At 66.7% G+C, this 57,671-nt stretch carries 39 protein-coding genes, 1 pseudogene and 2 riboswitches (1 of these 42 running past the window's edge); of the genes and pseudogenes, 14 read left to right on the forward strand and 26 right to left on the reverse strand.

The features are described from left to right. Window positions 1–76: 76 nt before the first annotated feature. The 5 genes and pseudogenes from FFS49_RS31120 to FFS49_RS31140 all read right to left on the reverse strand — a co-directional run bounded on the left by FFS49_RS31120 (window position 77) and on the right by FFS49_RS31140 (window position 4,248). The gene (locus tag FFS49_RS31120) at window positions 77–478 is read right to left on the reverse strand and encodes a type II TA system antitoxin MqsA family protein (RefSeq protein WP_039357704.1); all 402 of its coding nucleotides are present in this window, start codon (window positions 476–478) and stop codon (window positions 77–79) included. A gap of 2 nt (window positions 479–480) precedes the next feature. Further along, window positions 481–773, reverse strand: a pseudogene (locus tag FFS49_RS31125) (type II toxin-antitoxin system MqsR family toxin). A gap of 103 nt (window positions 774–876) precedes the next feature. After that, window positions 877–1,920: a succinylglutamate desuccinylase/aspartoacylase family protein gene (locus tag FFS49_RS31130; protein ID WP_071332569.1), complete on the reverse strand. Its 1,044-nt coding sequence runs from the start codon at window positions 1,918–1,920 to the stop codon at window positions 877–879. 251 nt (window positions 1,921–2,171) lie between these two features. Continuing rightward, a complete protein-coding gene (locus tag FFS49_RS31135; protein ID WP_039357714.1) occupies window positions 2,172–2,456 on the reverse strand; it encodes a hypothetical protein in 285 nt (94 codons plus the stop codon). Between the two features lie 241 nt (window positions 2,457–2,697). Next, entirely contained in the window at window positions 2,698–4,248 is a 1,551-nt protein-coding gene (locus FFS49_RS31140) for a sensor domain-containing diguanylate cyclase (protein WP_071332570.1), read from the reverse strand. Window positions 4,249–4,769: 521 nt separating this feature from the next. Here FFS49_RS31140 and FFS49_RS31145 point away from each other — a divergent pair. Genes FFS49_RS31145 through FFS49_RS31155 form a run of 3 tightly spaced genes read left to right on the forward strand, consistent with a single transcriptional unit; the run spans window position 4,770 to window position 9,594 of the window. After that, entirely contained in the window at window positions 4,770–7,646 is a 2,877-nt protein-coding gene (locus tag FFS49_RS31145; protein WP_105815211.1) for a molybdopterin cofactor-binding domain-containing protein, read from the forward strand. Beyond that, window positions 7,643–8,338, forward strand: a complete 696-nt coding sequence (locus FFS49_RS31150) for a (2Fe-2S)-binding protein (RefSeq protein ID WP_105815212.1) — start codon at window positions 7,643–7,645, stop codon at window positions 8,336–8,338. Before FFS49_RS31145 ends, FFS49_RS31150 begins: the two co-directional genes overlap by 4 nt. Next, window positions 8,335–9,594: a cytochrome c gene (locus FFS49_RS31155; RefSeq protein ID WP_105815213.1), complete on the forward strand. Its 1,260-nt coding sequence runs from the start codon at window positions 8,335–8,337 to the stop codon at window positions 9,592–9,594. Before FFS49_RS31150 ends, FFS49_RS31155 begins: the two co-directional genes overlap by 4 nt. 88 nt (window positions 9,595–9,682) lie before the next feature. On the opposite strand, the gene FFS49_RS42170 is transcribed toward FFS49_RS31155, so the two are convergent. Further along, window positions 9,683–9,844 carry a hypothetical protein gene (locus tag FFS49_RS42170; protein ID WP_171026863.1) on the reverse strand — a complete coding sequence of 54 codons (162 nt, stop codon included), beginning with the start codon at window positions 9,842–9,844 and terminating at the stop codon, window positions 9,683–9,685. Window positions 9,845–10,113: 269 nt separating this feature from the next. Here FFS49_RS42170 and FFS49_RS31160 point away from each other — a divergent pair, with 269 nt between their 5' ends. Further along, window positions 10,114–10,518, forward strand: a complete 405-nt coding sequence (locus tag FFS49_RS31160; protein ID WP_224755671.1) for a hypothetical protein — start codon at window positions 10,114–10,116, stop codon at window positions 10,516–10,518. A gap of 131 nt (window positions 10,519–10,649) precedes the next feature. Here the strand turns inward: FFS49_RS31160 and pal are convergent, their stop codons facing one another. From pal to FFS49_RS31180, 3 genes are all read right to left on the reverse strand, one after another. After that, window positions 10,650–11,141 carry a peptidoglycan-associated lipoprotein Pal gene (pal, locus tag FFS49_RS31165; protein WP_039357728.1) on the reverse strand — a complete coding sequence of 164 codons (492 nt, stop codon included), beginning with the start codon at window positions 11,139–11,141 and terminating at the stop codon, window positions 10,650–10,652. A 405-nt stretch (window positions 11,142–11,546) separates the two neighbouring features. Further along, on the reverse strand, window positions 11,547–12,758 hold the full coding sequence (locus tag FFS49_RS31175) for a porin (protein WP_071332575.1): 1,212 nt from the start codon (window positions 12,756–12,758) through the stop codon (window positions 11,547–11,549). A 240-nt stretch (window positions 12,759–12,998) separates the two neighbouring features. Continuing rightward, complete coding sequence (locus FFS49_RS31180; RefSeq protein WP_039357783.1) at window positions 12,999–14,021, reverse strand: ABC transporter substrate-binding protein; 1,023 nt, start codon at window positions 14,019–14,021, stop codon at window positions 12,999–13,001. A gap of 137 nt (window positions 14,022–14,158) precedes the next feature. Next, window positions 14,159–14,280, reverse strand: a riboswitch (guanidine-I (ykkC/yxkD leader). A gap of 432 nt (window positions 14,281–14,712) precedes the next feature. Beyond that, window positions 14,713–14,846, forward strand: a riboswitch (guanidine-I (ykkC/yxkD leader). A 57-nt stretch (window positions 14,847–14,903) separates the two neighbouring features. Between FFS49_RS31180 and FFS49_RS31190 the strand changes: the two genes are divergently transcribed. From FFS49_RS31190 to FFS49_RS31235, 9 genes are all read left to right on the forward strand, one after another. Further along, entirely contained in the window at window positions 14,904–15,659 is a 756-nt protein-coding gene (locus tag FFS49_RS31190; RefSeq protein ID WP_039357732.1) for an urea amidolyase associated protein UAAP1, read from the forward strand. 13 nt (window positions 15,660–15,672) lie between these two features. After that, a complete protein-coding gene (locus FFS49_RS31195) occupies window positions 15,673–16,329 on the forward strand; it encodes an urea amidolyase associated protein UAAP2 (protein ID WP_105815216.1) in 657 nt (218 codons plus the stop codon). Between the two features lie 282 nt (window positions 16,330–16,611). Then, window positions 16,612–20,205 (forward strand): urea carboxylase, encoded by a 3,594-nt coding sequence (gene uca / locus FFS49_RS31200; RefSeq protein ID WP_105815217.1) that lies wholly within the window; start codon window positions 16,612–16,614, stop codon window positions 20,203–20,205. Next, the gene (atzF, locus tag FFS49_RS31205) at window positions 20,202–22,118 is read left to right on the forward strand and encodes an allophanate hydrolase (protein ID WP_105815218.1); all 1,917 of its coding nucleotides are present in this window, start codon (window positions 20,202–20,204) and stop codon (window positions 22,116–22,118) included. Before uca ends, atzF begins: the two co-directional genes overlap by 4 nt. A gap of 64 nt (window positions 22,119–22,182) precedes the next feature. Continuing rightward, window positions 22,183–23,157 (forward strand): ABC transporter permease, encoded by a 975-nt coding sequence (locus FFS49_RS31210; protein ID WP_105815219.1) that lies wholly within the window; start codon window positions 22,183–22,185, stop codon window positions 23,155–23,157. 45 nt (window positions 23,158–23,202) lie between these two features. Beyond that, entirely contained in the window at window positions 23,203–24,111 is a 909-nt protein-coding gene (locus tag FFS49_RS31215) for an ABC transporter ATP-binding protein (protein WP_105815220.1), read from the forward strand. Between the two features lie 3 nt (window positions 24,112–24,114). Further along, a complete protein-coding gene (locus FFS49_RS31225; protein ID WP_159439414.1) occupies window positions 24,115–24,405 on the forward strand; it encodes a hypothetical protein in 291 nt (96 codons plus the stop codon). A 216-nt stretch (window positions 24,406–24,621) separates the two neighbouring features. Then, window positions 24,622–25,830 carry a GGDEF domain-containing protein gene (locus tag FFS49_RS31230; protein ID WP_039357785.1) on the forward strand — a complete coding sequence of 403 codons (1,209 nt, stop codon included), beginning with the start codon at window positions 24,622–24,624 and terminating at the stop codon, window positions 25,828–25,830. A 680-nt stretch (window positions 25,831–26,510) separates the two neighbouring features. Beyond that, window positions 26,511–28,553, forward strand: a complete 2,043-nt coding sequence (locus FFS49_RS31235) for a sensor histidine kinase (protein ID WP_105815221.1) — start codon at window positions 26,511–26,513, stop codon at window positions 28,551–28,553. Here the strand turns inward: FFS49_RS31235 and FFS49_RS31240 are convergent. After that, entirely contained in the window at window positions 28,520–29,365 is an 846-nt protein-coding gene (locus tag FFS49_RS31240) for a response regulator transcription factor (RefSeq protein ID WP_232357039.1), read from the reverse strand. The genes FFS49_RS31235 and FFS49_RS31240 overlap by 34 nt on opposite strands. Before the next feature lie 136 nt (window positions 29,366–29,501). Between FFS49_RS31240 and FFS49_RS31245 the strand changes: the two genes are divergently transcribed. Further along, on the forward strand, window positions 29,502–30,098 hold the full coding sequence (locus FFS49_RS31245; RefSeq protein WP_105815222.1) for a plasmid pRiA4b ORF-3 family protein: 597 nt from the start codon (window positions 29,502–29,504) through the stop codon (window positions 30,096–30,098). Window positions 30,099–30,257: 159 nt separating this feature from the next. Here FFS49_RS31245 and FFS49_RS31250 read toward each other — a convergent pair whose 3' ends face one another. From FFS49_RS31250 to tssK, 16 genes are all read right to left on the reverse strand, one after another. Then, the gene (locus tag FFS49_RS31250; RefSeq protein ID WP_226285406.1) at window positions 30,258–34,937 is read right to left on the reverse strand and encodes an RHS repeat-associated core domain-containing protein; all 4,680 of its coding nucleotides are present in this window, start codon (window positions 34,935–34,937) and stop codon (window positions 30,258–30,260) included. 16 nt (window positions 34,938–34,953) lie between these two features. Continuing rightward, a complete protein-coding gene (locus FFS49_RS31255; RefSeq protein WP_105815223.1) occupies window positions 34,954–36,219 on the reverse strand; it encodes a hypothetical protein in 1,266 nt (421 codons plus the stop codon). A gap of 15 nt (window positions 36,220–36,234) precedes the next feature. Beyond that, window positions 36,235–38,439 (reverse strand): type VI secretion system tip protein VgrG, encoded by a 2,205-nt coding sequence (gene tssI / locus FFS49_RS31260; protein ID WP_105815224.1) that lies wholly within the window; start codon window positions 38,437–38,439, stop codon window positions 36,235–36,237. After that, window positions 38,436–41,099: a type VI secretion system ATPase TssH gene (tssH, locus tag FFS49_RS31265; RefSeq protein ID WP_105815225.1), complete on the reverse strand. Its 2,664-nt coding sequence runs from the start codon at window positions 41,097–41,099 to the stop codon at window positions 38,436–38,438. The genes tssI and tssH overlap by 4 nt, the downstream gene beginning before the upstream one ends. A 12-nt stretch (window positions 41,100–41,111) precedes the next feature. After that, window positions 41,112–42,203, reverse strand: a complete 1,092-nt coding sequence (gene tssG, locus FFS49_RS31270; protein WP_224755667.1) for a type VI secretion system baseplate subunit TssG — start codon at window positions 42,201–42,203, stop codon at window positions 41,112–41,114. 8 nt (window positions 42,204–42,211) lie between these two features. Continuing rightward, window positions 42,212–44,083 (reverse strand): type VI secretion system baseplate subunit TssF, encoded by a 1,872-nt coding sequence (tssF, locus tag FFS49_RS31275; protein WP_105815226.1) that lies wholly within the window; start codon window positions 44,081–44,083, stop codon window positions 42,212–42,214. 4 nt (window positions 44,084–44,087) lie between these two features. Continuing rightward, the gene (tssE, locus tag FFS49_RS31280) at window positions 44,088–44,636 is read right to left on the reverse strand and encodes a type VI secretion system baseplate subunit TssE (protein WP_105815227.1); all 549 of its coding nucleotides are present in this window, start codon (window positions 44,634–44,636) and stop codon (window positions 44,088–44,090) included. 16 nt (window positions 44,637–44,652) lie between these two features. Then, entirely contained in the window at window positions 44,653–45,144 is a 492-nt protein-coding gene (locus FFS49_RS31285; RefSeq protein WP_027791618.1) for a type VI secretion system tube protein Hcp, read from the reverse strand. 71 nt (window positions 45,145–45,215) lie between these two features. Next, a complete protein-coding gene (tssC, locus tag FFS49_RS31290) occupies window positions 45,216–46,724 on the reverse strand; it encodes a type VI secretion system contractile sheath large subunit (RefSeq protein ID WP_105815228.1) in 1,509 nt (502 codons plus the stop codon). Beyond that, window positions 46,717–47,271: a type VI secretion system contractile sheath small subunit gene (gene tssB, locus FFS49_RS31295; protein ID WP_105815229.1), complete on the reverse strand. Its 555-nt coding sequence runs from the start codon at window positions 47,269–47,271 to the stop codon at window positions 46,717–46,719. The genes tssC and tssB overlap by 8 nt, the downstream gene beginning before the upstream one ends. A 73-nt stretch (window positions 47,272–47,344) precedes the next feature. Beyond that, on the reverse strand, window positions 47,345–48,466 hold the full coding sequence (gene tssA / locus FFS49_RS31300) for a type VI secretion system protein TssA (RefSeq protein WP_105815230.1): 1,122 nt from the start codon (window positions 48,464–48,466) through the stop codon (window positions 47,345–47,347). Further along, window positions 48,453–50,843, reverse strand: coding sequence for a serine/threonine-protein kinase (locus FFS49_RS31305; RefSeq protein WP_105815231.1), 2,391 nt, complete (start codon window positions 50,841–50,843; stop codon window positions 48,453–48,455). Before FFS49_RS31305 ends, tssA begins: the two co-directional genes overlap by 14 nt. A gap of 72 nt (window positions 50,844–50,915) precedes the next feature. Further along, on the reverse strand, window positions 50,916–51,611 hold the full coding sequence (tagF, locus tag FFS49_RS31310; protein WP_105815232.1) for a type VI secretion system-associated protein TagF: 696 nt from the start codon (window positions 51,609–51,611) through the stop codon (window positions 50,916–50,918). Then, the gene (gene tssM, locus FFS49_RS31315; RefSeq protein WP_105815233.1) at window positions 51,593–55,219 is read right to left on the reverse strand and encodes a type VI secretion system membrane subunit TssM; all 3,627 of its coding nucleotides are present in this window, start codon (window positions 55,217–55,219) and stop codon (window positions 51,593–51,595) included. The genes tagF and tssM overlap by 19 nt, the downstream gene beginning before the upstream one ends. 1 nt (window position 55,220) lies before the next feature. Continuing rightward, on the reverse strand, window positions 55,221–56,543 hold the full coding sequence (locus FFS49_RS31320; protein WP_105815234.1) for a DotU family type VI secretion system protein: 1,323 nt from the start codon (window positions 56,541–56,543) through the stop codon (window positions 55,221–55,223). A 15-nt stretch (window positions 56,544–56,558) separates the two neighbouring features. Then, a protein-coding gene (gene tssK, locus FFS49_RS31325) for a type VI secretion system baseplate subunit TssK (RefSeq protein WP_105815235.1) crosses the window boundary here: on the reverse strand, window positions 56,559–57,671 show its 3' portion. Its footprint extends 291 nt past the window's final position; only the last 1,113 of its 1,404 coding nucleotides appear in the window; its start codon lies off the right edge, out of view — the gene reads right to left on this strand; the stop codon is at window positions 56,559–56,561.

The following is a 57,671-nucleotide window of genomic DNA, read 5'->3' on the forward strand; positions in this document are numbered from 1 at the left end:
GGGGGAAGTGGGCGGGAAGAGCGTGCACGCGTGTAAGCCGGTTCCTGACGCATGCTCGACGGCGACAGGCGAGCGGCTATGCCGCTCGAACTTCGGCGAGCAGATCGGGGTGACGATCCAGGAGCTTCAGCAATTTCACGAGGGCAAGCGGCGGATTCGTCTTGCCCGTTTCGTAACGGGAGAATGCGTTGACTCCACCACCGAAGAGCTCGGCCGCCTCGCGCTGATCCAGCTTCAGCTTCTTGCGCACCTTCGCGATGTACTTCGGGTCGACGATGGTGGCGTTCACCTGCTTGTTGAATTCGGTGATCGCTTCGCCGAGACGGGTCGCCTCGTCGAGATCCAGCACCGATTCCCCGCAGGCCGGGCAGAAATCGCCGGTGATGTCGCGAACGACAGTCGACCGGCCCTTGTAGGTATAAGGGATGTCTCGCGTGTCGCGGACCAGCCTGGCGGCACCGCATGCAGGGCACTTCATGTTCATCGCTCCTTGAAAGACACGATCAGCACATCGTCGATCACCGTCAGTTTCAGGTACACGTCGCCACGCACCGTGAAAGATCGGTGTCCTGCCGGATCGTGTGGTCGGCGTACGTCGTCATGCTCTTGTGGAAGTCGAGATCGGTCAGCGACAGCACGACATCGAGCGCCTCCCGTTCCGTGAAACCCAATAGCCGGGCGCCGAGTACCGCGCTCGCGGTCAACCGGACCTGGCCGGTTTCGACGAGTGCCTTGACGCGAGGCAGCTTGCAATGAGGCGTTCTCTTTTCCATCTGCGATCATAACCAAGTAAGTTAATTTGTCAAGTTGGTTAATGGCGAACGCATGCCGTCCGCCATGACCGGCAGACAGCAGGGAAAGGAGAGAGGTCCGGATTTAGGCCGTCTGGCCGATGCTCGGCGGCGCCGACAACTCCGCCAGCTGGAACAGGCAATCGCCGCGCTGCACCTGCGCGGGCACGCGCTTGCACACCACTTCGCCGTCGCCCTTGAAGCGGTGCAGCACCGGTTCGCGCAGCGGCGTATCGGGGAAATGCACCCACGCGGCCGGCTGCCCGGCCTTCACCTGGTCGCCGAGTTCGACGAGCGGCTCGTACAGCCCGCGCTCGTACGCGTAGACGAAGTGGCGCTCGCCGTCGACCCGCATGAAGCGCGTGACGGTAGGCGGCGCATCGGGCACGAGCGCGCCGTGCAGCAGCCCGATATGGCCGAGGTAGTGCAGCAGTCCTTGGCGGCCCATCCGGATCAGCGACGGATCGGCCATGCCCGCGCCGCCGAGTTCGGTCACGATCGAGATCGCGCCCTGGCGGCGCGCGGCCGATGCCGAATGCACGGGATTCGGCGCGTGCAGCAGCGCATTGTCCAGCCCGAACGCGACCAGCAGCCCGTTGAGCTTCGCCGCTTCGTCGGCGTCGAGCGGATCGATCGCGAGCATGTTGCCGCCCTGGTACAGCAGCGAGCTGCCGCCCGAGTGCAGGTCGACCAGATACTCTGCGCGCGACAGCAGCGCGTGCTCGATATAGTGGGCGATCATCTGCGTCGGCGTGCCGGTCGGGTCGCCGGGGAAGCTGCGGTTCAGGTTGCCTCCGTCGAGCGGCGACACGCGCAGGCCTGCATCCGCCGCCGGGAAATTCGCCATCGGCAGCAGGATCAACTGCCCGCTGACCATCTCGGGCTCGATCTCGCGCATCAGTTGCGACACGATGATCTGGCCTTCGTACTCGTCGCCGTGATTGCCGGCCATCACGAGCGTGACCGGGCCGTCGCCGTTGCGGATCGACGCGATCGGGATCGGCAGCCAGCCGTACGCCGAGCGGTGCACGGAATGCGGCAGCCGCAGGTAGCCCGCGTGCTTGCCTGGCGCGTCGAGATCGATTTCGCAGTGGATGGGATTGCGGTGCGAGGAAGAAGAGGCGGTCATGGCGGCATCGTTCGGTGAACGGAATTCGCCATCTTATCGGGAAACGACGGCCGCGCGGCGCGCAGGGCGTGCGCAACGCCGAACGCCGTCAAGCGGCACGCGCATGGATGCGTACGGGCGCGTTGCAAAGCCGATACGCGAAACCCCGTGCGATGTTGCAGCGGTGAACGCATGGCGGCTCGCCGGCCGCATTCCGGCGCGATGTTTCGCGCCGGCCCCTTGTCGCGACAGGGCCGGCGCTCGCCACCGCCTTACCGGCCCGATGTTTCAGCTTCGAGACGGCCTTCTTCCCACAGTGCCCAGAAACGGCTGCCGGCGCGATACGGATTCTCGCGGCGCGCACCGTGATCGGCGATGCCCTGGCGAAACGCGCCGTACAGCGTGAGCGGCGGATTGTCGACGCATCGGGCTTCCCGCGCGGCCACAGGCACAGGCATGCGCCGTTCGGACACGAGCCGGCGGATCAGCGACGCGCCGTCGATCACATCCAGTTCGTCGATGGTTTCGCTGCGGCTGAGGACTTCGACGGTATTCATGTTGGGTCTCCCTGACACCTGTTTTCCTGACAGGGAGCAATAAGAGTGCCAGGTTCGAAAAGCCCGGCTTTGCCTCGATCGTGCAGGCTTCTGCAGCCAACGTGACGGGCGGCGAGCGGCGATGTTACGGAACACGTCACGTGACACGCGAACGCGCGACGACACATGCGGCGACGCAAAGCGTTTCGGAATTGAATCGTCGGAAGGAGCGGCGGCGGGGAAAACGGGCGGCGCAGCCGCGTCAGCTCGCGATGACGGGCGTGACCCGGCTGCTGCCGCTCGAATAGAAGCGATAGATTCCCTTGCCGGCCGACTTCGCTTCGTACAGCGCGCTGTCGGCCTGCCGGATCAGTTCGTCGGGGGAGCCGTGCCCGTCGTCGAGTGCGATGCCGATGCTGATCCCGAGGCTCACCGTCTCGCCGATCGACAGCGTGTACGGCGCCGAGATCTGCCGGATGATGCGCGCGGCGAGGAGCGAGCACGCGTGCATCGTCGTGTCGTCGATCGCGACCACGAACTCGTCCCCGCCGATGCGGGCCGCCAGCTCGCCGGACGGCAGCGTCTTGCCGAGCCGCACGGCGACCTGGGTGAGCACGTCGTCGCCGGCCTGGTGGCCGAACCGGTCGTTGATCGCCTTGAAGCCGTCGAGGTCGAGATACATCACGGCGAGCGCGGGGCCCGGCGCGCGCGGCCGGCGCGCGAGCATCCGCTTCAGCTCGGCATGCAGCTCGTGGCGATTCGGCAAGCCCGTCAGCGCATCGTGCCGCGCGAGATGCCGGATGTGCTGCTCGGTCTGGCGGCGCGCGGTCACATCCTCGACGATGATCACCGCGTTGCCGTCCGGCACGCGGTGGCGGGTCAGTTCGAGCTGGCGGCCGTCGGCGAGCACGACGTCGAGCGGCGCGGGTTCGTCGCAGGTCAGCCAGAGCTCGCACTGCGTGGCCAGAATGGCGCCGCCGGGATCGGTCGCGTCGTTCGCGCCGAGCGTCGCGACGACGGCAGGCAGCGGCGTATCGAGCATGATTTCGCGCGGCGAGCCGAACAGTTGCGCGGTGCGCCGGTTCGCGACGATCACGCGGCGCTCGCCGTCGATCATGCACAGTCCGTGCGGCATGTACGTGAGTGCGGCGTCGAAGCGCGCGACGAGTTCGGCGTTGCGCTGGCGCGCGGCGATCAGCGCGACGAGCACGCGATAGTGACGCTGGACGACCGTGCGCATCGCGGCGAGATAGATCGCGAGCGGCGGCAGCAGCAGCCACGCGCCCGACCGGTGGGCGAGCAGCGCACCGACGCCGATCGGCAGCACGCCAAGCGTGACCTGCATCATCGCGAGCCGCGGCAGCGCCGAATTGCGCGACGCGATTCCGCCGAACACGCCGCCCGCGACCATCACCGACAGCGTGCCGAGCTCCACGTCGACGGCCTGCACGCAGCCCATCACGCCGAGACCGAGCACGAAGCACGCGACGAGCGACACGGGCGCGTAGCGCATCGCCCAGTATTCGGCACGGTCGTCGCCGGCGTTGCGTTGAACGGTGTACGCACGCGCGATCGAGAGCCGCGCGATGAGCAGGCCGACGTCGGCGATCAGCCATGCGAGGCACCAGAGCTGCTGCAGCCGGATCAGCGCGACGGCCGCGACGAAGCCGCTCGCGAGCCCGGAGAGCGCCATCGGTCGGACGTCTTCGAACAGCGTAACGAGCATCGACGGGCGCAGCGCGGCCGTCACACGGTGGTTGCCGGAGGGAGGAGTGGCGAGAACGGAGTGCAGGAGAGATGCCCTGACTGCCATGGTTTTTGACCTCGACACGATGTCGCGTGATGTCGCGATGGCTGGCGGCGACCGCACGGCACATGGCGGAAGCCCGGCCACGCCGGATGCGCACGACATTACCATGAAACACGGGCGGCGCGGGGTGCCCGCGTGGATGCCCGGAGGGGCCCGCGGCGCCGCTCGCCGCGCCGGCCGCTCGTCGTCAATCACGCCCGCGAATGGCTTGCGCATTCGCCGGCGCCCGGGCAGCATCGTCGCGAACGGAATGCGGCTCGGGGGCCGGCGGAAGACCGGCCACCGAGCACAGAGCGGGCTCGGGCGACACGATCGAAACTGCTGCAGACGGGCACGCGACGCGGTCGAAGCGACACCCGCGACCGGCTGTCGCAGGCCGGCTGAATACCGTTATAAGAAATTCAATAAGTATTTCATGCGAGAAATACTATAGGCGATATATCAAAAACAATGCCAGAATGCGCGCCGCTCCGAACGTCGCGACACCCGATCGCCGTCCGAGCCGCATCAGGAGGTTCCCCCCAATGAAAAACCACGGCCTGTCACGGCGGGGTTTTCTGAAAGCCAGCGTGCTGGCGGGCGTCGCGGTGTATGTCGCGCCCCTGGGCAGCCGCGCATTCGCGGCGCTCTTCGAAGAAAAACTCCTCACCCCCGTCAAATGGGATAGCGTCACCGGCATCCCCCAATTCCGCATCGACGGCATCGCGAAGGTCACGGGCTCGAAAGTGTTCGCCCGTGACGTGCGCGCCGCCGACATGCCGCACTGGCCGCAGCAGCAGTCGCATGCGCTGATCCTGCGCGTCACGCAGGCCGACCGGATCTACGAGGGCTTCGACCTGTCGCTGCTCGGCGACGACCTGAAGCCGGACCGCGTGGTCACGGCCGACGATCTCGTGCGCGACGGCGTCGCGTTCCCGACGTTCTACGGCGACGACATGCTGCTGCCGGCCGGCAAGACGCCCGCGTATCTCGGCCATGCGGTCGCGATCCTCATCTATCACGACTTCGCGCGCTTTCGCTTCGCGAAGAACGCGCTCAAGTTCCGCGACGACGTGATCCGCTACGGCACGGTCACGGGCCCGCTCGAGCGCGATCCGTGGGGCACCTTCCGCTACGTGCGCGTGGGCGGCAAGACGGCCTATGACGACGACGTCTATTCGAGCCTGAAGGACGCGCCGATCTTCCCGAGCATGATGCGCAAGCACCTGCCGGTGTGGCCGGACGGCAAGGAGCACGGCAAGCTCGACGAGCAGGGCATGTTCCTCGCCGGGCAGATCGCGAGCGAGCTCGACCATCCGTCGGCCGACTGGCTCGTGTTCGACCGCGAGTACAACACGCAGTCGGTCGATACGTCCGCGCTCGAGCCGGACAACGCGAACTGCTGGTACGACGCCGCGACGCAGTCGCTGCACCTCGTCGTGCCGACCCAGTCGCCGCTCGAAGTGGCCGAGAGCGCGGCCGCGATGGTCGCGAAGTGCCGCTTCCCGGTGAAGAAGCTGTTCGTGCATCCGTGCTACACGGTCGGCTACGGCTCCAAGGATCACTTCAACGTGCCGTTCTACGGCCTTGTCTGCGCGCTGTACGCGGACGGCCGCCCGGTGCGTTTCGCGAACGACCGCTACGAGCAGTTCCAGACGTCGCTGAAGCGTCACGCGTTCAAGATGCACTACCGGATCGCGGTGGACCGCAACACGGGCCTGCTGCAGTCGTTCAAGGGCGACTTCGAGGCGAACGGCGGCGGGCGCTCGAACTTCTCGCCGTCGGTGGCGATGGTGGGGGCGACGGCCGCGCAATCGATCTATTACTTCCCGAAGAGCGACCTGGCCGCGGTCGCGATCGCGTCGCGCGCGATCGATGCCGGTTCCGCGCGCGGCTACGGCACGCTGCAGAGCATGGCGGCGACCGAGATGGCGGTCGACGAGATCGCCGCGCAACTGAACATCGACCCGATCGATTTCCGCCTGCGCAACGCGCTGCGTTCGGGGATGAAGAACACGCAGGGGGCGATTCCCGCCGGCGCGCTGCGCGTCGACGAGGTGCTCGAGCGCTCGAAGCAGCATCCCCTGTGGACGCGCCGCGCGGCGCGCAAGGCCGAATACGAGGCCGCGAACCCGGGCAAGCGCTACGGCGTCGGCTTCGCATGCGTGCAGAAGGACTTCGGCACGGGCGCGGAAGCGTCGTTCGCGAAGGTCGAATTCGACGAGAACGGCAAGGTGTCGCTGCAGCACACGGCGGCCGAGATCGGCACCGGGATGTCGACGTCGCAGGCGGTCGCGGTCGCGAAATGGCTGGGTCGTCCGGCAACGGAAGTGCGCGTGGCCGTGACCGAATGGCCGGACCTGCCGGTCGAGACCAGCGGCGATCCGTACATCATGTCGCAGGCCGACCAGGATCGCCTGAGCGCGAACCCGCGCTGGTCGCCGAGCTATGCGTCGCCGTCGAGCGCGACGAACTCCGCGTACTACTTCACGCACAGCACGCGCGAAGCCGCGCGCGCCGTGTTCCGCTACGGCCTGTGGCCGGCCGCGATGTCGATCTGGACGCGCGGCCTCGGCGGCGGCCAGGCCGCGCCGTACACGATCCGCATCGAGGACGCGCGCTGGGTCGACGGCAAGCTGACCGCCGACGGCCTCGAGCCGCTGAGCTTCGAACAGCTCGCGAAGCAGGCGCATGCGCTGGGCCTGCCGACCGGCGCCGTCGTGCACGTGTTCAACCGCTGGCAGTGGACCGACGCCGAGTTCGAAGTGGGCGGCACGGTCGAGCGTCTGCCGATCGACGGGCTGTCGCTGCGCGTCGGCGCGCCGAAGACGGGCGAGAACGGCCCGGTGCCCGGCACGGCTGCACCGGCCGGCGCCACCGCGATGCGGGGCACGCTGGCGCCGACCGCGAACGGCTACCGCGTGCTGGACCGCAAGCGCGTGTTCATCCCGCCGACGAGCCGCAACAACGCGGCCGTCACGTACTACACGGCAGTCGGCACGCTCGTCGAGCTGGCCGTGCACGAAGCGACCGGCAAGGTCGAGCTGCTCACGCACCATTCGATCATGGAGTGCGGCAACCAGATTTCGCCGCAGCTCGTGTCGGGGCAGTTGCAGGGCGGTCTCGCGATGGGTATCGGCCACGCGCTGCACGAGTATCTGCCGCTGTATGAAGACGGCCCTGGCAACGGCACGTGGAACTTCAACCGTTACCAGTTGCCGCGCGCGTCCGACGTCGCTGTCTGGACGCAGACGGGCGACGTGCTGCCGCCGCTGTCCGAGACCGATCCGCCGAAGGGCGTCGCCGAAGTGGTGATGATCCCCGTCGTCGGCGCGATCGTGAACGGCATCGCGCACGCAATCGGCCATCGTTTCACCGACCTGCCGGTGACCCCGCAAAAGATTCAGGAGGTGCTCGCATGACGACCGCCCAAACCGCGGCTTCGGCCGCGAGCGCCAGCGCCGCTGCGACCGGCGCTTCAGCACCGAGTGCGGCTTCGGCCGCACCGGCATCCGTTCCTTCCGCGCAGGCATCGGCGCCGGCCGTCGTCGAGCGTCCGCTCGTCCGGTTCCAGCAGAAGCCGCTGTCGGTGAACATCAACGGCAAGTCCGTCGGCCCGATGCAGGTGCCGGAAGGGCTGATGATGATCGAGTTCCTGCACGAGTACGCCGGCCTCACCGGTTCGCGGCTCGGCTGCGGGCAGGGCATCTGCCACGCGTGCGTCGTGATCGTCGACAAGCCGGACGGCACGAGCGAGGAAATGCGCACCTGCATCACCGGCGCGCACTTCTTCCACGGCCGTTCGATCCGCACGATCGAAGGCCACGCGAAGCGCAACGAAGCGGGCGAAGTGGTCGAGCTGTCGCCGATCCAGCAGAAGTTCCTCGAGCATTTCAGCTTCCAGTGCGGCTACTGCACGCCGGGCTTCGTCAACGCGGCCACCGTGCTGATCGAACGCCTGAAGCGCGAGCCGGTCGCGAAGGCCGATGTCGAACGCACGATCACCGAGGCGCTCGATGCGCACCTTTGCCGCTGCACGGGCTATGTCCGTTACTACGCAGCCGTGAAGGACGTGATTTTGACGACGCCGGGACTCGTGAAGGACTCCGCATGAAACGCACACTCGCTCATCGTGTCGCGCGGGCTGCGGGCCTGCCCGCGCTCGCGGCCGCCTGCGCGCTGCTGCTCGCCGCATGCGGCGGCCAGGACGCACCGGCCTCGAACGCGGCTTCCGGCGCGCCGGGTGCCGACCCGGTCGCGCGCGGCCGCTATCTCGTCAAGGCCGCCGACTGCGCGGCGTGCCACACCGCGAAGGACGGCGCGCCGTTCGCCGGCGGCGCGCCCCTCGAATCGCCGTTCGGCACGTTCTATGGCTCGAACATCACGCCCGACAAGGATCACGGGATCGGCAGCTGGAGCGCGGACGATTTCTACGCCGCGCTTCATGACGGGAAGGCGCCGGGCAAGCGCCTGTATCCGTCGATGCCGTACACGTCGTACCGTCAGCTCACGCGCGCCGATTCCGACGCGATGTACGCGTACCTGAAGACCGTCAAGCCGGTCGCGCAGGAAAACCGCGAGCACGAGCTGAAGTTCCCGTACAACCTGCGTTTCGGGATGGTCTTCTGGGACATGGTGTTCCTGAAGGACAGCCTGCCCGATGCGTCGACTGGACAATCCGCCGACTGGCAGCGCGGCCGCTATCTGGCGGGCGCGCTCGGCCACTGCGCGGAATGCCATACGCCGCGCGCGTTCACGGGCCAGCTCGATAGCGCGAAACCGTTCGCGGGCGCCGCGCTCGGCCGCGTGGCCGCGCCCGACATCACGCCGGCCGGCCTCGCCGCGCGCGGCTGGACGGGCGCCGACCTGCAGACGTTCTTCGGCGTCGGCATCGCGCCGCAAGGCTCGGCGTTCGGCGAAATGTACCCGGTCGTGCACTTGAGCACGCAGTATCTGACGAAGGACGACCTGCGCGGCCTGTCGACGTACCTGCTCGGCGATACGCCGCCCGCGCCGCAACCGGTGAAGCCGGTGTCGGCCGACGCCGCGCAACTGGCGGCCGGGCGCTCTGTTTATCTCGCGGTGTGCGCCGGTTGTCACGGCTTCAACGGCGAAGGCAAGCCGCACGTGGCGGTGCCGATGAACGGCAATTCGACGGTGCGTCAGGCCGACTCGCGCAACCTGCTGGTCGCGATGCTCGACGGCATCGACGAGCAGAAGTTCGCCGGTTTCGAAAACCTGCAGCGGATGCCGGGTTTCGCGAAAACGCTGACCGACGACGAACTCGCGCAGCTCGCGAACTACCTGCGTGCGACGTGGGGCGGCCAGCCCGCGAGCGTCACGCCGGCCGACGTGAAGGCGATGCGTTAAGTCGTGCCGCAGGGCGGGGCGTCGCGCGCGATCGAGCCGTTTCCGGTGCTCGCGCGCGACGCGTCGCCCGATTTTCTGCAGCGGTCCTTCAGTAGCCGCTGCCGCCACCGCCTCCGCTGCCTCCCGAGCCGCCGCCATACCGGCTCATGCCTGGTCCCTGCGCCGTGCCACTACCCGACGACATGCATCCCGCCGACAGCACGAGCACCAGCGCGGCGATCAGCGCCGCGGCCAACCTTGCCGATTTCATGTCCGCCTCCTTGCCGCGCGCGGGACGCTGGAAAGGCCGGTTCGCTCGAACCGTGCGTCTGCGCGCTGACGAAATACGAAACGTTTCGGGCGGGCGGTTTATTCCATGCTTTTTTGCGAATCGTCGAACGCGAAGGGGCAGACCGGAGGCATCTTGCCGTGCCTTGATACACTCCGGCAGCCGCCATTCCGATTCCGACTACAAAGAACATGAGTGCTACCGCAGAACCTCCGCCGTCGCGCCGGTCCCATCCCGTCATGTTCGGCTGCATGTCGTTTGCCGTCGGCGGCCCGCTGGTCGCATCGCTCGTCTGGCCGGCCGTGATGCTGACCGCGTGGTCGTTGATCGACGGTCCGTCGTGGGAGGGACTGAAGGTCAGCGCCGGCATGGTGCCACTGATCTTCTTCGCGTCTTTCCTGTTCGGCTATTTCGTGCCCGCGGCCGTGGCGGGCGGCATCATGGGTGCAATCGGCACGCGGATCCGGCGGCGCTGGTTCGTGCTGCTGGGGATGGTCGTCGGGGCAGGCGCGATGATCGGCTTCGTCGAACTCGTGGCCTACCTCCAGAAATCCGACAAGGTCGGCGACATCAACGCGATCGCCACGCTCGATGCGATCGTGACGTCGGCCGTGCTGTCGCACTGGCTTCATCGGCGGCTCGCACGCCGGCGTTGAACGCGGCGCGTCATCGGGCGCAGTGTCGTTGCTCGCGAGCATGCCGCGGGCGGAACCGTGCGGCCGCTTCAGCGGCCTGCGGGCTGCCATGCCGTTCAAGCGGATGCCGCCGCCGTCGCGGCGGCCCGCGATCAACGATAGACGAGATCGGCGCGGCGGTTCTGCGCCCACGAATCCTCGTCGTGGCCGAGCGCAACCGGCTTTTCCTTGCCGAGGCTGACCGCCTCGAGTTGCGAGGCTTGCACGCCGAGCGTTTCGAGCCCGCTCATCACGGCTTGCGAGCGGCGTTGACCGAGCGCGAGGTTGTATTCGGACGTGCCGCGTTCGTCGGTGTTGCCCTGGATCAGCACGTGCCGCGACGGATGGCTGCGCAGGTAGTCGGCGTGCGCCTGCAGCAGCGATTGGTATTCGGGCTTGACGGAGTACTGGTCGAAATCGAAGTAGACGCTGCGCTTCGCGAGCGGGCTGTTCGGATCATTGAGCTCGTCGGCCGTCACCGTGGCGACGGCTTCGCTCGAGGGTGTCGGCTCCGTGCCGGCATTCTCGGGCGTCTTCGCCGCATTGTGGCAGCCGGCCAGCAGCACGAAGGTTGCGAGGACCGCAAATCGGTTCGTTTTGCTCATCGTTCGTCTCCAGCGGTTGACTGCGTTGAACGCGTCGGGCGTGCGACCGGCACGCCCGTATCCGGCCGGAATGGCGCGAAAGGCCGGCACTTACGACGTGAATCATGTTCGTAAGCCGCTGGTGCGCCATATGAAAGAGTGTCGCGACCGGAACGCCAAATCGCGGCGTCGCTGGAGACAGATTAGGAAAAATGTCACAGCGTGACCAGTTTCTCCGCATTTTTTTGCGCCGATGCGACAGACCGGGGCGCATTTTTGTCGTCGCGCGGGGCGACGCCACAGCGAAAAGGCCGCGCGCGGGCGCGGCCATTCCGGCTCGGGGCATGACGATCGAGCGGGGCTGGAAATGCCTGCCCGACACGGTCGGCGCAACAGCTTTGCGCTGCACCGCTCCGCTTTGCATCGTCAGAACTTGTGTCGCAGCCCCAGCGCGACGACGACCTGGTTGCTGTTCGCCGATGGCGTCAGCGTCCAGACGGTCGCGTTGAACGCGGGATTGCCGTTGCCGCCGCTCACGCTCTGGTAGACGCCTTCGAGGTACGCATCGGTGCGCTTCGACAGCGCATAGTCGGCTTGCGCCACGACCTGGTTCCATTTCGGGCGCGTTTGCCCGGTGCGCGTGTCGAAGCGGCCCATCGTGTACGTGTAGGCGGCCGCGAGGCTCAACGCACGCGTGACGGCGTAGCGCCCGTCGATCGTGAAGTTGTCGAACACCAGCGATTCACCCTTCAGCGGCGCGATGCCGCCGCCCTGGAGCACGCCGGTCACGCCGTCGGTGGTCGAGTGCGACCACGCGGCGCCGACCGAATGCGGCCCGAATGCATAGCGGCCGGCCGCGGCCCAGATCTGCTGGTTGCCGCCGGTGATCGTCGCCGAGCCGTCGACCGTGCTGAGCGCGCCATTCGGGTTCGGCGCATTGCGGTCACGGCTGATCTTCAGGTAACCGGCGCCGAGCTTCAGCGGCCCGTTCGCATACGACACGCCCGCGCTCCACGCCGCGTTGTTGGCGAACTGGCCGGCCGTGTTCGAGAACCCGACCATCGCGCCGAACGTCAGCCCGCGGTATGTCGGGCTCGTGTACTTCACCGCGTGGTTGATGCGAAGGTTGCGGTTCGAATCGTCGTTGTCGTACGGATGCACCGCGAGGTTGCCGCCCCAGCCGGGGCCGGACGCGCCGAGCGGCGTCACGAAATCGAGGATCAGGTCGTACTGGCGGCCGAACGTGAGCGTGCCGGCCGTCTTCGAGCTCAGGCCGATCCATGCCTGGCGGCCGAACAGGTCGACGCCTTTCTGCGACAGTGCGCCGGTGGTGCCCGAGAAGCCGTTCTCGAGCGTGAAGACCGCCGCGGTCCCGCCGCCCAGATCCTCGCGGCCGCGCAGCCCCCAGCGCGACGCGTTCAGTGCGCCGCTCGTCATCGCGACGGTGCCGCTGCCCGGCGAGCCGGCGCCGTGCGTGCGCTGGTTGGTCGCGTAGGTGATCGACGTGTCGATCAGCCCGTACAGCGTGACGCTGCTCTGTGCGTGGACACCGCCCGACGCGAAGGCGGTCAGGCAGGTGGCAATGGCGGTCCCCGCGAGTCGCGTGCCGGCGTGCTGGTTCATCTTGTAGGAATGCATAGGAGTTTTTATCGTTTTCCGGCCCGGTGGCCGGCGGATCGAGCGGCCATTATTGGAGATCGTGTGGCAGTCGATTAAGGCGCTGCACAGGAAAGGTCCTCTGCGAAATCGCGTGGAATCGCGTGGAGTCGCGGCGAGGTGGGGGCGGGAAGACGGTCAGGCGGCGGGTGCGTATTGACGCAGCCGCGGTGTGGGGGAAGTGCGCGCGGGGCCGGCGCGCGAAGCCCGGCCCCGCGTCCGTCAATGCGGCATCACCAGGCGCGGATCGATATACGCGTCGATGTCCTGCGACTGCTTGTACACGCCGTTGCGCACGTTGAACGCATTCGCGTTGCGCGTCGAGCCGTAGATCGAATCGAGTCCGTCGCCCTTGCGGAACGCGCGCTTCGCGGCGGCTTCGTCGAGCAGGTGCGTGCCCTTCAGCAGCGGGAGGTACTGCTCCGGCGCAAGCCCGACGCGTGCGGACATGATCTTGACCGCGTCACCCTGCGTTTTCGGATCGTTGATGTAGGCGACGCAGCGGTACCAGACCTTGATCACCTTGGCCCAGTCGGCGCGGCGCGCGGCAAGGCTCGCCGGCGCGACCGTGATCGCGTCGTAGATCAGCCCCGGCGCATCCGCCGACGTGAAGATCGCGCGTGCGCCCGGTGCGCGCTTCAACGCCTCGCCCGCGTTCGGCTGCCAGGCGGCCACCGCGGCGATGTCCGACGACGAGCCGAGCACCTGCGGCAGCTCGTTGGTTTTCGCGTTCACGAGCGTCACGTCGCCGTCCTTCAGCCCGTGCTTCTGCAGCGCGGTTTCGAGCAGCAGGTGGTCGACGAGGCCGAGTTCGACGCCGACCTTCTTGCCCTTCAGCGCCTCGACGGTGCGCAGCGGCGGCTTGGCGACGATCATGTCGTTGCCGGCGGAATAGTCGGTGAGCAGGACCATCACGTTCTTCGCGCCGGCCGAGCCCGTGACGAGCGCGTCGCCATTCGTCGCCGCGACCGCGTCGAGCTTGCCCGCGGAGAACGCGTCGAGCGATGCCGAGTAATCGAACCATTCGAAATCGACGTCGACACCGGCTTCCTTGAACCATCCCTTGTCGAGTGCGACCTGGAACGCGACCCAGCCGGGCCAGTCGCTGTAGCCGATCTTGAGCGGTGCTGCCGCGTGCGCGGCGGGTGTCATGAGTAGCGCGGCGGCCGTCACGGCGGCCCCCCATGCGTGACGGACGGAACGGCGGGACAGCAGGCGGCCAGGCGCCAGGGCGGGGCGGGTCATCGTTTTCTCCAGGAGACCGGGATCGGGATCGTCGATACGGACCGTGCTCGTGCGCGGTCCGGCCGCGTGGCCGGTTCCTGCGGATGCGGAACGAATGAAGCGGCCACGGAGAGGCGCGACGGCCGTTGCCATCGCCAATCTCCCGGGCTTTTGTCCCGCCGTGTAGCGCGTGTGCGTCCGGTCTCGCGATCGGACGAACCCGCACCGGGCTGCTCTCGGACCAGACGTTCGATGAACCGGAACCCTAGCACCCCTAAGATGCGACGCCGCCGCACCTCTCGGCGTCATGCCGAGCGAGAAGCGTGCCAACGGCGCGCGGCGGGGCGGCTCAGTGGCGCCGCGACCTGCGCTGCAGTTCGATGAAGCGGGCGGAGAAGAGCGCGCTCAGCGCGCGCCGGAGCAGGTCGAGCTTGTTCATGAGGTGTCGCATATCGAGTGAAGGTGCATGCATCGAGCAATGCCCATGCCATTGCCGATCGTGTCGTACAGGCAGGCGCGGCGCGCACTGCACCGGTGCGGGCGCGCGTTCGCATGGTGCGCGGCACGCCCGCCGTGAGGGCAGCCATCCGCATCCGGTGCGGTGTCCGTCAGTGCGCGCTTGCCGGAAAGCCGCGTGGCGCGGCGATTCCTCACACGCTGGCACGCAACTCGCTTATTCAGTGCCCGAGAGGTGCGAAGCAATTTGCATCATCTTCAGGATCGCTAGGGTTCCGGTCGTGCGGCGTTCGCGCCGTGCGATGGCTGGTCCGAGAGCAATCCGGTCTTGTCTTCTCCTCGCTTCGAGGAAACGGCGAGGCTCCACGGAGGGATAAAAGCCCGGGAGGTCGCGATGTCGTTCGGTCGCCCTCTCATGCCTTTTGTCCAATCGACCCCGGAGCCGCCATGTCGCCGAGCCCCCAAGCCGTCCTTGCCCCGCCGCCACACGTCGTGTGGGAAACGCTCATTCCCGCCGGAACCCACTGGTCCGGCATCCTGCGCCGCGGCCTCGCGCTGCGCGTCGTCGATGTCGACGGCGGCGCGAACCTGTCCGCCGTGTTTCATCGCCAGGAAGACCCGCTCGAACGCTACAACATGGCCGACACGCTGAAGGCACAGCACACCGCGCATCTCACGCGCGGCCATGCGCTGTACACCGACATGGGGCGCGTGATCGCATCGATCACGGCCGACACGCTCGGCTGGCACGACCCGCTCGGCGGCGTCGGCGACGCGCGGCTGTTCGCGCACAAGTACGGCACGACGTCGTACCAGGCCGATCGCAACGCGATGATCCGCAACGGCCGGGACAGCCTCGTGCTCGAACTCGCGAAATACGGGCTGTCGGCGCGCGACCTGGTCGCGAACGTCAATTTCTTCAGCAAGCTCGACACGCGCGACGACGGCGCGCTCGATTTCGTCGCCGGACATTCGCCGGCCGGCAGTGCCCTCGACCTGCGTTTCGAGATGAACACGCTGGCAGCGTTCTCGACCGCGCCGCATCCGCTCGATCCGCACCCGGACTACGCGCCGAAGGCCGTGAAGCTGATCGCGTACCGCGCGTATCCGGCGGACGGTGCCGCGCCGGAAGACGATCCGTGCCGCCGCGCGTGCGCCGAGAACGTGCGCGGCTTCGCCAATACCGATCGCCTGTTTGCGTAAGGAGAGCCGAGCCATGCCGATCATCGAAAGCCGTCTCGACCCGCGCGATGCCATTCACGACACCACGCTGAATGCGGGGGAACCGTGGCTGCACGACCTGAAGCGCGGGCAGGTCTTCCGCATCCTCGACCTCGAAGGCAACCAGGCCGTCGACACGCTGTTCTACCGGTCCGACGACCCCGAGGAGCGCTACAGCGCGCAGGACACCATCCGCGCGCAGCGCAACCTGTACCTGAGCGCGGGCAGCGTGCTGCTGTCGAGCCGGGGCAACCCGATGGTGACGCTCGTCGCCGATACCTGCGGCCGTCACGACACGCTCGGCGGCGCGTGCGCGGCCGAGAGCAACACCGTGCGCTATGCGCTCGACAAGCGGCACATGCACAACTGCCGCGACAGCTTCCTCAACGCCATCACGCATTGCACGTGCGGCGCGGGTGCGCGGCTCACCAAGCGCGACCTGGTCGGCAACGTCAACTTCTTCATGAACGTGCCCGTCACGCCGCTCGGCGGGCTGACCTTCGAGGACGGCATTTCCGCACCGGGCAAGTATGTCGAGATGCGCGCGGAGATGGACGTCACGGTGCTGATCTCGAACTGCCCGCAGCTCAACAATCCGTGCAACGGGTACAACCCGACGCCGGTGCGCCTCACGATCTGGGAGTCGGAATGAACGACCGCCACGCTCACTTGCTTTGCATGGGGCCGGAGTACGCGCTGAAGCGCTACTCCGGACCGACATGTTCGCTGCCCCCCAAGGGGGCGGTTGGCGTCCACGGCCGGCTTTGCAAAGCCGGCCGGCTGCGCGGGCGCGGAGCGATGCTCCGCGAATTCCCCGCTACGCCCCTTGGGGCGGCCCGGCGGGAGGCGGAATGAACGACCCCCACGCTCACTATTGTTCGCTGCCCCCCAAGGGGGCGGTTGCCTCCCTTGGGGCGGCCCGGCGGGAGGCAACATGAAATTCACGAAAGTCCTCGTCGCGAACCGCGGCGAAATCGCGTGCCGCGTGATCCGCACGCTGAAGCGGCTCGGGATCGCGTCGGTCGCGATCTACTCCGACGCCGACCGTGATGCGCGCCACGTGGCGCTCGCCGACGAAGCCGTGCGGGTCGGCCCCGCGCCGGCGGCGGACAGCTACCTGAACGTCGCGGCGATCCTCGCCGCCGCAAGCGAGACGGGCGCGCAAGCCGTGCATCCCGGCTACGGGTTCCTGTCCGAGCACGCGGGATTCGCCGACGCATGCGAAGCGGCGGGCCTGCGCTTCATCGGGCCGCGCGGCGACCAGATGCGCGCGTTCGGGCTCAAGCACACCGCGCGCGAACTCGCCGCGGCACAGGGCGTCGCGCTGCTGCCCGGTACGGGCCTGCTCGACGATGCACGGACGGCGCTCGCCGAAGCCGACGCGATCGGCTACCCGGTGATGCTGAAAAGCACCGCCGGCGGCGGCGGGATCGGCATGTCCCTGTGCCGCGATGCCGCGCAGCTCGAAGCGGCGTTCGATTCCGTCGTGCGGCTCGGCGCCGCGAACTTCGCGCATGCGGGCGTGTATCTCGAGAAATTCGTCGAGCACGCGCGGCACATCGAAGTGCAGATCTTCGGCGACGGCCGCGGCGATGCAATCGCACTCGGCGAACGCGATTGCTCGGTGCAGCGCCGCAACCAGAAAGTGATCGAGGAAACGCCTGCACCGGGCATGACCGACGAAGAGCGCGCCGCGTTGCACGCGAGCGCGGTGCGGCTTGCCCGAGCGGTCGGCTATGCGTCGGCCGGCACGGTCGAATTCGTGTTCGACGCGCATACGCGCCAGTTCTATTTCCTCGAGGTGAACACGCGGCTGCAGGTCGAGCATTGCGTGACCGAGGAAGTGACGGGCATCGATCTCGTGGAATGGATGATCCTGCAGGCGGAGGGCGACCTGCCGCCGCTCGGCACGCTCGCCGTTGCGCCGCGCGGCGCGAGCATCCAGGTGCGGCTCTATGCGGAGGATCCGCACAAGCAGTTCCTGCCGAGCGCGGGGCTGCTGACGCACGTCGCGTTTCCGGACGACGTGCGCGTCGACGGATGGATCGAGGCGGGCACCGAGATCAGCGCGTACTACGATCCGCTGCTCGCGAAGCTGATCGTGCATGGCGAGACGCGCCGCGACGCACTGGCCGCGCTGCAGCGCGCACTGGCGCGCACGGAACTGTACGGCATCGAAACCAATCTCGACTATCTGCGCGCGATTGCCGGTTCGGACACGTTCGCGCGCGGCGCAGCGACCACCGCCTTCCTGTCGCGCTTCGCGTTCGCGCCGCACACGATCGACGTGCTCGACGGCGGCGTGCAGACCACCGTGCAGCAGGCGCCCGGGCGTGTCGGCTACTGGAACGTCGGCGTGCCGCCGTCCGGGCCGATGGACGATCGCGCGTTCGCGCTCGCGAACGCGCTGCTCGGCAATGCGCGCGACGCGGCCGGGCTGGAATTCACGATGGTCGGCGCGACGCTGCGCTTCAACGCCGAGACACTCTTCGTGCTCGGCGGCGCGCCGCTCGCGGCATCGCTCGATGGCGAACCCGCCTCGTTCTGGCAGGTGCTGCGTGCGCGGCCAGGCGCGGTGCTGAAGCTGGGCGGCGTGACGGGTGCCGGCGTGCGCGCCTGCCTGGCCGTGAAAGGCGGGCTGCAAGTGCCCGACTATCTCGGCAGCAAGGCAACCTTCACGCTCGGCCAGTTCGGCGGCCATGCGGGGCGTGCGCTGCGCAAGGGCGACGTGCTGCATCTGGACGAGGAAGCCGGGCGCGGCGACGCGGGCGCCACGCTGGCCGCGGCGGAGATCCCCGCGCTGACGCACGCGTGGACGCTCGGCGTGCTCGACGGCCCGCACGGCGCGCCGGATTTCTTCACGCCGGACGACATCGCGATGCTGTACGGCACGCAGTGGACGGTCCATTACAACTCGAGCCGGACCGGCATCCGGCTGATCGGCCCGAAGCCGCAGTGGGCACGCGCGGACGGCGGCGAAGCCGGCCTGCATCCGTCGAACATCCACGACAACGCGTATGCGATCGGCGCGGTCGATTTCACCGGGGACATGCCGGTGATCCTGGGCCCGGACGGCCCGAGCCTCGGCGGCTTCGTGTGTCCGGTGACGGTCGTGCATGACGAATTGTGGAAGCTCGGGCAACTGCGGCCGGGCGATACGGTGCAGTTCGTCCGCGCCCGTGTGTCGACCACGCTCTCCGCCGACACGCTGGTTGCGCGTCCGGCACCCGCCGGCACGGCGGACGAATGCGTGCTGCATCGCGACCCGTCGGCCGGCGGCGGCATCGGCGTCGTCTACCGGCGCTCGGGCGACCGCAACGTGCTGGTGGAATACGGGCCGCTCGTGCTCGACCTGAACCTGCGTTTTCGCGTGCATGCGCTGATGTGCTGGCTCGACGCGCACCGTCTGCCCGGCATGCTCGACCTGACGCCGGGCATCCGTTCGCTGCAGGTGCAGTTCGACGCGCGGATCCTGCCGCTCGACACGCTGATCGCGCATCTGCAGGCGGCCGAACGCGCGTTGCCGGCGGTTGCCGACATGCGCGTGCCGAACCGCATCGTGCATCTGCCGCTGTCGTGGGACGATCCGTCGACGCGTGTCGCGATCGAGCGCTACATGCAGTCGGTGCGGCCCGATGCGCCGTGGTGCCCGAGCAATATCGAGTTCATTCGGCGGATCAACGGCCTGGCCAGCATCGACGACGTGAAGCGCATCGTGTTCGACGCGCGTTATCTCGTGATGGGGCTCGGCGACGTGTACCTCGGTGCGCCGGTCGCGACGCCGATCGATCCGCGCCACCGGCTCGTCACCACGAAGTACAACCCCGCGCGCACCTGGACGCCGGAGAACGCGGTCGGCATCGGCGGCGCGTATCTGTGCGTGTACGGGATGGAAGGGCCGGGCGGCTACCAGTTCGTCGGTCGGACCGTGCAGATGTGGAACCGCCATCGCACCACGCGCGAGTTCGAAGCCGGCAAGCCGTGGCTGCTGCGCTTCTTCGACGAGATTCGCTTCTACGAAGTCAGCGAGGCCGAGCTGGCGGAACTGCGCGCGGATTTCATCGCGGGGCGCGCCGGTCTGAAGATCGAGGAATCGGTATTCGATCTCGGCGCGTACAACCGCTTCCTGCGCGACGAGGCGGATTCGATCGCCGCGTTCAAGGCATCGCAGCAAACGGCGTTCGAAGCGGAGCGCGAACGGTGGCGGGTGGCCGGCCATGCCGAATACGTCGGCGACGCGGCGCAGGGCGAGGCGGACGCCGCGCGGGAAGCGGGCGCGCTTGCCGACACGCAGCGCGCGATCGCCGCGGACGTGTCGGGCAGCGTGTGGAAGGTGCTGGTCGAAGCGGGTGAGCGCGTGACCGAAGGGCAGGTCGTCGCGATCGTCGAGTCGATGAAGATGGAGGTTGCGGTGACGGCGACGGAAGACGGCACGATCGAGACGATCGATTGCGCGCCGGGCGCGGCGGTCGTGGCCGGCCAGCGGCTGATGGTGATGAAGGCGGGCGCCGCCGAGGAGGTTGCATGAGCACGACGGAACGTTCGATTTTGCCCGGCATCCGTTCGATCGCCGCGCTGCGGGCGCGCTATGCGAAAGGCGACCTGACGCCGCACGCGCTCGTCGACGAGATTGCCGCGCATTTTGCCGCGGGCGATCCGCATCATGCGTGGATCCGGCCGCTGACGCATGGCGAGATGACGGCCTATGCCGACGCGCTGGCCGGGCGCGACCTCGCGTCATTGCCGCTCTATGGCGTGCCGTTCGCGATCAAGGACAACATCGACCTCGCCGGCATCCCGACCACGGCAGCCTGCCCGGCCTATGCGTATACGCCGGCGCGCAGTGCGCCCGTCGTCGAGCGGCTGATCGCGGCCGGCGCGATTCCGATCGGCAAGACCAACCTGGACCAGTTCGCGACCGGCTTGTCGGGCCAGCGCTCGCCTTATGGCGCATGCCGCAATGCGCTCGATCCGCGCTATGCATCGGGCGGCTCGAGCTCCGGATCGGCGGTGGCCGTCGCGCTCGGCGTCGCGTCGTTCTCGCTGGGTACCGACACGGCGGGCTCCGGGCGCGTGCCGGCCGCGTTTCACGGGCTCGTCGGGCTCAAGCCGACCAAGGGCGTGCTCAGTACGCTCGGCGTCGTGCCGGCCTGCCGGTCGCTCGATTGCGTATCGGTGTTCGCGCCCTCGGCGGCTGACGCGCGAACGGTGTTCGCCGCCGCGCACGGCGTGACCGATGGCGATCCGTACGGACGCGCGTGGCAGCCGCTGCTGGGCGCGGACGGGCTTCGCGCGCAACCGGCGCGACCGCTCGGGCAGTTGCGCTTCGCCACGCCGCGTGCCGATCAGCTGCAATTCTTCGGCGACGAATCGTATGGCGCGGCATGGCGCGCCGCGCTCGAGCGCCTGCGTGCGACCGGGGCGAGGATCGTCGAGATCGATTTCAGCGCGTTCCTCGCTGCCGCGCGGCTGCTTTACGAAGGCCCGTGGGTCGCCGAACGGCTCGCCGCGATCGGCGCCTTCGCCGCGCGGGAACCCGACGCGCTGCATCCGGTGATCCGCGAAATCGTCGGCGGTGCGGCGCGCTTCAGCGCGGCCGATGCGTTCGCCGCGTTCGATACGCTCGCGACGCTGCGCGTCGAGGCCGGCCGTGCATGGAACGGACTGGACGCGATCGTCATGCCGACTTCGGCGACGACGGCGACCATCGACGCACTCGAAGGCGACCCGATCGGCGTCAATTCGCGTTTTGGTTACTACACGAACTTCGTCAACCTGCTCGACCTGTCGGCGATCGCGGTGCCCGCCGGCATTTGCGAAACCGGGCGGCATGCCGGGTTGCCGTTCGGCATCACGTTCGTCGGGCGTGCACACGACGACGCGCGGCTGCTCGATCTTGCGCAGGCGTGGGCCGACGCGGAGGAACGAGGCAGCGGCGAGGGTGGCGGTCTGCCGACGGACGTCGCAGGCGACACGGGTGCAACAACAGCACCGGTGCCCGGCGCGTCATCCGGCGTCGTGCGCATGGCGGTCGTCGGCGCGCATCTGCGAGGTGAGCCGCTCAACTGGCAGCTCACGCAGCGAGGCGGACGTTTCGTCGCCGCGACGACGACAGCGCCCGCCTATCGTCTCTACGCGCTATCCGCGGCGGCATCCGGCGGCGTCGCCAAGCCGGGCCTCGTGCGCGTGCCGGACGGCGGCGCGTCGATCGCGGTCGAAATCTGGGAGATGCCCGTGGACGCTTACGGCAGCTTCGTCGCCGGCATTGCCGACCCGCTCGGCATCGGCACGCTGACGCTCGAGGACGGCGCCCGGGTGCAGGGTTTCCTGTGCGAGAGCACGGCGCTGGACGGCGCGCAGGACATCACGCACTTCGGCGGCTGGCGTGCCTACCGCGCGAGCGCCGCGACCGGCACGAGCGGCGCACGCGCATTGCAATGAACGCCCGGTCGCGCGGTGCCCCGGCATGCGCGCGACCGGCACCTGAAACGATACGGAGTTTGACATGCCAATGACCCGCAACACGACCGGATGGCTCGCCGTGCGCCGCGAGCTGACGACCCGCGGAAAATGGACGCTCGGCGTGGCGTCCTTCCTGCTGCCGTTCGCCGTCTGGTGCCTGATCAGTTACGTGCCGTTCATCTGGCATCCGCAAATGCGCGTCACGAATCCGGGCAGCGTCGACTACTTCCAGACCGGCATGCAGATCGATCGCGACGTGTTCGACGACGAACTCGCCCATGCGCGAGCGACCGGCGCGGCCGTGCCCGAGGGCGTGCGTGCGAACCCGGTGTACCTGCCCGCGCCGCACCAGGTGCTGCGCGCGTTCTACACCGCGTTCACGACCCCGCCGGCATCCCGCGACGGCGTCTGGCTGCACGAGAGCCTGTGGCACAGCATCCGGATCATCTTCTGGGGCTTCGTGATCTCGTCCGCGATCGGTGTGCCGCTCGGCATCGTCTGCGGCACCTTCAGCGTGCTCGCGCGGCTTCAGGAGCCGTTCCTGGAGTTCTTCCGCTACCTGCCCGCACCGGCGTTCGGCGCGCTGATGGTTGCGATCCTCGGCATCTACGATGCGCCGAAGGTCGCGATCATCGTGATCGGGACGCTGTTCCAGCAGGTGCTGATCATCGCGAACACGACGCGCAAGCTCGAATACGGGCTGTTCGAGGCCGCGATGACTCTCGGCACGAAGAAGCTGAAGCTGCTCACGCACGTCGTGATCCCCGGCGTGCTGCCGGACCTGTATCGCGACCAGCGCATCCTGCTCGGCTGGGCGTGGACCTACCTGATCGTCGCCGAACTCGTCGGCACGAGCTCGGGCATCACGTGGTACATCAGCCAGCAGGCGCGCTACCAGCATTTCGACAACGTGTATGCGGCGATCCTGATGATCGGGATCATCGGCCTTGGCACCGACATCGTGCTCGGGCTGCTCGGCCGCCGGCTGTTTCCGTGGGACCGCACGCTGAAAGCGTGACGCCCGTTGACGCCCACCCATCGACCGAATTCCGCAGAGGCCATCATGCAGAACCCGCAAGCCGTTCCCGATTACCTGATGCAGTCCGACGCGGTGCGCGAGCGCTTCGCGCGCCTGAAAACACGCGACGTGATACTCGACGTGCGTCATGTCGGCAAGCGTTTCGCGACACCGCAGGGCGAGTGCACCGCACTCGACGACATCAGTTTCCGTACCTACCGGCGCGAGTTCGTGTGCGTGATCGGTCCGTCCGGCTGCGGCAAGTCGACCCTGATCCGCATCCTGGCCGGGCTCGACGCACAGACGAGCGGCGAGGTGCTGCTCGACGGCAAGCCCGTTGAGGGGCCGGGCGCCGATCGCGGCATGGTGTTCCAGGGCTATACGCTGTTTCCATGGCTCACCGTGAAGAGGAACGTGATGTTCGGCCTGCGGATGAACGGCAGCAGCAGCGGCCAGGCCGAGCGTGAAGCGCTGCAGTGGCTCGACCTGGTCGGGCTGACGCGTTTCGCGGATGTCTATCCGCACCAGTTGTCGGGCGGGATGAAGCAGCGCGTGGCGATTGCCCGCGCGCTCGCGAACCGTCCACGCATCCTGCTGATGGACGAGCCGTTCGGCGCGCTCGACGCGCAGACGCGGGCGCGGATGCAGACGCACCTGCTCGACATCTGGCGCAACATCGACGTGACGATCCTGTTCATCACGCACGATCTCGACGAGGCGATCTTTCTGGCGGACCGCATTCTCGTGCTGAAGGCGAACCCGGGGGCGGTGCAGGAACTGATCGAGGTGCCCGTGCCAAGGCCGCGCGACTATTCGCAGGTCAATACGCCCGAATTCGTCGCGACGAAGGCGCGGCTCGAGGCGCTGATCCATCCGAAGGAGGCAGTGGCCATCGACGACGGCGTGAGGCCGCACATGATCCGCATGACGGATGTGTCGGACAACGTCGAGTAAGTGGTGGTCGTCGCGAGCCGGCCGTCCAGCAGGCCGGTGTCGGCCAGTACGAAAGTGCCGGTGCAGTTTGCCGCAAGGCAGGCGGGCGTTCCATTGCGACACCAGCCAGTCACATGCGACGGACTGTCGTGCCGGCAACGGGTCGAACGCCTTGCCGACTGCATCGCCGGCGCGGTCGCCCAGGACAACGCCGACGATCGCACGAAGCTGCGCCGCTACCTCGAGCAGAAGGCGGCGCGGCCTGAAGGGTCGCATTGGCGCGCGTACCATGCGGCGCGCCACCGTTTGCCGTGACGCGTGACCGACCGTCGAGCGTCCCGTCAAGAACGCATTCGACATTGGTGCCCGGATCGTCGACAATTTCGCCCACAAACGATGACATGTTGCCTCATGGTGATGAATCGGCCGGGGCTGTTCCGGCTCGCCGCGAAGCAACAACAGGCGGGGCACCCGACCTACCCGTCGGGTTCGCATCCGGTCTGTCGATTTCACCGGGGCCGTCACATTCGCATGCTAGATCCTGCAGTGGCTATCGCCACATCCGCACTCATGAGCACGGTATTGCTGGTGCTGCTCGGCTCCCTGCTTCGATCGGGGATAGCCGGCGTCCTCGAATGGTTCGTCGCCAATGCCGCGATGGCCGTCGGATTGCCGCTGATCCTGATGCGCGGCTGGATTCCGGATTACCTGTCCGTCGTGGCCGCGAACATGCTGATGGCACTGGCCGCCGTCACGTACTACGCGGGGTGCGCGCGTTTTCTGGGTCGTCCCGTCCGGTGGCCCGCGCTGGCCGGTTCACTGCTGCCGCTCGGGGTCGCGCTGGTCTACTGGCGTTACGTGATCGACAGCATTCCGCTTCGCGTACTCGTCACGACCCTGTTCAGCGCGGCATTTTGCGTCGCGATCGCGCTCCTGGTGCTCCGGTACCGTCCGACCGGCCGGCACGCGTATCCCTATCGGGTGACCGCGGCGATGGCCTTCCTCTTCGCGGGATGCCAACTGGCGCGCGGGATCCATTTCATGACGCTGGACGGCGTGTCGAGCCCGCTGATGTTCGCGTCGACGGGCAGCGTGATGCTGCTGGTCGCCAGTGCGGCCATCATGCCCACGCTGTCGATGTCCGCGATGATGATGGTGCACGACGTGCTGCTCGCCGATGCGCGCGAGGCGGCGAACCGGGATTACCTGACCGGGGCGCTCTCGCGCAAGGGTTTCGAAGCGGTCGCGCGCGCCCAACTGGCCGACGCGGGCAGGCGCGGCTTCCCCGTCTCCCTCCTGATCGCCGACCTCGATCATTTCAAGTCGATCAACGATACGCTTGGTCACGCTGGCGGCGACACGGTGCTGCGCGAATTCGTTCGCGTGGCCCAGGCGCAACTGAGGCGCGGCGACGTGCTCGGGCGCATGGGGGGCGAGGAATTCGCGGTGCTGCTGCCTGCAACGGAGCCGGACGACGCGCGGCGCCTTGCGGAGCGGCTGCGCAACGCCGTGCTGGCTCAGCCCGTGACCACGTCGAACGGCCCGTGCTCGTACAGCATCAGCGGCGGCGTGGCCGGCTGGCGGCCTGGCGAAAACCTGGACCACCTGAGTACGAAGGCGGACGCCGCGCTGTACGAGGCGAAGCGCTCGGGCCGCAACAGAGTGTGCGTGCACGGCGAGACGCCGGGCGCAAACGTCTCGCCGTCGCAAGGCGGCGTGGAGCCGGCTCCGGTGTCTTGAACACGCGGGCAAGGTGATCGAGCGGTCGCTTGCCCCGCGGATCATCGTCGGGGCGGTCGACATGTATCCGGATCAGGAACTCGGGGCGCGCTGCAGGGCGGCGCGCCGTCGAACTGGGGGAGCATTCGCGAGCCCGATGCGCTGTCGACACTCGATGCTGCCTATCTGGCGTGACGCGCGGGCCTCTTCGGAATTCGCACGACCGAGGCGTCGTGCGCCGCGGTGCTTCCGGCCTCGCCCGGCCCCCTTGGGCCAGGCGAGGCTGCAGAAGGGCGGACCGCTGCCCGCCATCGTCGCGCGCAACACCACAAATGCCCGCCAAATCCTGCCGACCTCGGTCGACGGCGACGGCATTGCTGTCCAACGAGCGCCTCGTGCCTGATATTGTCCATGCTCGTCGGAATGCCGCCGCCAGCCCGGCCATATCGTTGTTGTCGGCGTCGATGCGCCGTCGTCGTGCGGGGCGTAGGCAAGGGTAGCGTTGCTGGTCAAGGGTGTCGGGCATTCACTGTCGGCGAACCGCGCCCGGCCTCCTTGATTGGCGTGCATCTTAAATGAGCGTGCGCAGCGAAAACTGACAAGTTCTGACATCCGGAGCGCGAACGGCATCGGCGTGCCGGCGGGCATCGCATGTTCGGTTATAGTGTCGCCCGATCGCAGACACGAGTACGAATCGCGTGATGTTCCGGCTCATCTTCCTCATCCTGATTACCTTGGCCTCGGGAGCCTTCGCGGCAACGCCGATTACGCTGCCGGACGGCGGGCAGGTCAGCATCCGGAACGGCTGGGATCTGTTGCGCGACCCGGGCAACACGCTCACGATCGAGCGCATGTCGCAGCCCGAGGTCGCACGCGCGTTCGTCGGCCAGACGTCGGAGCCCGCGCTCGGCTATGTCAACGGCGCGGCATGGCTGCGCCTGACCGTGACCCGTCCGGCGAGCGCACCGCCGATGTGGCTGCTGGAATTGCGGTCGTCGCTGCTGAACGACGTCACGTTGTACGTGCCGCAGCCGGGCGGCGGGTACCAGCGCCACGTCGCAGGGGATCGCAAGCCGGTGGAGCAACGCGACATCGCGTACCGCAACCCCGTGTTTCGCCTGGATCTTCCGGCGGGCCAGCCGGTCACGCTCTATCTCCGAATCCGCAGCGCCAGCACCATGAGTTTCTCGATGACGCTGTGGTCGCCCGACGCGTTCATCTCTGCCACGAGCAAGGAATCCTTGCTGTTCGGCCTGCTGGACGCCGCGCATCTCGTGCTGCTCGTCTCGAGCCTGTGGCTGTTCCGGGTGACGCGCGATGCGTCGTTCGGGCTCTACGGGCTGAGCGTCATCGTGAACCTGCTCACAGCGCTCGGCGCCGAAGGCTACATCTATCAATACCTGCTGCCGGACTTTCCGGTCGCCAGCAATGCGATCTACCTGCTCAGCTGGCTGCTCGGCACGCCCGTCGGCACGCTGTTCACCGCGCACTACCTCGGCCTGTTCAACGGGCGCTGGCGGCGTCCGACGATCGCTTTTTCCGCACTGACGATCGTCGTGGCGCTGGCAGCCGCACCCCTGATGCTGGTCGTCAATGTCTGGTGGGTGCGCCCGCTCTACCTGTTCTGGCAGATGGCGGTCATCCTCGTCACGATGGGCGTTGCGCTCTGGCTCACTGCCCGCGGACACCGGCATGCGCGGGTGGTCGTGCTCGTGCTGCTGCTGTTGCTCGGCGGCAGTGCACTCCGGGTCGCGCGCAACGTCGGCTGGATTCCGCCGGGGCTGCTCGCCGACAACGGCGGATATCTCGGCATGCTCGCGTTCATGCTGATCATGAATTCGGCGATCAGCTCGCGCTACAACGCGATGCGCAATGCGATGGAAGCGGCACAGGCTGACGCATTGCGTGTCGCGCGCCAGGCCGAGCGCGACCTGGAAGCCAAGGTCGCGCTGCGCACCCAGGCGCTTCGGGAAGCGATGGAACAAGTGGAAGCGTCGCTCGCGATGGAAAAGCGCGCACAGGACGAGCAGCGCCAGCTTCTGGCAACCGTGTCGCACGAGCTGCGGACGCCGCTGGCCGTCATTGACGCCACCGCCCAGAATCTTGACCTCGACGATTCCCGTGCCGATCCGCTGACCTCGTCGCGCTACCGGAAAATCCTGCGCGCGACGCAGCGTTTGACGGTGCTGATCAACGACTCGCTGCACGAGGACGGGTTCGAACTGCTGCGACGTGGGACCCGCATCGGCGCCACTCGGCTGGCAGCGCTGCTCGACGATGCGGCCGCCGCCGCCGGGGCGCTGTCCGATGGCCACCGCCTCGAAATCGACGCAAGAGACCTGCCGGACGCCTTCCTGTGTGACGGCAGCCTCACGCGCCTCGTGCTGCGCACGCTCGCCGACAATGCCGTCAAATACACGCCCGGCGGCACCCGGATCGTGCTGCGCGGCCGGCGTGTGCCGGCCGGTGTGGAGCTGGAAGTGGAAGACGATGGCCCCGGCATTGCGCCGGCGGACCTGCCGCACGTGTTCGATCGTTTCTTTCGAGGCCGCAACGTGGGCCGCAAGCCGGGAACGGGCCTCGGCCTCCCGTTGGCGCGCCGCATGGTCGAGATGCAGGGCGGCACATTGAACCTCGTCAGTGAGGCAGGGCACGGCTGCCGGGCGACGGTCTTTTTGCCTGCAGACGCGAACCGGGCGGCCGTTGCCGCTCAGGCCAGCATCAGCGGCACGGCGAACGTGTAGCCGGTGCGATGGACGGTCTTCAGCGGCAGTTCCGAACCGGCCTCGCTTCGCCAGCGCTGCCGCAGTCGGCTGACCATCGTCTCGAGCCTGCGTTCGTCGTAGTCGACCCAGTCGAAGCCGAAATCCTCCGCGATCTGCCGCCGGCTCACGGCCTTGGATGGATGGCGCGCCAACAGAGAGAGCAGGGCGATCTCGCTGGCCGACAGATCGAGCCGGCCGCCGGCCGGCGCGGTCAGCACGCGCGCCTGGCAGTCGAGCCGCCAGTCGTGTGCTACCCGGCGGCCGAGCGCCTGGAGAATGGCGTCGAGTTCGAGCAGCTTCACCGGCTTGACGAGATAGTGATCGGCGCCGCCAATCAGGCCGTCGATCTTGTCCTGGGTCTCGCCGCGGGCAGTCAGCATGACGATGCCGCAGTCGCGATGCCGGGCCCTGAGCCACACGGCCGCGTCGAAACCGCTCCCGTCCGGCAGCATCACGTCGATGATCGCAAATGCGAGATCCGACGCCCGTGCCTGGAACTCCGCGACCGTGCCAGCCTGATCGACCGTCCAGCCGCGCTTTTCCAGGAATGCGGCGATTTCCTCGCGCAACTCGACCTCGTCGTCGAGCAACAGCACCTTTGCCATACCGCTACCTTCGATCCGCGTTGTGTAGTTGCGGCGTCTTGCCTTCGTTTCCGCCGCGATCGACGGCCGTGCCGCGCGGGATGACGCGACGCAGCCGTCATTGGCCCCGTATTCGCCTGCGTTCTGCAAGCGCCGGGATTTTAGCCGACCGTGGCTGCGCGAGGCTGGATTACGGGCGGTCAGCATCTGTGATGCCGAATTGACATAAGAGAATTCGCCTACCAAGCTGACCGGAAGCGATTTTCGATTCGCGCTTCCAAGTGGATCCCGAGGAATCAACCCAGGTCGATAATCGTGCAGATTCCCGTTCTCCGGAGATCAAATGCCAAAATCGTTCCAGCGTTTCACCCTCAATGTGACGCTTCAGCATATTGATCCGCCGATCTGGCGTCGGATCGAAGTCGAAGGAACCGAATCTCTGCGCAAGTTGCATCATATTCTGCAGGCAGCCTTCGGGTGGGAGGACACCCATCTGCACGACTTCCTGATCGACGGCATGACCTACGCCATGTTCGAAGTCGATGACGTGATGGACTTCGCTGACCCGGGCACGACTGCCGACGACAGGAAGATTCGTTTGCAGACGGTCCTGAAGCCAGGTTCGCGCTTCATTTATCGATACGACTTCGGGGACGGCTGGAATCACAACGTCGTGGTTGAGAAGATGGAAACGGTCGAGAGCGAACCGTGGGGAGAAGCCCAAGTCATTGACGGCGCTCGTGCTTGTCCGCCGGAGGACGTGGGCGGCCCAAGGGGCTATGAGGCGTTCCTGGATACGTTATCCGACGATCCGGACAGTGAACAGGCAGCGCGTTACCGAAACTGGATCGGCCCCGGTTTCGATGCGGAGCTGTTCGATCTGCGTGCAGCCAATGCAGCGCTGTTACGCATGGCTTCCAACCGCTGGGGCAACCGATAACACACTGAGTCGAGACTTATTTGGCGGAAACGCGACATCTGAGCTTGGGACCTACGCCAAGTAGTTCGATAATTCACGTTATGTCAAATAAAAAAGATCTGCGAAGATTCATTTTCTAATTCAGACCGCCCGACTCCGACGACACGATCGTGCTGATCGTCAAGGATGGCTGCATTGTCCTTGCTCGCAACTCATAATAACGTCCCATTGTTTTCTTGCTCGGGATCCTGCGTGGGTTGTGGATTTCTCTATTCGCTCCATCTCTTCTGCGAGATATTTGAAGTGTTTCTTGTCGATTGTTACGTTTCGCCGGAATGTTTTGTTGATTGCCATTGGGAAGGTTAAAGAGGCGGCGTCTCCAATGTGTGCGCCCCAGAACAATTCGCTCCTGCAACGCTCGGTGCATATCGTTGCCGGTGCAGTGAAATTTCCTTGACTTTTGCTGCGATAGTCTCCCTCGATATCAGTGAGCGTAACATGCTGATTTTTTATGTTAAGTAAATTGTCGAAAAATGCATCTTGCTCGGCGTGCCCCTTCGATCCGCTCTCGTACGTTTTCGGATTTCCATTTCCTATGATAATAGTGGCGCGGACGTGATTCAAATGATCTTTCTCCAACCCCGTTGGATCGGTCCACCTAAATAAATTTGGGGCAAACTGATATGGATTTACCCCGCCCGCAAGTCCGATTGGGTCTTGGCTGACAAAAAATCCGATATCTGGATCGAAATATCGATATCGGTTGTAGTGCAATCCTGACTCTTTGTCGAAAATTTGCCCCTGCAATCTAATCGGTTGCTCGACGACATCTGTTTTGATATCGATAACTTTTCCGAGCGATCCATAGCGAGCCTCCCACACCAATAGGCCAGAATGATCAAGCATTCTCACGGGGGTGCCATTTAAATCATTATCGAAGAAGAATGAAATATTTTTCAGGTGTGCCGAGGTGTCGAATATTTTCCCGGAACTGTGGTACGAATCCGCATCTGCGGAACTGGGGTCGCTTTGTTGATGGTGATTCCCGTATAAGGCGACCAGAGCCTGGAAGGTTTCGGGATAATAAACCAACTCGCGCTCTTGGTGGATCGATTGCTTCGATTGCATATGATTGCCCTGCGATTTTTCGTCGATACCGGAAACGGATTCAATAATCATTGTTGCGGCATCCCAGAAGTAGCGGCACTCATATGATGGCGTTTCGGTATTTTTTTTGATTGATCTCGATTGATGTCGTCCATGTTTTGCGTGCACGATCTTACGCGTACGTCGGTGTAGTGCATCATATTCATATAATGTGCGGCACTCAGTCTCCGGCAGTGACGTTGGCGATGTCGACTCAGTTTCTATCAATTGACCTGAAACATTCCAGTGCAAAACTAGATCCTGATTGGCTCCTTGTTTGTGAGTCAGATTGCCGGCGCGATCATACGTATAGAAAAAATCGCCATACTCACCTTCTCGGACCCAGGTATCGATGTGTGGATCCTGGCCGAATACACCGTGCTGCGGATCAAGACGAATTCGTGTTTTCATCAAATTACCTGCCGGGTCGTATAGAAAACGTTGTAATTTCCCCGCAGGTTCGATATGCCCAATCAGTCGGCCCATCGGATCGTATTGATACCGATCGGTACCTAAACGAGAGTCGCGTTTTTCAAGAAGTTCGCCATTGGTGTCATGTGTGTATTCGTTAAAGGACAACACGCCAGCATCGGAGTGCAAGGACTGCCTTGCCAGCAATCCTTCCGACGTGTACGACAACTCCCGGCGCAATTCGGGTCCCAGTTGTTCGAAGCGAATTCTGCCAAGAGCATCTCGGTCAAACACAATCGGTTCTGCGTCGTCGATTTGAATGGAGCTGACCATATCCAGCAAGTCGTACCTGTAACGAACGATATGTGTGACGATTCTGCTGCCTGTATCTAGGCAGGTCCGACGTTCGATACGATTACCTGCCGAGTCATACTTACTGGTAATCGTGAAATCGCTGCCCTGCTTTTCTTGGGTTACGCGCCCGGCGGTGTCGTATTCAAGTTCGACGCGAATATTGGAATTTTCTGCAACATTCAATCTGCCAATATGGTCGTACGAGAACCTTTCCATGTGGAATCCGCTGGGCTGCCGTTGATCGACTATGCGCTTCTGCACGACACGGGCGCGCGTATCCGTTTCGTACTCAATTACTTGCCCCATCGGATCAAAGCTACGCAGCAAATCTCCCGCCGCACTGTATTCATAGCGTCGCGATTGTCCCCAGTAATCGACTTCCTCGACGAGGCGCCCCAAGGAATCACGTTTCAACTGATATTGCTCACCTTGCTCATTGACAACACCAATCAGTCGCTCCTCAGTGTCGTACCGATATTCGACCGTACTTCCGTCTGGTGCCGATCGTTTCGTAATTTGGCCGAGAGATGAGTACTCGAATTGAGTGATTCTTCCACTTGAATCGCGGTAACGTATCAGATTGCGGTCACTGTCGTAACTGCAAGAAAATTTCCGATCTCCGGGTTCTATTGCACTAATTATATCACCGTTGCGATCGTACTCGTAACGGCTTACTTGATTCAACACGTTGACTGTATGAATCACGTTTCCGCGCGCATCATAGGTGTATCGGGCATGATGTCCCAACGCGTTGACGACATCTGTAAGATTACCGTCATCGTCATAAGTAAAGTTGGTCACGGCGCCGCGAGGACCGGTAAACGAGATAAGTTGTCCTAGTATATCGTAGCTGTACAGTGAGCGTGCTTGCGATGGCAATACCTGTTCGATAAGGTTGCCGCGGTCATCCCAAGTAAATTGCCACTGTCTTGTTCCCATGTCTGTCACACGCAATGGCTTGTGATTCGCACCGTACTTCACGTGTATGCCGGTGCCGTCGGGTAATGTTTGATCAAGTAGGTTGCCGTATATGTCGTAAGACCACATGGTAGTGCGTCCCACGGGATCAGTCGCTGCGTTAGTGCGGCCTCGTGTATCGCTGCAGTAACTCCATATACCACCGAGCGGATCGATACGCGCTACAGGCATACCACGCTCGTTGGCCTGAAGGATTGTTGTGTGCCCCAGGGAATTGGTAATTCTCGTCTCGTGATGTTCGACATCGTAGACAAAATGATAATCGAAAATTCCTTTTTCACCCCAGGCGTGATCGACGCGCCACAAACCATCGTCGTGTTGCAGGTGACTGTAATAAAAAGATATCCCCCGAGCACTCGTGTGTCGAATCATTCGATGACTATCCGTGTAAGCGAATCGATGCGGCTGTCCCATCGCGTCGCGTGTGGCAATCAGATTTCCATTCTGGTCATGCTCGTAAGCAACGAGCGGGTGTGCATGGCCGTTCGCATCGATCAAAGTCAACGCGGTGAGTAGCTTTGTTTGCTCTTCCACCCGACTATTCACGAATGCGTCGCACTCGATCGTGCGTCCGCTCGTCACTTCTCCCCTCCATTCGACCAGACGTACAAGGTCGCCCTCAGATCCACGCTCGAATGCCCAGGCATTACCGTTTGGATCGATCATACGTTCAACAAGCAACGCTACCGTTGTGTTTCCTCCTAGCGTTTCCGCTGAGTGTTGCCAGTGCGTCGGTACCACAAACTCGTGCTCAATCCCGGCACGCGTGCGTAAGACAAGGTATTCGCCCCGCCGGTATAACACGTGCCCGTACTGCCAGTCATATATGTTCGTTGGCGATCCGCCTGTACTTGGCATCGCGTCGAAAGCCGTCGTGTGATCAGGAAAGTGCGCAGAAATACCCACCCCGTTCTCGTGGTGAATAAGTTGAAGTCGGATATCAGCCAGCGTTTGCCATCCCACTCCGATTGCTCCATGCCGCATATTGTGACTTGCATAGTAGCGATCCCAGATGAGGGGGAATCGCCCTGCAATCGTAAAGTCATGCTGTTGTACGATCACTTCACCGGTGATCGAGTCGACGGGCTCCGCGTCTAGCACCTTGCATTTGAGAAACCCAGGTTTCAAATGCAGCTTGTCCGCCAGCGCCTTCGCCCACTTCGAACCACGAAACGCCTTGAACAAGCCCTTCGCCGCCGCCGCCATGTTCACGATCGGCGGCCCACCTACCAACACCGGCCGTCCCGCCGGAATCGGCAACATCACCGAACTCGGCATTGACGGATACGTCCGATCCGTATGCGCGCTGTTATGCGGAGGCGGCTCCATTCCGACCGACCAGCAACTCAACGCCTCCAGCGCCATGTACGACATCGGATCGTTGTTGGCGAGCACCGTCTTGCTGCCCATGAACGATTCCCCGTCGTTCGACGGTTCAACCTCCTCAGGCGGCGGCGCAAACGACTCCCCGAGCGGAAAATGCAACCCCGGAACGTGATACGCATGGGTACCCGCCGTGGCACGCATCATCCCGTTCACAAAAATCGGCCTGCCGCTGCTGCCACCTGACCCGACGTTCGAGCCGAGATCGTCACTTATGCGGTTCTTGATCCGATTGGCGTCTTTCGCCAATCTCATGCCCTCAGCGATAGTCGGATCGTTCTTGAAGTCCGGCAGCTTTCCACCGCCCATGAGTTCATTGACTTGCTGATTCGCTTCATCTGCCAAGTGTTCCAGCTTCTTCACATCTTCGGGATGGTGTTCGATGTATTCAGTCACCTTCTCCTGCGCGATCATCGTCGCAATGCAGCCAACCACGGCCTTTGCGGCCTGGATGTACTCGCGCTTATCGAGCATGAACCCGACATGAGGATGCGGCAGGAACACCGGCGGTGTACCCGGCGTGACCAGTACCGAATGAACGTCGACGCCAACAACCGGATCGAGGTGCTTGACGGCCAGAAGTGCCACGGTTTCGCCCCCCCGCTCAGCGCCCACTGCGCAACGCCGCGACCTTCTCGCTCAACGCGTTGCGCCGTCGGTCCTGCGTACCCAGCTGCGACACCATCCACTCGACAACCATCGGCAGACTGCTGTTCGCCCGCATCGGCTCGTCGATCATCAACCCCGCATCGAGCGCATTGAACCCGGCCTCCAGCGCGTGCTCGCGCTCCCCTGCCCGCTCCCAGCACACCGCGCTCATCCGCCAGGCCTCGACCGTCATCAGCCCGTCCTTCGCCGCCGTGGTCGACGCCACCGCGCGCTCGTAGCAATACGCCGAGTGTGCATAATCCTTGTGCGTCAAATGCACGCTCGCCTCGCCGAACAACCCGTTCGCCACGAGCTTGTGCCCTGCCGGATGCCCGGCTTCAACCGCCCGCGTACCGCTGCTGGCCGCACTCCGATACGCGTCGATCGCCTTCTCCCGATCACGCCACTTCAGATAAGCAGCCCCCGCGATCAGATGCACGACAACGCACTGATCGAACCACTGCTCGCGCTCTGCCACCTTCAGCGCCGCCGCGCGCAGTTCCTCCAGCCGGGCAGGACTACCGCCTTCGATCATCTCGGTCAGCATCACGAAATGCCGTCGAAACTCACCGCTCGGCCCGCGCTCGCCCGATTCCGCCAGCAACTCACGCGGCACGCTCGCCATGGAATACTTGCCGTGCACGACGCGCACCGCGGCGCGATGCCGTTGCATCAACGACGCAAACGGCGCGATATCGATACGCGGCACGACGAAGCGCACACGCTCGGCAAGCTGCGGCGCGATCGCAATGATCGACAGCAAATCGTCCATCCATCGCACCCATGCCGTTTCATCTCGCACTTTCACAGGTTCCAGCACGAACACCATCGCCGGAAAAACATCCGGATGGTGCTGCATGAGGCTATCGGTAACCGCGAACAGATACAGCAAGGGATTCTTGCCGTCGTCGTACGGCGCCTGCCAGTCCGCACGCACGCCTTGCGCATGGGATGCCTCCCGCCGGCTGTCGTAGAACGCAATGAGCTCGTCTGTCAGCGCCTTCGCATAACCAGATTCGTTGACGAACGACGCCCGCATCGTCCTGACCGCGCACGACGTTTCGTCCTGGACCTGGAAATACAGCCGCACGAGCTCCGCATCCGTCTCGTCGGTCCGCCAGATCATCAATCGCGCATCCTGCTCTTTCGCGAAACTCATCCAGTCGGTATGCGCATCCATGAACCTGCGCTCCACAGGATTGGTCGGCTGCCAGTTCTGCATTCGCGCGGGCCTCCGTCACGGATTCAGTTTCAGGACGGCACCTTCGACCGTGTGCTCGGCGGTCGCCGACGACGTCACCGTCTTGCCGTTCACGCTGTGGGTGTTCGTACCGGTCGACGCGACGTTGACGCCCTGGATCGAGATCGTGCCGTCGCTCTTCATCACGATGCTCGACATCCCGCAGACGAGCGAAAGCTGGTCGCCGGCGTTGACGGTCACCTGATGCTGTACGTTCGTCGTATGGTTCGCACCGACGTTGACGGTGTGTTCGCCGCCGACCGTGTGCGTATGCGCATTTGCGATCGTCGACGTTCTCGTGCCGATCTCTTCGGTATGCGCCGATGCAACCAGCGTCTTCATGTCCTGCGACGTCGTCTGGTACATCTGCCCGACGTTCAGCGTCTTGCCTTCGCCGATCGTTTCGGTCTTGGCATGCGTGACCGATTCCGTGTGGCTGCCGCCGATTGTCGCTTCGCGATCCGACGCGATCGTCACGGTCTCCTTCTTCCCGACCGTTCGCGTCCGGTTCCCACCCACTGCATGCGTCTCATTCGCCCCGATCTGCGCGACCCGGTTCTGCCCGATATTCACCGTCTCGTTCTGCCCCACACTCCTCTGCCGGTTGTTCTTCACCTGCATCGTTTCGTCGTTCCCGACCGTATGCGTATGGTTGTTCCCGACAGACAGCGAGTGATCGGCCTCCGTCTCCGCATCGAAATTCCGCTCGGCATGCATCCACAGTTGCTCGGCGCCCTTCTTGTCCTCGAACCGGAATGCATTGGCGTGGTCGGTCGTTCCACCCGGCGACGACCGCGACAACAGCCCGCTCTGCGTCGCACTTCCGGGCAACCCCCACGGCGGCATCTTCTCGCCGTTGAAAACCCGCCCGGTGACGATCGGCTCATCGGGATCGCCATTGAGAAAATCGACCACCACCTCATCGCCCACCCGCGGAATCTGCACACCCCCGAACCCACCTCCGGCCCACGGACTCGACACCCGCACCCAGCACGACGAATCCTGGTTGCTTTGCCCGTACCGGTCCCAGCGGAACTGCAGCTTCACGCGCCCATACTGGTCGGTCCAGATTTCCTCTCCCGGCGGCCCGACGACGGTGGCCGTCTGCGGCCCGTTGGTGCGTGGCCGCGGCGTCTCGCGCGGCGACCGGTAAGGCAGGCTCGACGGCTGCACGAGCATCATCGTCTGATGCACGACGGCCTCCGCACCTTGATCGCTCGCATACGCGTTCTCCTGAAACCGGTACTGGCACCGCACGATCAGGTACTCGCGGTTCTGGTCCGCTCGCGGGCAATGTTCGAGCGTGAACAGATAACCGGGCGCGACACCCCGCACGTCGGTATCGGCGCTCGCCCGCTCATGTTCCGCCTGCTGTTCCTCGAGCCGCACGCGGCTGTAATGCGCACCGGGTGCATCGTCGCGATACCCCCCCGGCCACTCGAACGAAGCAAAACCGTCGTGATCGTGCCCACGCGGATCGACCTTCTGCGACGAAAGATCGGCGCGCGGCTTCGTATAGTCGTAATCGGTGGTCTGGTGCCGGCCGACGCTCACCGCCTGCGCCGGCAGCCAGCCGTCGATGTGCTCCTCGTCGGCGATCGCGGTGCGGTCGCGCGCGATGTACGGAATCGTCTCGTAGCCGGGCAGCACGGTGTGCGACGACATCGCGTCGCCGAGCATCAGCGTATGCGTGTCCTCGGCATGCCGGAACCAGAAGTAGATCCCCTCGAACTCCATCAGCCGCGACACGAACGCGGCATCAGTCTCGTTGTACTGCACGCAGTAGTCGCGCGGCACATACGATTCGGCGAGGTGATTCTCGATCGGGAAGCCGTATGTCGACAGCACCTCCTGCACGATCTCGGGCACGGTCTTGTTCTGGAAGATCCGGCAATCGGAGCGGCGCGTCGCGAGCCACAGCCACGGGCGCACGATCAGTTCGTAGCCGTAGTAGCGCTCGGCGCGCCGGCCGGACAGCGATGCGCGCGCAACGATCCCGTTCAGGTAGCGGGTCGACAGGTCCTGCTGTTCGATCCGCACCGTCACGGGCTTGCCGAGCAGGTCCTTCAGCGACAGACTGTGACTGTCGGCGAGCGCCTCGATCCGGTATTCGAACAGGCGGCCGAGTTCATCGCTGCCGTCGAGCGTATGGAACTTGAGGCCGTCGCCGTGCGGGCTGTCGAGTGTGAATACGCGATTCACGTCGTTTCCTCCTCGTCGAACCGGTACGTGAATTCGCCGTCGGCGGCGCTCAGCTCGATCGACGCCAGCGTGCGGCCCTCGAGCGTGGCCTGCAGGACTGCGCGGCCGATGCGCGGCATCACGGTGTGCGTGAGGATCGCGTCGACCATCCGGCCGCCGGATTCGATCGTCCGGCACCGCTCGACGACCAGCGCGGTCGCCGCATCGGTGCAGCGCAGCCGGATGCCATGATGTTCATCGATCCGCTGCTCGATTCGCCGCAACTGCAATGCGACGATGCGCGCGAGCGTCGCATCGGTGAGCGGGTAGTACGGCACGACGGTCAACCGGCCGAGCAGCGCGGCGGGAAACACGTCGAGCAGCGGCGCGCGTAATGCATCGGCGAGCGTCTGCGTGTCGGGCAGACGCTCAGGATTGCGGCACAGCTGCATCACGCGATCGGCGCCGACGTTCGACGTCAGCAGGATCACCGTATGCCGGAAATCGATGTCGCGCCCCTCGCCGTCCTCCATCCAGCCCTTGTCGAATACCTGGAAGAAAATCTCGTGCACGTCGCGGTGCGCTTTCTCGATCTCGTCGAGCAGCACGACGCTGTACGGGCGGCGGCGCACGGCTTCGGTGAGCACGCCGCCCTGCCCGTAACCCACGTAGCCGGGCGGCGCGCCCTTCAATGTCGACACCGTATGCGCCTCCTGGAATTCGCTCATGTTGATCGTGATCGCGTTGTGTTCGCCGCCGCACAGCGTGTCGGCGAGCGCGAGCGCGGTCTCGGTCTTGCCGACGCCGGATGGGCCGCACAGCAGGAACACGCCATGCGGTTTCTTCGGATCGTCGAGCTTGGCGCGCGCGGTCTGGATGCGCTCGGCAATCAGTTCGACCGCGTGCTGCTGGCCGACGACGCGCTCGCCGAGCGTATCGGCGAGCTTCAGCACGGCCTGCGTTTCGTCGCGCACCATCCGGCCGAGCGGAATGCCAGTCCAGTCGGCCACGACGGCGGCCACCGCGTGCGTATCGACGGCAGGCAGCACGAGCGGCGCATCGCCCTGCAGGTCGGCCAGCGCCTGCTGCGCGGCCGAGAGACGGTTTTGCGCCGCAACTCGTGCATCCGCATCGAGTGCGTGTGACGGATCGTCGTCGAGCAGCAACGCACGGGCATCGACGATCGCCGTCAATGCGTCGCGTTCGGTTCGCCAGCGCGTGTCGAGCCGGTCGAGCTCGGTCCGGGCGGCGGCAATGTCGTGCTCGATCGCATCGCGCCTTGCGGTATCGCCGGTGCCGAGTGCGCATTCGCGTCCGATCCGCTCCTGTTCGACGCGCAGGCTGTCGATCCGGCGGCGCGCATCTTCGATCGGCGCGGGCACCGCGTGCTGGCTGACGGCGACGCGCGCGCAGGCCGTATCGAGCAGGCTGATCGCCTTGTCCGGCAGTTGCCGGGCGGGAATGTAACGGTGCGACAGCGTGACGGCGGCCTCCAGCGCGTCGTCGAGCACGAGCACGCGATGGTGTGCCTCGAGCTTCCCGGCCAGGCCGCGCAGCATCGTCAGCGCAGCCGCTTCTTCCGGTTCATGCACGTGCACGAGCTGGAAACGTCGCGTCAGCGCAGGATCCTTCTCGATGTACTGCTTGTACTCCGACCACGTGGTCGCACCGATCGTGCGCAGCAGCCCGCGGGCGAGCGCGGGTTTCAACAGGTTCGCGGCATCGCCGGTGCCGGCTGCCCCGCCCGCGCCGACGAGCGTGTGGACTTCATCGATGAACAGGATCGCCGGCCGCTCGGACGACATCGCCTCGTCGATCACGCCGCGCAGCCGGCTCTCGAACTCGCCCTTTACGCTCGCGCCGGCCTGCAGCAGCCCGATGTCGAGCAGGTACAGTGCGACGTCTTGTAGCGACGGCGGCACGTCGCCGGCGGCGATCCGCAGCGCGAAGCCTTCCGCGACAGCCGTCTTGCCGACGCCGGCCTCGCCGACCAGCAGCGGGTTGTTCTGCCGGCGTCGCAGCAGGATGTCGACGATCTGGCGAATCTCCGGATCGCGCCCGATCACCGGATCGATCTCGCCGGCCCGCGCGCGGGCGGTGAGGTCGACAGCGAAACGTGAGAGCGCCGCGCCGTCGGAGGCGGCTGTGGTTGCACCGCGCATTCCCGTGTCGCCGCCAGGAGCCGTCTGCCCGGCCGCCTGCGCCTCTGGTGAACCTTCGACGATCGACCCGAGTTCGTCGGCGAGCACGTCCGGCACGATGCGCTCGAATTCGCGCGTGATCGCCAGCAGCACGTTGCGCAACTGCGGTGTTTTCAGGATCGCGAGCAGCAGCACCGCGCCGCGAATGCGCGTCGCGTCGTACTTCAGCGTCGTGTAGACCCATGCGCGTTCGACCGCATCATCGATATGCACGGACAGATCCGACACCGAGCCCGCGCCACGCGGCAGCTTGTCGAGCGCGGCCACGAGCCCGCGGTCGATCGCGGCGTCATCGACCCCGAAGTGGCGCAGCACGCGCTGCAGGTCGCCGTCGGGCCGCTGCAGCATCTGCTTGAACCAGTGCGCAAGCTCGACGTACGGATTGCCGCGCAGCCGGCAGAAGCCGGTCGCCTGCTCGAGCGTCTCGTAGAGGAACGGATTCAGCTTTCCGAACAGGTTGGCGCGGCCGATATCGGACATGACGGTTCCCGTTTAGGCGGTTTCGCGATGAAGGGGGGCGCCGCCGCGCCGCACGTCGTAGCGGACGACGAGGTCGCGCGCGGGGCCGGGGTCGAGCCGTTGTCCGAGCCACGCGGTGCGGCCGATGCCCTGCGGCGCGCCGAGCGCGATCGCCGGCACCGCGTCGGCCGCCAGTTCGAGCTGCACGTCCCAGTCGAACTCGATGCCGACGTATTCGCGCACCCATTGCGCGAGCTGCCGCGCATGCGGGCCGCCCGGCAGGAAACGGCGGTAGGCATCGAGCGACAGCGGGCCGAGCACGATCCGGAAGCGCGACTGCGCATCGCGCACCGCGATGCCGAGCGCAACGGCGCCGACCCGCAACGTCGGCCGCGTCGCGCGGATCGTGCAGCGCTGTGAACGTTCGATCGCGACCCATTGCGGCACGTGCTCGACGATGCGAGCCTCGACGCCGAAATGCCGGCGCAGGATCTGCACGAGCCCTTCGGGGTTGCGCGTGTGCCGCACGAGATGGCCCGCGTGGAAATAGCGCGCATGCGGCGCGAGCGTGTCGGCGTCGGCATGGATGTCGGCTTTCGTGACGGGCTTGTCGCCATGCGCGGCCCGCCCGATCAGGCTCGCGACATAACCGTCGAACCGTGCGCGTTCCGGGCGATCGAGGCTCACCGTCGGCTGCGCGTCGGCCCACGCGCGGTAGAACAGCAGGATCAGCCGGTGATGGAACAGGTCGGCGAACGCGGCGAATGTCGGGTCGTCGTGCTGCGCCGCGCGTTCGTGCGCGTATTCGGTCAGGTGCGTCGGCAGCGGCCCGTTCGGGCCGAACAGTCCGAACCCGTGGATCGCGATGCGCGGCGGCATGCCGCTGCCGTCATCGCTCACGCCGGCCAGCATCGACGCCGCGAACGCGAGCGACGGCTGCTGCCCGAGCCGCACCGTCTCGTCGCGCGGCCGCGTGGCATGGCCGAGCGGCGGGCGTCCGGGCGACAGCGCATCGAGCCAGCGCAGCGCCTGGAACAGGTCGTAACCGTGCGGCGCGGCGCGCAGGCGCGCCCACCACGCGTCGCGGCGAGCGGCTTCGGCGGCGGGCCCGGCACCCGGAGACATATCGCGCCTCATATCGCGGGCCGCCTGCCGATGCGCGCCGGCCAGTGTGCGAGCGTGCCGCGCTGCGCGCTGGTCAGCACGCATTCGGCGAACGCGTTGATCGACACGTGGCGCGCGAAGAACTGTTCGAGCACCGCGCCGAGCAGGAATGGGCTGTCGCCGGAGAACGCATGATCGTCGACGGTCACGTTGACCTGCACGCCGCGCCCGAACATCAGCGGGCCGGACGCCGGCAGCCGACGGAACACCGGGGAAAACGCCACGCGCAGCAAGCCGTCGATCTGCCGGCGCATCGCGACGTCGGCCGGGTCGGCATGCAGGCCGAGCAGTTCGCGCAGCGCATACGCGCCCTCTTCGTCGTCGAGATCGGTCAGCGTGTGGCGTGCGAGCCCGAGATGGCGGATCAGCCGCCACGCGGTTTGCGCATCGGCGATCGGCGGGCGCGGCCGCGACGGGCCGCGGATCGCGACGATGCTTTCGACCGGGGCCGACACGCGCAGCGTGAACGTGTTGGCGTCGCCGGGCGGCTGCAGCAGCACGAGATCGCGGTTCGTGCACAGCGTGTCGGCCGCCAGGTGGCGCATCGTCTCGTCGTACGGCGCGCACTGGCTGTCGACGAGCGACACATACGTCTCGCTGCCGACATAGCCGGTGCGTGTGCCGTTCGCGCGCGCCTGCGCGGAGACCAGCCTCGGTTCGCGCCGCACCGTGTAGTACGCGCCGTGGTTGCCGTCATCGCTCGCGAACGACGCGTGAAACGGCCGGAATTCGCGCGACTGGCCGCCGTCGCGCGGCTCGCTCGCGAGCCGTTGCACCGCATAGACCTCGTAGTCGAGCGGACGGCTGCGATCGACGACGACATGGTGTTCGCGCGCGCCTGGCTGCAACGGGATGCGGTCGGCACGGCGCGCGAACAGGTTCACGGCCGGCGTGCAGTTCAGCGCGAGGTGTTTCGCGCTGACGGCCGCTTCGAGTGCCGCATCATGGCGGTCGAACAGCACGGTCAATTCGAACTCGTCGCCGGTCGCGCGTGCGAGCGCGGCGCGCAGCCCACCGATGCTGAAGAACAGGAAGCGCGCAGGAAACGCGAAATACTCGCGAAGCAGCCGGTAGCCGTGGAAGCTGCGGCCGTCGTCGGGCAGGATTGCCTGTGCGGGATCGAAGCCCTCGTGGACGATCTCGTCGGCGTCGAGCGTATGCAGCCAGCGCGGCGGCTGCGCCGGATCGTGGCACACCACGCCGAGCGCATGCGCGGCGATCAGTTCGAGCAGGTGCAGCGCATCGCGCTCGGGGCCCGCGAGATGGAACGTCAGCCGGTCGAGCGGCAACCGGGAAAGCCTGGCGCCGCCGCGCGCCTTCAGCCGGATGCGCAGCGCGCCGCGCACGTCCTGCCGCGCGGCGAAGGCGCCACGCGGCAGCCACGACGGCGCGCCGGTGACGGTCGCATCGGTCAGTTCCAGCGGCCACAGCGTCAGGTCGTGCGCGGTGCGGAATTCGCATGCGGTCTGCTCGGACGCGGCCGGACGCGCGCGCAGCGCGGTGCCGGCCGGCAGCCGCCAGCCTTGCGCAAGGCTGCCTTCGTTCAACAGCGGCGCGAACCGCACGATCGCCATCGACGGCAGCGGCGCGATATAGCCGGGATACACCGCATCGAGCAGCGCCTGTGTGAAGCGCGGAAACTCGGCGTCCATCTTGAGCTGCACGCGCGCGGTGAGGAAGCTGAAGCCTTCGAGCAGCCGCTCGACGTACGGATCGGGCGGCCCCGATTCATTGAGCCGCAGCCGCGCGGCCACTTTCGGGAACTGCTGCGCGAATTCGCCGCCGAGTTCGCGCAGGTACGCGAGTTCGCGGTTGTAGTAGTCGAGCAGGCGCGTATCCATTGCGTCAGGCCCCCGCCACGGATTGCAGCGACATCGCGCCCGTCTCGAGATCGAGGTCGGAGCGCAGCACGAATTCGAGCGGGTGCGGGATCGACCACAGCGTGCCGCGAATCTCGAACAGCAGCACGTTGTGGCGCCGCTCGCCCACGCGGCCGCCGGCCACGTCGATCACGCTGCGCACTTCGACGCTGTCGGGCGCGATGCGCGGCTCGAAGCGGACGATCGCGTCGCGGATCGACGCCTCGACCGACATCCGCTCGACGCCCGACATCGGCTTGCCCACGAGCGGCCGCATCCCGTAGTTGAGCACCGACGCCTGTGCATGCGCGAACGCCGACCAGTCGACGAAACCGTCCTCGGCGTTGCGCGTATTGAGCAGCCACGCGAGATCACGCAGCACGGCCGCGCGCAGGCGTTCGGTGCCGATCCACTGCGCGCCGGGCGCTTCGGTCGCGCGCTGCGGCGTGTCGTCGGTGAGCCGGTCGAGCAGCGCGGGCTGGAGCCGGTCGCGCAGGCTGCCCTCCCGCCCGTCGCGGGTTCGCGGGTCGTCCATGGTCATCTCGGCGCCGTCACATCTCGGTGTTTTCCTTGATGTTCCAGCCGACGGTCACCTCCGCGCCCTTGCCGCCGTTGTCGTTCTGCTGCCAGTACTGCTTCTTCACCTTCGCGGCCTGGAAGCCGTAGTGCATCATCAGCCGGTCGGCGACGTCGCCCGGATCGATGCCGGCGACCTGCGCGGACGTGACGAGCACCTCCTGCAGCGTCACGCGCATGAACTCGACCTGCGTGCCGCCCGTCTTGCACGCGGAGATCTCGACCGACGAAAGATGCTTGCCGTTCGCGCAGTTCTTGATGATCGCGGGCGCGCCCTTGTCCATGTATGCGGCGACGACGAGATCGTTGAAGCTCGCCTTGCCCGCATTGCCGCCGCTGCCGCTCGCCATCGCGCCCGGCTGGCTCGCGCCCCACGTGAACGACTGGATGTCGGTCCAGCCCTTGTGCTGTGCGTCCGCCGATTCGCCGGTCACGCCGTCCACCTTCATAAACATTGCCACGCCCATTGCCGTCTCCGTTTCAGTGCGATGTCAGGATGAATGCCGCGTTGAATGCCGATCGTTGCCAGTTCCGCCGTTCACTCGTTGGCCGCCTTCGCGGTAGGCAGCCGCGAGATGAGCCGCAGCGACACCGTGAGCCCTTCGAGCTGGTAATGCGGCCGCAGGAAGAATTTCGACGTGTAGTAGCCGGGGTTGCCCTCGACTTCGTCGACGACCACCTGCGCGGCCGCGAGCGGCTTGCGCGCCTTGGTTTCCTGCGACGAGTTGATGGGGTCGCCGTCGACGTAGTTCATGATCCAGTCGTTCAGCCAGCGCTCCATGTCGTCGCGTTCGCGGAACGAGCCGATCTTGTCGCGCACGATGCACTTCAGGTAATGCGCGAAGCGGCAGCACGCGAACAGGTACGGCAGGCGGCCGGACAGCCGTGCGTTCGCCGTTGCGTCGGGATCGTGGTACTCGGCGGGCTGGTACAGCGACTGCGCGCCGATGAACGCCGCGAAATCCGAGTTCTTCCGGTGTACGAACGGCATGAAGCCGTTCTTCGCGAGCTCGGCCTCGCGGCGGTCGCTGATCGCGATCTCGGTCGGGCATTTCTGGTCGACGCCGCCGTCGTCGGTCGGGAACGTGTGGCTCGGCAGCCCTTCGACCGCCCCGCCCGATTCGACGCCGCGGATCGACGAGCACCAGCCGAACTGCTTGAACGAGCGGTTGATGTTCGCGGCCATCGCGTAAGCGGAATTCGCCCACGTGTAGCGGTCGTGGTTCGCGGCGTCGGTGTCTTCCTCGAAGTCGAATTCGTCGACCGGGTTGGTGCGCGCGCCGTACGGCAGTCGCGCGAGAAAGCGCGGCATCGCGAGGCCGATGTAGCGCGAATCCTCCGACTGCCGCAGGCTGCGCCACGCCGCGTATTCGGTGTTCTGGAAGATCTTCGTCAGGTCGCGTGGGTTCGACAGCTCCTGCCACGAATCCATCTGCATCAGCTCCGGCGACGCACCGGCAATGAACGGCGCGTGCGCGGCCGCCGCGATCTTCGACAGCTCGCCGAGCATCTCGACGTCGGGCGGGCTGTGGTTGAAATGGAAATCGCCGACCAGGCAGCCGAACGGCTCGCCGCCGAACTGCCCGTATTCCTCTTCGTAGATCTTGCGGAACAGCGGGCTCTGGTCCCACGCGACGCCCTTGTAGCGCTTCAGCATCCGCGCGACCTCGTTGCGCGACGCCGGCAGCGCCTTGATCTTCAGCAGCTCGTCGGTCTCGGTGTGCGTGACGAGGTAATGCAGCCCGCGCCACGCGCCTTCGAGCGTCTGGAATTCGTTGTGATGCAGGATCTGGTTGATCTGCTCGGACAGCTTGCGGTCGATCTCCGCGATGATCTGCTTGACGCTGCCGTACGCGTCGGTCGTCATGCCGACCGTATGTTCAAGCGCCTGTTGCGCGAGCGTGCGCACCGCGCGCTCGACCGACTCGCGCGCCTCGGCCGTCTTCGGCTTGAATTCCTTTTGCAGCAGCGCGGCGAATTCGTCATGCGCGACAGCCGGTTGCGCAGCGTCGCGCGTGTCTGCGCGGGATTGGACGGGATCATTCATCGCGGGCCTCCGGTGGGGGCGCATCGCCGCCCTGCGCGGGCTCGTGCGGGTTGCGCACGAGCGTCTTCAGCAAGTCGGGATCGTTGATCGCGCGCTCGATCAGCTGCTCGGCGCCGTGCTTGCCGTCCATGTACGACAGCAGGTTCGACAGCTCGGTGCGCGCCTCCAGCAGCCGGCGCAGCGCGTCGACGTTGCGCGCGATCGCGGCCGGCGAGAAATCGTCGATCTGCTCGAACGTCATGTCGACATTGAGCATCCCTTCGCCCGTCAGCGTGTTCGGCACCTGGAACGCGACGCGCGGTGCGACCGATTTCATCCGCTCGTCGAAGTTGTCGACGTCGATCTCGAGGAACTTGCGCTCCGGCAGGTCCGGCAGCGGCTCGGCACGCTTGCCCGCCAGGTCCGAAATCACGCCCATCACGAACGGCAGCTGCACCTTGCGTTCGGCGCCGTAGGTCTCGACGTCGTACTCGATCTGCACGCGCGGCGCCCGATTGCGCGCGATGAACTTCTGTCCGCTGCCTGCCGCCTTGGTTCTGTCCGTCATCGTCCACTCCTTCACATCGATCAGGTTGCGCAGTCCGTCGTCACCGCCCGCATCGCGGCGGCGCTCACTCGTTTCATTCGCTCCGCTCGCCGCTCAGCAGGTCCAGCTTCGGCAGGCTCTCCGGGGCGAGATCGCGGATGATTTCGTAGAAGTCGAGCGCGAGCAGCCGTTGCGCGCGCCGCAGCAGCAGCGGCGCCGGGTGGCTGGGTTCGTGCTGCTCGAAATAGCGGCACATCTTGTCGAGGCCAATGCGCACGTCGTCGCGGCTCGTGACCTCGGCATCGCGCCACGCGTGGGCGTTCGGCAGCGCCGCCGCTACGGGCGCGCTTGCTGCGGGGCCGGCCGACGATACGTCGCCGGGCGCGGCCTGCTGCACGTCGGGCGAGAACCATTGCGGCTCGGGCTGCGGCACTTCGCGCACGATCCGCTGCAGCGCCTTCTCCGCATCGCTTTCGTCGGGCGCCCATTCGCGGCCGAGCCTGTCCGTCACGCGCACGCGGATCGCATCCAGCGCGTGCAGTGCCGCGCGCGCCGCATCGAGCGGCGTCGTGCCGTCGTCGCGCACGGCCGACAGCGCAGCCAGCAGGCTTTCGCGGCTGCCCGTCACGGGGCTGCCGGTGTCGTCTCGGCCGTCGAGCAGCCGTTCGGCATCCCGCACGCTCGGCCCGCCGTCGAACAGCGGCTGGCGGCGCGCCGCACGCGCGCAGTCGTGCGCGCCGGCTATCTCGGCGAGCGCGTTCATCCGCAACGTCGGATCCGGTTCGCCGTCCGCGTCGAGCCGTGGATGCAGCTCGTCCCAGCGCCGCTCGAGCAGGTTCGCGACGAGCGCGAGCGCGTCCGCGAAGCCGGGAACGCCGTGTTGCTCGGTCCAGCTTCGCGCAACACAGGCGACGACGCGCAGATCCTTCGTGCGCGCGGACAGCGCCAGCGCGAGCCGCTCGACCGCACGCCAGTCGGGCGCCTCGGCCGGGATGACGGTGTCACCGTATTGCTGCTCGGCGCGCGGTGTCGCACGCTCCTGCAGTTGCAGAAACTCGGCGTCGTATTCGAGGTTCGCGCCGCACGGTTCGTCGGGCGAGACATCCGCGAGCAGCCGGCCGATCAGGTCGGCACGCGGGGTCGCCGGCAGGCCGGGCGGCACCGTGGACAATGCGGCGGCGGCCAGCGCCGCCTGGCTGACGTCATTCGAATGCATAGTCGATGTTGACCGGTTTGCTGCCGAAGTCGATCGCCACGGTGCGGTGCAACGGCGGCAGCGAGCCGTTGCGGATCTCGATCACGTAGACGCCCGGCGTCAGCGATACCGAACGCAGCGGCGGGCTCGCGCCGCGCCGCGCGCCGTTCACGTAGATGTCGCCCCATGGCCGCACGTTGAAACGCACCTGCACGGTTTCCTGCGTCTTCGTCGGACGCGGCTGCGACTCGGCCGTTGGCGCGTTGACGGCGGCGACGGCAGTCTCTGCCTCCGACGGCGCCTTCGGTGCTCGTGTCGGCACAGTCGCCGGCGTGGCGGCCGCTTCCGACGGCGGCACGTTGACGACGCGCTCCGACGAATCGAGGCTGCCGGCGGGCGCGATGGCGGAACCGGAGCCCGCTTGCGACGGAGCCGGGTTCGTCACGGTGGTCGCAACCTGCGGCGCGGGCGTGGCGGTCTCGCCAGCAGGCGTGCTGGCCGGCGCTGCGGCGACAGGGGGCGGTGGAACCTGCGCGGACGATCCGGCCGGCAGGCTGGACGGCGGCACGACGGTCGGTGTCGGCCCCTGCTGGGCCAGCGTGGCGCCCGGCGTGCTCGCGGGCGGTGACGTGCCCGCCTGCGGCTGGCTCGCGACCGGCGCGGCCTCGTCGGCGACGCGGGCGGGACGCGACAGATAAGTCGCCGCGAGGCCGACGGCGATCAGCGCAACGAGCGCGCTACCGGCGTAGACAGGCAGGCGGCGGTTGCGCGATCCGGACGGAGCGTGGCCGCGTTGGGCGCCGGTCGGCACGGATGCGCCGCCTGATGACGAAGCCGACACAGCGGGATGCGGTGCGGTTGAAGCGGAGGCGCCGGCAGCCGCGGATGCGTTCGCGTTGCCGGAACCGGCTGCACCTTGCGCGCCGACGTCCGGGGCCATATTCGCTGATCGCGTACCGGCTTCGTTGTCGGTCGTTGGGGATCGCGTACCGGCTGCGTCGCGTGTGTCAGTTCGTGCAGCGGGCGCTTCTTGCTTGCGTTCGACGTCTCCGGTCGGCGTTTCGGATTCGACCGGTTTTTCGACCGGTTTCGCAGACGATTGAGACGCATGCGATGCAGCAGACGCTGCGAGCGAGCCCGCAGCCGCAACGGCGGCGCCTTGCGCGACGGTTTTTGACGTCGAACGCGTATCGGCCTCCGGCTTGGTGCCGGACACACCAGACGATGCGGATGCCGTATCCGTAGGCGCGGACCCATGATCCGCACCAGCGGGCGTCGACGCCCGCCCATCCGGCGCAGCGTTGCCCGAAGCGGTCCCGCCCGCGCCGATCGACGCCGCAGCAGCAGCGGACGCCACGCCGGACGCAGCAGACGCCCCACCCTTCCCTTCCCCGCTCCTGCCCGCATCACCCACCGGCGGCACGGCCGCCGCACCATACCCACCACTCGCCCCGAAGTCCCGCAACCCGAGCTCCGCCGCGAACGCCGCGACTGATTCCGGCCGATCCGGGATCCGCAGCTGCAGCGCATGATCGACCGCCGCGAGAAAGGCCGGGCTGTACACCTCGCCGGCCGGCAGTTCGCGCGACACGAGCGGCCGGTACGTGTCCTTGATGCTGCGCACGACGGCCGCGGGCGGCAGCTCGCCGGTGATCATCGCGTGCATCACCGCGCCGAGCGCATAGAGATCGGTCCACGGCCCCTGGCTGAACGCGGGATCGTCGGTGTACTGCTCGATCGGCGCGTAGCCGGGCTTGATCATCATCGCGCCGTCGTCGACCAGGTCGCCGATCCGTTTGCGCGCCGCGCCGAAGTCGAGCAGGATCGCGCTGCCGTTCGGGCGGATCAGCACGTTGTCGAGCGCGACGTCGCGATGGAAGCACTGCGCGCGGTGCAGCGTGTCGAGCGCGCCGAGCAGCGCGCCGACGATGTTGCGCAACTGCGTCTCGCTGATCCGCATCCCTCCGTCGAGCAGTTGCTTGAGCGTGCGCCCTTCGTAGAACGGCATCACCATGTACGCGGTGCCGTGGCTTTCCCAGAAATGCAGGACCTTGACGAGCCCCGGATGGTCGAATTGCGCGAGCAGGCGCGCCTCGTTGAGGAACGCGCCGCGCCCGGCGTCGAAGGCTTGCGCGAAGCGCTCGGAGCGCAGCGACACCGTATAGTCGCCGCCGCGCGTGGCCAGCATCGACGGCATGTATTCCTTGATCGCGACCGCGCGCCGCAACGTGCGGTCGAATGCGCGATAGACGATCCCGAAACCGCCGATGCCCAGCACCTCGTCGAGCTGCAGTTCGCCCAGGCGATGGCCGAGCGGCAGCGGCCGCACCGTGAATTCGGATGCGTCGCCGCGTGTCGCCGTGTCGTGCTCGTTGTCTCTCGATCCAGCGTCCTTCATCTCCACCACCTCTCGAAACCGCGTCCTTTCCGCCCGCCGCGCCCAGCGGCCCGCCCTCCTTCTGCCGGGCCGCTAGCTGCCGCCGAACAGCGTCAGGAACAGCGCGTTGTCGGGCGTGCCCGTATGCGCGTGCGTGCGCAGCGGCGATCCGTCCGCGCGGTTGGTCCACCAGAAACTGGTGCCGCCGTGCGGATCGAAGTAACCGGACAGCCCCGGCCACGCGGCCGCGGCCGGCCGTTCCGGCGGCGGCGCAGGCATGCCGTCGACGATGTCGGCGTACGTGTCGTCGCCCTGCGTGAGCCGCACGCGCGTCAGCATCTGCTCGAGATCGCCCGGCGCGCGTGCATGGCGGATCGCGTCGAGCAGCGCCTGGCCGACCTGCCAGTAGTACGTGTCGGCGGCATCCGGCAGCCCGGTCCAGTAATCGGCCGCGCGCATCGGCAGCGTGACGATCACCGGGTAGTAGCGCCCCACGCGATCGCAGCTCGGCGCGAGGCAGCCCGGCTGAATGCACGACGCACCCGCGCCCGCCGGGATCAGGAAATTCCAGACCGGCGCGACCGTGTAGTGGCGTTCGATCTCGTCCGCGCCGCGCTGGCGCATCGCGGCCATGCCCTGCTGGAGCCAGCGCTCCCACCACAGCGCGAGCGCATGCGGCAGCCGGCTGTTCACGAAGTCGCCGGCGCCGGGAATCTTCCCGTACCAGGCCGGCGCATCGCCGTCGGTACGCGTGAACGGCGGTGTCGGGCTCATGGCTTCGGAGGGCATGTAAAGGACTCCATCTGGGGCAGCCTGAACGGGTTGCGGACACTGCCCGCATTCACTTGCAGCACGATCGGTTTGCCGTCGACCGTGAAGCGCGCAATCATCTGGTCCGAACCGCGCCCGGCCGACACGGCCGCGCGGTCGAACAGCCGGTGCAGCGCCCACGGCCCGCCGGTCGTGAGGCCGTCGGCCGCACCGGTCTGCTCCGATACCTGCAGCCGCACCTGGCTGCTGCCGCGCGGGCCCGGCCAGTCCACCGCGCTCTGCACGAGCGGGCCGTGCGCGTAGCGGACGATCTGCCCGTCGACGTCGAGCACAATCTCCGTGATCGACGGGTCCATTTCGAGCGGCTGGATCTGCACCTTCAGCTGCGCGGTGCGCGCGCCCCCGCCGAAATAGACGTCGCGGATCACCGCCGCCTTCTCGAACGAAGACAGCATCGCGGCGGCCGACGGATCGGCGTCCGCATTGCGGTTCGCGAAGCGCCACGGGTGCGCCGTCGTATCGACGATCGACTGCAGGTTCTTCTGGAAAAAGTCGTCCATCAGGCCGCCGGGCGCGAACATCTGCGCGAAATCCGCCGGCGCGACGTCGCGCGACGAGCCGCGCGCGAACGGGTAACGGCCCGCGATCGCCTGCCGGCAGAAGTCGCCGACGTTCGCGCCGGCCCGCGTCGCGACGCTGCGCTGCTCGACGGTCGCCACGCTGCCGTTTGCGACGTTCGACAGGTCGTCGAGCACTTCGCGGAACGGCGTCGGCAGGCGGCCGGCCTGGGCGCGCAGCCTGGCCGGCGCATCGGACGGCGGCGGCTGCGCGCCGCTCCTCAGTGCGTCGTCGGTGGCCGTCAGGTACGTGTACAGCGCGTCGATCGACTTCAGCACGTCGTTGAATGCCGAAGCCTGGTCGCCGCTGCCCGGCGCGAATGCACGCAGCCCGGCGAAATGGCTGTCGACGATCTGCTCGGCGCTCGCGGGCGCCGCCGCGGACGCGCTCGCATTGCTGCCCTGGCCCGCGAAGATCTGCGACAGCGAGCTGCGCGCCTCGTCGACCTTGTCCTGCGCCTGCGCCGCGAGATTGCGCGCCCCGCCCGGTGCGTCGCCGAGCGCGGTGTCGCGTGCGAGCGCCACCATCAGCCGCGTGAGCGGCGAATCGGCGGACGACAGCGCGCGCGCCACCTGGATGCTCTGCGCGAGCGTCGCGGTGCGCTGCAGCTTGATGTCGGCGAGATAGTCGTCCCAGATCTTCAGGTAGTCGTTCAGATAGAGCTGGCGGATATCGCGTACCCACGCGGCCGCGTCGTTCGGCCCCGGAATCTCGGACAGCCCGAGGTTCAGCACCCATACTTCCTCGCGCCCGTAGGCTTCGACCTCGCCGGCCAGGTGCGGCGCGAACACGTTGCGATAGCCGTTGCGCGTATAGAGCCCCGGCACGCCTTCCGACAGCGGTTTGCCGCTCTGCCGGCGGAACACCAGTGAAGCGTCGGGGCCGACCGCCCGCGCGACGCTGAAGTCGAATGCGGAGGTGGCCGGCCGCAACGTCATCGTGAGCTGCCGGTACAGCCGCTGCGAGAACGGCACCTGGCGCAGCCGGTCGCGCACGTCGGCCACGAGCCGCTCGTTCATCGGATACGGCGACACCGCGACACGGTTGCCGAACAGAGCGGCGAGATGCGCGCGCAGCGCGGAGCGTTCGGCCGGCGAGAAATCGGGCGGCAGCGCGCGTTCCATTTCGAGGTCGACGACCGCCTGCACGAATGCGGGATCGTAGTGCGCGCCGTCGTACAGCATCAGGTACGCCTTCAGTGCGGCATACGCGTATTCGGTTTCATCGGGCCGCGCGTCGCGCAGCGCGGCCTCCATTCGGCTCGCGGCGATCGGCAGCAGCACGTCTTCGAGCGCGCGCCGGTACACGGCGTCGACGGCTTCGTCGATCTTCTCGCCCTGGAACAGCCCCCACCGATACGCGAGCGGCGGATGCTGCAGATCGACGCCGCTCGCATTCGCGAGGTTGCCGAGCGCGTCGAGCACCGGCAGCAGGCGGGCGACATCGGCCGCATCGGAGAATTTCGCGCCGGCGATCTGCGTATCGACGGCCGGTACGCGCGCGGCGATCTGGTCGAGATACGCGCGGTTGTTCGAATAGCTGCGCAGCCACGCGACCAGCACGGCCGCGCACACCAGCACGAGCAGCGCGTAGCCGGCGATCTGCAGCACGCGCCGCTTCTGATGCCAGCGCAGGTCGCTGCCGGCGAGCGCGGCTTCGCGGAAGATGTGCTCCTGCAGCAGCGACTTCAGGAAAAAGCTGCGCCCGGTCGAGCCGACCTGCGCGACCGGCGGCACGCCCTCGACCTTCAGGAAGCGCTTGATGCCGCTCATCACGCGATCGAACGCGGTGCCTTCCTGCGTGCCGCTCGTCAGGTACACGCCGCGCAGCATCGGCATCGGCTCGTAGCTCGACACGGAAAACACCTCGGCGACGAACTGGCCGAGCATGTCCTGCAGGTCGGCGATCTGCTGCGGCAGCAGGTACGTCATCTCGCGCTGGCGCGCGTCGGTCTGCGCGGCGAGCAGTTCGGGCAGCCCGTCGTTCAGCCGCTGGTGCAGCAGCCGGTATTCGCGGTCGAATGCCGCGCGCAGGTCGAAGCCCGGCGCCTCGCTTTGCGCGAGCGGGAACGTGAAACCCCACACCTGCGCGCATTCCGTGCGGCCGTAGCTGCTGAAATACTCGGCGAAACCCGCGAGCAGGTCGGCTTTCGTCACGAGCAGGTACACGGGAAAGCGGATGCCGAGCTGCGCGCGCAGTTCGAGCAGCCGCTTGCGCAGCACCATCGCGTGCTGCGTGCGTTCGGCCTCCGACGCACCGAGCAGGTCGGCCACGCTGATCGTCAGCATCGCGCCGTTCAGCGGCTGGCGCGTGCGGTATTTCTTCAGCAGGTCGACGAAGCCTTTCCACTCGGCCTCGTCGAGCGCGCGGTTGCCCTCATGCGTCGTATAGCGGCCGGCCGTGTCGATCAGCACCGCGTCGTTCGTGAACCACCAGTCGCAATGGCGCGTGCCGCCCACGCCGCGAATTGCCGCGCGGCCGAACTGCTCGGCGAGCGGAAAGCTGAGCCCGGAATTCACGAGCGCGGTGGTCTTGCCCGAGCCCGGCGCGCCGATGAACACGTACCACGGCAGTTGATACAGATACTGGCGCGACATCCGGTCGAACCACTGCGTCACGCCCTTGCGTGCGGTGTCGGCCTGCCCGAAGCGCACCTTCTTCAGCAGCGTCGCGGCTTCGTCGAAGCGGCTGCGCAACTCGTCGAGCTGCGCTTTCGCCGGATCGTCGGCGGTAGCCGGCCCGGGCGCGGCCTCGCGCAACTGGTTCAGCAACTGCGCATTGAGGCGGCCGGCGCGCCAGCTGCGCCATGCGACACGTGCGCCCCACGCGATGAACAGCACCGCGATCGTGAGCCCGCGCGCCCAGCCGCTTTCGAGCGGCCGGACCTCGGCGAACGCGAACAGCGGGCCCGCGAGCCACACGAAGCACGCGAGCACGACGAGACCGGCAAAGGTCCAGATCTCCCGCGACGGCAACGGCCGGACGAAACGCGCGACAGCCTGGTTCATATTAGTTGGCCCCCTGCGTGGCGCTCGCGCCGACGGCGGCGCTGCCCGGCGCCGGCAGCAGCGTGATCTCGACGCGCCGGTTCAGTGCGCGATTCGCGGGCGAATCGTTCGGCGCGACCGGGTCGAGCGTGCCGCGCCCTTCCGCGGCGAGCCGTTCCGGATGGTCGAGCCGCGCGGCGATCATCCCGCGCACGGCTTCCGCGCGTTCGCGCGACAGGTCCCAGTTCGACGCGAAGCGCGCCGTATGCACGGGTGTGTCGTCGGTATAGCCGGTCACGCGCACGTTGCCGGGCACCTTGTTCAGCGCGTCGGCCACGCGCGCGAGCACCGGCACGTAGCGGTCGATCACCGACGTCGAGCCGGACTTGAACACCCCGTCGCCGCGCAGCACGACCACGCTGCGATCGGCGTCGTCACGCACCGATACGAGGCCGGCCGCGATCTCCGGCTCCAGGAACTTCGCGACGCGCGGCGCCGGCGCGGGACGCGACGGCGCCTGCGCGGGCTGCAGCTTCGGCACGTGCAGCGCGTCGATCGACGCGAACAGCCGATCCGAATGCCCGCCGAGCGCGATCCGCAGCCCGACGAATACACCGAAGCCGATCAGCAGCGCGAGCGCCACGCACACCCACAGCGGCACGACGAAACGGCGCGCGACGTCGCGCGTGACGATGTCGCGCCAATGCGGTGACAGCGCCGGTTCGAATTCGCCGCGCACCGAGCGGATCGTCAGCGCGAGCTGGTGGCGCAGCGCATCGAGCTGCGCGTGGCCGTTGTCGAGCACGCGATAGCGGCCCTCGAAGCCGAGCGCGAGACAGAAATACAGCAGTTCGAGCAGGTCGAGATGCTGGCGCGGCTGCTGCGACAGGCGCTCCAGCAGGTGGAAGAATTTCTCGCCGCCCCACGTTTCGTTGTGGAACGACACGAGCAGGCTGTGCGACGACCACACGCTGCCGCCCCACGGCGTCAGCGCGGCCGCCTCGTCGAGCGCCGTGCACAGGCAGTAGCGTGCGCCGATGATCGCTTCCGACGGCACGCCCGCTTCCTGCGCACGCGCCTCGAACTGCCGGATTTCGACCACCAGATGCTCGCGCAGCCACGCCGGATTCGGGTGATGGACGGTCGAGCGGATCTGCGGCACCAGGTTGAGCAACGGATTCGCGGCCGCGACGAGCGGGTTCGTGCCGCTTGCGGCCCAGCGCCCGGGGCGCGGCTGCGTCGCGGTCGGGCCGGCCGCGCCCGCCGCGGCCGGATGCATGCCGCCCGGATTCGGCGGCACGAATCCACCGGTGCCGGCAGAGATCGAATCGGAGGAGGTATTCATCGCGTCGCCCCGCCCTTACCCGCGTATTGCCCAGAATTCCATCGAGAGCCCAGGGAATTCGCCGGCGAAATGAAAAGCGAGACCGCCGGAGCGTGCCAGCTGCTTCCACAGGTCGCTGCCCTTGTCGATCTCGAAGTACGTATGACCCGCGTGATACGGGATCTGCCGCGGCGCGACCGGCAACTGGCGCATCGTGATCCCCGGCAGCTGCAGCTGCACGAGATCGCGGATCCGTTCGACCGGCCCGAGCTTCGCCTGCGCGGGAAACCGCGCGCGCAGGCTGTCGGCCGGCACGTCCGCGCGCACCGCGAGCACGAAGCCGGCCGTGTCGCGCAACGCCGGATCGGCCAGCGTCGCGACGCGGATGCCGTTACCCGCATCGCGCAGCTCGATCTGGATCGCGTTTTGCTCGAGCACCGTCGACAGCGACCGGCGCAGCTCGGTCATCAGCGCCGCGAAGCTCGTGCGCAGGTCGTCGTGCACGTAGACCGCGAGCGACTGCGGGCGCCGGCTGGCCGCCGTGAACGTGCTCAGGTCGCACGCGAGCTTCAGCCAGTCGCAGAACAGCGCCTCCGGGTGCGTCGACACGTGCTGTTGCGCATGCCAGGTCAGCGCGAGATAGCGGTTCACGAGCTGCAGCAGCAGGAAATCCGCGACTTCCGACACGCCGCCGCGCCCGGGCTCGGACAACCGCGCCGCGAGCGCTTCGCTGCGTTGCGTGAGCAGCCCGTGCAGCTCGCGTGCATACGCCAGCAGCACGGCGTCGTGCTGCGCGACGAGGCGCGGCGGAATGTAGCCGTCGTCGACGAGCAGCCGCGCATCGGTGCGCCGCTCGACGACACGTGCGACGCCGAGCGCGTGCCAGTCTCCGGTCAGCTCGGCTTCGAGCATCAGCCGCACGTTCAGGCGGCCCGTCTGCAGCAGCGCGGGGCCGAGCGCGACCGCGTTCGCGTCGGCCACCTCATATTCGCGGACGACGTAGCGCGCGACGTCCGCACTACCGTTCGAGCCGTTCGCCGCATGGCCGCTGCCTGCACCCGCACCGAACGACACCTCCTCGCCGCCGCCGCGCCACAGCGGCAGCGCGAGCACGACGAGCTGGTCCTTCGCATCGGCCGGCACATCGAG

The sequence above is a fragment of the Burkholderia sp. 4NA327C6 genome (genome assembly GCF_005502655.1).
GTDB lineage: Bacteria > Pseudomonadota > Gammaproteobacteria > Burkholderiales > Burkholderiaceae > Burkholderia > Burkholderia contaminans.

What these genes read in the sequence shown, in the direction of transcription:
- FFS49_RS31120 (WP_039357704.1), bottom strand. Translation starts at nt 478, where the DNA reads ATGAAGTGCCCTGCATGCGGTGCCGCCAGGCTGGTCCGCGACACGCGA.
- FFS49_RS31130 (WP_071332569.1), bottom strand. Translation starts at nt 1,920, where the DNA reads ATGACCGCCTCTTCTTCCTCGCACCGCAATCCCATCCACTGCGAAATC.
- FFS49_RS31135 (WP_039357714.1), bottom strand. Translation starts at nt 2,456, where the DNA reads ATGAATACCGTCGAAGTCCTCAGCCGCAGCGAAACCATCGACGAACTG.
- FFS49_RS31140 (WP_071332570.1), bottom strand. Translation starts at nt 4,248, where the DNA reads ATGGCAGTCAGGGCATCTCTCCTGCACTCCGTTCTCGCCACTCCTCCC.
- FFS49_RS31145 (WP_105815211.1), top strand. Translation starts at nt 4,770, where the DNA reads ATGAAAAACCACGGCCTGTCACGGCGGGGTTTTCTGAAAGCCAGCGTG.
- FFS49_RS31150 (WP_105815212.1), top strand. Translation starts at nt 7,643, where the DNA reads ATGACGACCGCCCAAACCGCGGCTTCGGCCGCGAGCGCCAGCGCCGCT.
- FFS49_RS31155 (WP_105815213.1), top strand. Translation starts at nt 8,335, where the DNA reads ATGAAACGCACACTCGCTCATCGTGTCGCGCGGGCTGCGGGCCTGCCC.
- FFS49_RS42170 (WP_171026863.1), bottom strand. Translation starts at nt 9,844, where the DNA reads ATGAAATCGGCAAGGTTGGCCGCGGCGCTGATCGCCGCGCTGGTGCTC.
- FFS49_RS31160 (WP_224755671.1), top strand. Translation starts at nt 10,114, where the DNA reads ATGTCGTTTGCCGTCGGCGGCCCGCTGGTCGCATCGCTCGTCTGGCCG.
- pal (WP_039357728.1), bottom strand. Translation starts at nt 11,141, where the DNA reads ATGAGCAAAACGAACCGATTTGCGGTCCTCGCAACCTTCGTGCTGCTG.
- FFS49_RS31175 (WP_071332575.1), bottom strand. Translation starts at nt 12,758, where the DNA reads ATGCATTCCTACAAGATGAACCAGCACGCCGGCACGCGACTCGCGGGG.
- FFS49_RS31180 (WP_039357783.1), bottom strand. Translation starts at nt 14,021, where the DNA reads ATGACCCGCCCCGCCCTGGCGCCTGGCCGCCTGCTGTCCCGCCGTTCC.
- FFS49_RS31190 (WP_039357732.1), top strand. Translation starts at nt 14,904, where the DNA reads ATGTCGCCGAGCCCCCAAGCCGTCCTTGCCCCGCCGCCACACGTCGTG.
- FFS49_RS31195 (WP_105815216.1), top strand. Translation starts at nt 15,673, where the DNA reads ATGCCGATCATCGAAAGCCGTCTCGACCCGCGCGATGCCATTCACGAC.
- uca (WP_105815217.1), top strand. Translation starts at nt 16,612, where the DNA reads ATGAAATTCACGAAAGTCCTCGTCGCGAACCGCGGCGAAATCGCGTGC.
- atzF (WP_105815218.1), top strand. Translation starts at nt 20,202, where the DNA reads ATGAGCACGACGGAACGTTCGATTTTGCCCGGCATCCGTTCGATCGCC.
- FFS49_RS31210 (WP_105815219.1), top strand. Translation starts at nt 22,183, where the DNA reads ATGCCAATGACCCGCAACACGACCGGATGGCTCGCCGTGCGCCGCGAG.
- FFS49_RS31215 (WP_105815220.1), top strand. Translation starts at nt 23,203, where the DNA reads ATGCAGAACCCGCAAGCCGTTCCCGATTACCTGATGCAGTCCGACGCG.
- FFS49_RS31230 (WP_039357785.1), top strand. Translation starts at nt 24,622, where the DNA reads ATGCTAGATCCTGCAGTGGCTATCGCCACATCCGCACTCATGAGCACG.
- FFS49_RS31235 (WP_105815221.1), top strand. Translation starts at nt 26,511, where the DNA reads ATGTTCCGGCTCATCTTCCTCATCCTGATTACCTTGGCCTCGGGAGCC.
- FFS49_RS31240 (WP_232357039.1), bottom strand. Translation starts at nt 29,365, where the DNA reads ATGCTGACCGCCCGTAATCCAGCCTCGCGCAGCCACGGTCGGCTAAAA.
- FFS49_RS31245 (WP_105815222.1), top strand. Translation starts at nt 29,502, where the DNA reads ATGCCAAAATCGTTCCAGCGTTTCACCCTCAATGTGACGCTTCAGCAT.
- FFS49_RS31255 (WP_105815223.1), bottom strand. Translation starts at nt 36,219, where the DNA reads ATGCAGAACTGGCAGCCGACCAATCCTGTGGAGCGCAGGTTCATGGAT.
- tssH (WP_105815225.1), bottom strand. Translation starts at nt 41,099, where the DNA reads ATGTCCGATATCGGCCGCGCCAACCTGTTCGGAAAGCTGAATCCGTTC.
- tssG (WP_224755667.1), bottom strand. Translation starts at nt 42,203, where the DNA reads ATGTCTCCGGGTGCCGGGCCCGCCGCCGAAGCCGCTCGCCGCGACGCG.
- tssF (WP_105815226.1), bottom strand. Translation starts at nt 44,083, where the DNA reads ATGGATACGCGCCTGCTCGACTACTACAACCGCGAACTCGCGTACCTG.
- tssE (WP_105815227.1), bottom strand. Translation starts at nt 44,636, where the DNA reads ATGGACGACCCGCGAACCCGCGACGGGCGGGAGGGCAGCCTGCGCGAC.
- FFS49_RS31285 (WP_027791618.1), bottom strand. Translation starts at nt 45,144, where the DNA reads ATGGGCGTGGCAATGTTTATGAAGGTGGACGGCGTGACCGGCGAATCG.
- tssC (WP_105815228.1), bottom strand. Translation starts at nt 46,724, where the DNA reads ATGAATGATCCCGTCCAATCCCGCGCAGACACGCGCGACGCTGCGCAA.
- tssB (WP_105815229.1), bottom strand. Translation starts at nt 47,271, where the DNA reads ATGACGGACAGAACCAAGGCGGCAGGCAGCGGACAGAAGTTCATCGCG.
- tssA (WP_105815230.1), bottom strand. Translation starts at nt 48,466, where the DNA reads ATGCATTCGAATGACGTCAGCCAGGCGGCGCTGGCCGCCGCCGCATTG.
- FFS49_RS31305 (WP_105815231.1), bottom strand. Translation starts at nt 50,843, where the DNA reads ATGAAGGACGCTGGATCGAGAGACAACGAGCACGACACGGCGACACGC.
- tagF (WP_105815232.1), bottom strand. Translation starts at nt 51,611, where the DNA reads ATGCCCTCCGAAGCCATGAGCCCGACACCGCCGTTCACGCGTACCGAC.
- tssM (WP_105815233.1), bottom strand. Translation starts at nt 55,219, where the DNA reads ATGAACCAGGCTGTCGCGCGTTTCGTCCGGCCGTTGCCGTCGCGGGAG.
- FFS49_RS31320 (WP_105815234.1), bottom strand. Translation starts at nt 56,543, where the DNA reads ATGAATACCTCCTCCGATTCGATCTCTGCCGGCACCGGTGGATTCGTG.